This window comes from Thermococcus sp. LS1 (assembly GCF_012027395.1).
Lineage (GTDB): Archaea > Methanobacteriota_B > Thermococci > Thermococcales > Thermococcaceae > Thermococcus.
Map to the genome: position 1 here is coordinate 1 of NZ_SNUJ01000005.1, position 55795 is coordinate 55795.

The following is a 55795-nucleotide window of genomic DNA, read 5'->3' on the forward strand; positions in this document are numbered from 1 at the left end:
ATGAGCGGAGCATCGGCGACGCTGTAGCCCTTGAGCATCTCTGGAACGGCGGGCAAGTTGTTGTAAGTCGGCGCCCTGACCTTCCAGCGATAGACCTTGTTCTTCCTGTCGGTCATGACGTAGTGGACAAGCTCGCCGCGATGGGCCTCGGTGAAGCCAAGTGCTTCTTCGTACTCCGGCAACTTGCCAATGGGAGTGAATATTTCCCCACCCGGCATCTGGTCGATGAGCTGCTCCACAATCCAGATGCTCTCGAAGAGCTCGTCCATCCTGACGAGAACTCTTGCTAAGACATCGCCTTCCTTATAAACCGGTACCTTGAAGTCCACCTCGTTGTAAGCCATCGCTGTCTTGGTCGCTTGGTCAAGTCTGGTGTCTATTTTTCTCCCGCTGGCACGAGCCGTTGGACCGAGGACCGAATATACCTTGGCGACCTTATAGGACAATATTCCAACGCCTTCCACTCTTTTGATAAACGTGTTAGTGTTCAGGGATATATCTATGAACTTTTTCACCTCCTCACGTATCTGCCTGACGACCTTAGGCACTTCCTCCTTGCGATAGTCGAGCAGATCTCTCCTTACGCCGCCGACGATGTTCATTCCATATTGCTTTCTATTGCCAGTCAAACGCTCCATGAGCCACATAACAGGTTCTCTGATGCGCCATGAATGCATAAATCCAGTATCATAGCCAACGAGGTGAGCAGCAATTCCGGCCCACAGAAGATGATTATGAATTCTCTCAAGCTCGAGGAGTAGAGTTCTTATGTACCTAGCTCTGTCTGGTATTTCAACGTCAGCCAAGCGCTCAATCGCCATAGCATAAGATACTGAGTGCTGGTAGCCGCAGATGCCACAGACTCTCTCGGCAAGGAAGAGCACCTGATTGTAGGTCAGCCTTCCCTCTCCTATCTTCTCGATTCCCCTGTGGGAGTAGAAACCCCGATAATCAACGTCAACTATTTCCTCACCCTTCACGAAAAGCCTGAAGTGAGCAGGCTCTTCAATACCCATGTGGACGGGACCCATCGGGACAAGGCAAGTTCCCTCGGGACCATCCTTGAACTCTGTATTCGGCTCAGTTATGGGCGAGTAGCGATAATCCATGTCCTTCCTGAGCGGGTAAACACCCTCCGGCCAGTCCTCCGGCAGGACGAGTCTCCTTGGATCGGGATGGCCTATTGGTTTGAAACCGAGAAGATCCTTTACTTCCCTCTCTATCCACAGTGCTGCCGGAAGCTTCGCAGCGACGCCTGAGAAGCTCGGATCGTCCTCGGGTATATATGTCTTCAGGAAGACGTAGTAGTTCCTGTCCATGTTGAAAGGTTCAACCTGGACGTTCAGGAGGGGCATGTAAATGAACTTTCCATTAAGAGGTCTTTCATCGGTTCCGATAGCAGTAGAAAAGTGTGTCTCCTTGAACTTCGGATGGTTATGCCACCAGAGCACGGCCTCTGGAAGGACTTCCATATCTATCACGAACTGATACTGGCCGTAGCTCATCCTCTTACATTCGCGTATATGTTCCTTAAAGGTCTCATAAAACTCGCTGAGACCTTCCCTCTCGGAGAGTATCTCATCGACGTTAGCTTCCTTGCAGTGGCCCCTCTCACGGACCCTGTACTCAAACTCAAAGTGAGCTTCCAAATCTTTAGTCTTAACCATTTTACCACCCCATAAACGCTATTGCGAGTATTATCATACCTGCGAAGAACATTCTAACGTTCATCTTGACCACATGATCAATCCTGAGCCTTGCGTTAGTTGCCTCAAGCACCGCTATTATTGGGTAGAACGCTATTGTTAGCAGGAACTGCAGTGCTAGCACGAGAGCTCCTTTTTCGGGTGTGTCTATCTGCCCAAGCCATGGGAGGATTAGCAGGCTGACAAAGAACCACAACAGGGTGAAGCGTTTGATGTAGATTGCATAGTAGAACACTCCGAGGAGCCTTCCGCTATACTCCCCAAGTGGCCCACCTATGACTTCTTGCTCAGCCTCGGCTATATTGAAGGGTACGAACCCACTCTCAACATAGAGCGCGTAGGCGAGGAGTATATAGGTTAGTAACACCGACGGAGTAAGGTGAAGATTTGCTATTATGCCAGAGATGCTGAGCGAGCCCGCATTATAGGCGAGGACTCCGTAGAGTACAGCTATTAACGGCTCAACAGTTAGGGCTATCTGCATTTCCCTGGCTGAACCAAGATGACTGAAAGCGTTCTGGACGGTCAAGCCTGCAAGGATGAGGAATATACTGACCATCATCATAACATAGAAGAACACTACTAGATTGAAGCCGAAGTCCACCAGCACGACATTGCCGTAGGGGAGGAGAAGGGCAGCGGAGATTGCAGAGACAAGGGCAAGATATGGTGCCCACGTGAACAGGGCGCTGGATGTTGGTCTAACCGATGGAAGTGCGAAAAGCTTCTGGAGGTCATACCAGGTCTGACTGAGCGGAGGCCCTCTCCTGTACTGGAGCCTAGCCTTGACCCTTCTCGCAATACCGTCAAGATATGGTGGCAGAAAGAGCAGAATGAGAATACCAACAAGGCCGAACCCAAGTTTGATTATGTCTATTTTCATCTTCCCCACCTCATAGTACCATTAGGATACCGATTATCGCTCCCACAACTATCAGGGCGAGCACCACGAAAGTTCCGAGCCTAAGTCCTGGGAGAATGTCCCTGACTATTCTGAGGAGCCTTATAAGCGGCTTGAATGTCTCCTCATCAATGTAGAGCAACTGTTCCTTTCTAAGGTCTGATAAGCTCTCAACATCCGTGTACGGTGTGTCAACAATCTTAACGAAGTAGCTCGCCACCCATATGTAGGCTCTGACAATATAGTGAATTATCTCCTCTCCGAGGCTGTAAAACCAGTCACCGAAGCGGTAGAAAGAGCCTATCTTCTCCTCATACTTGAGATAGTAGCCCTCTGCGGTTATCCTATACTCATCGGTATCGAGTTCCGTTGAACCACAATCCCAAGGCTTTGCTGTCTTGCCATACTCTGGTTTGAAGCTCAGGTACAGCCCGAGAGCAAGGACGCCGAAGAGCACCACGAAGAGCACTGGCGAGAATAACACCGAGCCAAAGCCTATCTTGTAGATGTTGTCCGTAAGTGGAGCGCTAAAGGGTTCGTTGAGTATCGGAGTTACAAGCTTCGGAAAGATACCTATAACGAGTGTAAGTCCGGCCAAAATCCACTGGCCGGCGAGCATTCCCACTGGAACCTCCTTTACAGTCGCATACTTTTTCATCTCACCACCAAACTGGGCACCGTAGAACTTTACGAAAGAGGCAAGCGTTGCAGCGCTTATGAACGCGGCGAGCACTGCACCAACAGCAAGAATGAAGCTCTTTGACTGGTAGCCTGCCACATATATAAGCCATTTACTTATGAATCCATTGAAGGGTGGGATTCCGGCTATCGCAAGTGATGAGAAGAGCGCAGCAAGAGCGGTCCACTTCATGTACTTTCCAAGGCCACCAAGCTCATTTAGGTTAAAGGTTCCGGTTCTATATTCAACTGCTCCAGCCGAGAGGAAGAGCGAGGACTTAAAGATTGCGTGATTGAATGCGTGGAAGACACCAGCAAATGCTCCAAGAGCACCAACTTGGGCGAGGGTACCGCCCTTTGGTATCAGAGCCATTCCTATGCCGATTCCAAGCCAAATGTAACCCATCTGACCAATGCTGTGGTAGGCAAGAAGTCGCTTTGCGTTAGTCTCCCTGAGGGCGTAGAGCGTTCCAACGGTAAGGGTAATGGCTCCGAGAACTGCAATCAGTAAGCCAAGGGTTGAACTGTCTCCTATGAGCCTCCAGATAAGAGCTATCAGCCCATAAATGGCGACCTTCTCCATGGCTCCGGCTATAATAGCTGAAACACTGCTCGGTGCTGCCCTGTAGGTCTCAGCGACCCAGAAGTGGAACGGAACTATCCCCGCCTTGGTCATGAACGCCAGCAGAAAGAGACCATAGAGGACTATCTTCGTGCTTTCTGGGGCAGTTGCAAGAGCAACGTGAATATTTCCAAAGGTGAGCTTCTCAAAGCTCCCCACAAGGGAGTAGGTGGTACCGAGGGCGAGGAAGAGAGGTATTGTATCGAAGAAATGCATTGTGATGTAGTACTTGACACTCACTCCAACATCCCTTGCCTTTTCACTGGAGAATACCAGTATAAACGAACTAAGAGTCATAAGCTCCCAACCTATGACAAAATACTCCATGCCGTCTACGGTGACGATTAGAACCATCGAGGCGAGAAAAGTATTGTATGCTATCGCGTAGACCCATCCTTTGCCTTTGTTTTCAAAGATGTCCATGTAGCTTATCGCATAGAGGGAAGTTGCAATTCCAACGAGACCTATGATCAGCAGAAAGATATTCGAGAGGCCCGTTATGTTAAGGGAGACCCCAAATAGATCGACTCTCTGGGGGCCGTTGGTGTACACCTTGTAGGTCTCCCCAAGTACTGCGAGAGAGCCGATGAACGCCATGAAGCTTGAGGCCTTGACGGCAGTTTTATAGTCTGTCACGAACCCAAAAAGGCCGCCAATTATGAAGGCAATAATTGCATATTTGAGAAACATTTCACATCACCCTATGAATCCTATCTTCATAACAACATCTAGTGTAATCCATGGACTTACCATGCCTATGATTACCAGTGTTATCATTACTACCTTCATGAGCGTTGATTCGTGAATTTCGCTGACTGGTTGTGGCGCACCGAAGAAAATTTCCTTGAACCAAAGGAGCACAACCACAAGGAATATCGCCGCATCAAAGAGAACAACGCCAGGGAAGAGCCATGATGCAATACCCTGGGCATGTCTAGTACTCATGATTGTGAATGCCTTGCTAAAGAACAGACCAAGGGGCAGGATACCTGCAAGGCCAAGGAAGCTGAGAAACCAGGCAACACTTGCCCATGGGAGGCTATGCCTTGTTCCCCTGATCTTCTCGAGGTCTGTCGTTCCAAAAGCGTAGGCAAAGGTTCCGATGCTCATGAATGCAAGGGCCTTAACGAGAGTGTGATTGACAACCTGATAAAGCGCTATCTGCAGACCAACTTTGTGGCCGAGAAGTGCATATGCGAGGGTTATGTAAGCAACGCCTATCTGTGCTATCGTAGAATAGGCTAAGAGTCTCTTGCCATCCTTCTGGAGCGGATAGTAGATCATCATGAGCAGTATCAGGACAACGGTGAGTGAGCCTAAAAGCCAGAACTCGTTCCTGCCAGGGTTCATGTACTGGATGACCCTGAAAAGCATGAAGCTCCCAAGAGGAACTATTGATGCAGAGTGAATGTAAGCAGATGCCGGAACCGGACCGATCGTTGTATCTGGCAACCAAGAATAGAAGAACAACTGTGAACTCATCGCCAGCGCGGCAAATATTATGATTGTGAAGGTTGTGTCCTTGGTAAACTGATTAATGCCCTCCATCTTAGCAAACTCCTGATTTTCACTAAGGAGTGCAATGGCAACGAGAAGAAGTACAACCGCAAGGTTGAGTACAAGGAACGCCTTGATGGCATTACTCTTTGCATTTCCGTAAAAATTCACAAGGTGGAGAAGAGCTATTGCCATGAGCTCAAGGAAGACGAGGAACTGAACGAGGTTTGTGCTGTAGATAAATGTCATTGTTGAACCCATAAGTAGTCCGAGAAAAGCATAGAACTTCCCTTTTCCACTTTCAAGGGGGAACTGTCTGTTTGATGGACCCATGTAGTCTGCTGCATAGAGAACGAGTAAAAATCCTGTTAGAATCGAGATAAACCCCATCATAACAGAGGCAACGTCAACGTTGAGGCCAAAGATCTCTCCAAGGTTTTCCACGCGGACATAAAAGTAGTGGTAGACATTCTCTGCCCCAGTCTGGAAAAAAGCATAGAGGCCGTAGCTGTTTATGAGCAGAGCAAGAGCAATTATTATTGCCGCAGAAGTGTCTGCAGTTCTACCTTCCATCTTGTAGAGCAAAAGTAGCATGAAGGGCAACAACACCGATGCAAGGAATATTTCGCCGTTCACACTTCATCACCCAATTGTTTTAAACCTGTGGTTTTCATTGAAAAAGAAAAATACACTGATCTCCTCCTGCCCTAAAGAACGAGGGTTGTGGAAAATGAAGATCAGAGCACGAGGAGAGCATTTTCTCCCTTTCCCCTCTTCGCTGAGCTCTTCAGGTTCGCAACTATTTTTCCTTCTCTGGCCCAGAGGACATCGTTTATGTCGCCGTACTTGAGGGCCTCAGTTGGACACGCTGAGACACAGGCAGGGAGAAGACCTTTTGCCCTTCTCCCAGCACAGAGCGCACACTTGTCCATAATCTTGTTAGCTTCATCTAGCTTTGGAACACCAAATGGACATGCAACTGCACACATGAGACAGCCGATACACTTGAGGGGGTCGAGAACGACTGCGCCATCATCGTCCTTGGAGAGCGCGTTAACTGGACACACTTCCATACATGGAGCCTTTTCACAGTGGCGGCAATTGAAGGCGACGCTGGTCAAGTCAGGGAACTCAAAAACCCTAATTTTTGCTTCGCCATTGATTACTTCACATGCTACTTCACAGGCTTTGCAGGCAATGCAGCGCTTGAAATCGATAAATATCTTCTTGCTCATTTAAATCACCCCTCAACCTTGGAGATCCTACATGCGGCCGTCTTCAGCTCGGGCATCTCAACGTACTTATCAAGCACATCTGCAGTCAAGTAGTTAAAGTCCCAGTGCCAGGGCATTGCTATTACCCCCTCCCTGATATTTGGAGTAACCTCTGCTCTGGCAGTTAGTGAGCCCCTCCTCGTCTCCACATTTACTAAATCCCCTGTTTTGATGCCCAACTTCGCCGCATCACTCACATTTATCATAACGAAAGGCTCTGGCCACCTCTTTTCGAGGCTCTTACTCCTGAAACTCCTGACTCCAGTACGGAACTGCCCAACCAACGTGAAGTTAGTAAGCCAGAATGGATACTCCTCGTCAGGCACTTCTCCAGGAGGCTCATAATCCACTGGAATTAAATGAGCTTTCCCATCTGGAGTCATGAACCCATCAAGGAACAGCCTCGTAGTCTCTGTCTTTTCATCGGGGCACGGGAAGATGCAGCCTTCAATATTCTCTTTAAGCCTCTCCGGAGTGGCTCCTGCGAGTATGGGAACTGTCCGATTTATTTCCCGCAGTATATCATCTACACTCGAATAGTTAAAGTACTCTCCAAGCCCCAATGCCCTAGCAACTTCAACTATTATCTGCCAATCTGGCTTGGCGTCTCCAGGAGGGTCTGCAGCTTTAAAACTTCTCTGGACTCTTCTTTCAAAACTCATTATTGTGCCTTCTTGCTCATACCATGCTGCAGCGGGGAGAACAATGTCCGCATACTGAGCAGTCTCGTTTGGGAAAACATCCTGAACCACAATAAACTCCGCTTTTTTCAGAGCTTCCCTGACAAATGCCGAGTTTGGAGCACCTTTTGCAGGGTTAACCCCCACTATGTATAACGCTTTAACCTTTCCTTCGTTGATGGCCTCTATTATCCTGAAGTATGTGAGCCCCGGTTTTCTCGGTATTTTGAAGCCCCAGATTTCTTCGATCCTCTTTACTTCTTCTTCATCTTCCACTGAGACTCTTCCTGGCAGCATATCACAATCAACGCCCATCATTGAGACTCCCATAGCGTTGTATGCACCGGGTATTGCCCCAGACATCACTCCCTCCTTTCCAACGTACCCGCAGATAACAATGAGGGCTGCCAGTGCCATGTGAAGTAAAGTACCATTAGCATGCTGGGTTGAACCCATCTGCTGCAGTAATGCTCCCTTTCCCGCAGTTGCGAATGTTATTGCAGCTTTTTCAATTAATTCTGCCGGAACACCGCTGATCTTTTCTGCCCACTGTGGGGTGTACTGCTCAACTTTCTTTGCCAGCTCTTCAAAACCTTCAACTCTCTCAGCGATGAAGTCCTTGTCGTACAATTCATTTTTTATTATCACATTGAGCATTGCCAAAGCAACTGCCAAATCAGTTCCGGGATATGGCTGAAGGTGGATGTCGGCGAACTTAGCAGTTTCGGTCTTCCTTGGGTCAACAACAATTAACTTGGCTCCATTGTCCAGAACGGCCCTTTCAACATACTGCCCAAAGAACACTGGACTTGTTGCTGCGGGGTTATAACCCCAAATCAAGATTGCTTTTGTTTTCGTTATGTCCTCAAACGGGTTTGTCAGAAATGGATTTCCGAGTATCTTCTGCTTGGCAAAGAACACTGTAGACTGACAGAATCTTCCGGGGTGCTCCACATTGTTCGTTCCCAGTGCTCTGGCCAGCTTTTGCAGAACATAATTTGCCTCCACTGATATCCTTTCAGTCCCCAAAAAAGCCAGTGCCTCCGGACCATATTTTTCTTTTATTTCTTTTAGTTTTTGAGCAATTTCTTTAATCGCTTCTTCCCAGCTGATCTCAACGAACTTTCCCTCTCCCCTTTCACCAGCCCTCTTAAGAGGCTTCCTGAGCCTGTCTGGATGTCTAAGATACTGGAACGAAGCAACACCCTTTGGACAGAGCTTCCCCTTGTTGGGTATACCCGGGTGGTCGTAATCGAACTCGATTTTCTTGGGGTATCCATTGTCGTTTACTATATACAGCCTACATCCAACAGAACACCAAGCACAGACTACAGGCACAAGTTTTTCTGCCATTGTCTAAATCACCCCTTAATGACTAACTAGTCACTATAAGTTAGAACTTCTATTTAAACATTCTCGCAACTTTTAGTGTTAAACTTTAATGTATCTAATATATAAATTAGAAACGTTTAAAATGTCCATATTCTTTTACTGACGTATATGTAACTAGATGTCTGGGGTGACATCCATGGAGAGTGATAAACTGAAGGTCGTTTTCCATCTGGATCTTGATGATACACCAACACTGATGCTGGCGTTAAAATTCATAAACAATCTTTTCAAGGACGTTGGACAAGAAAATGCTGAAGTTGCAGTTCTTGCCAATGCATTTGCTGTAAAACTCTTTGTCAAGGATTCCAACACGAAGTTCAAGGAGCAACTTGAAAATCTGCATAACTGGGGGGTTAAATTTTATGTCTGCAACAATGCACTAAATACACACTGCATTGACAAGTCCGCTATATTTGAATTCTGTGAAATAGTTCCGGCAGGAATAACAAAACTAATAGAACTTCAAAAGGAAGGCTACGCATATGTTAAGACATGATGTTTTGTTGTTAATTTTTATCTCTATCCCGTGAGGCTCGTTGTCTACGGACTTCATCATTGAACAATAAGAGCTTTTCCCTTTGTTTGTTTACCTAGTTGTAGTACTCGCAATCTCTTTAAAGAAATATAAAACTCCCTGTGGTCAATACACTTTGATATAAGTATATTCGCACTGACAGAATAGTATATAACTCTCTTTGAACTCATTATATAGAAAATAAAAAATAAATGAATTCATATTTTCAGAATTCCCTTGTTTAGAGCACGGGGTGAGTATGAGGAGTTTCCATACCAGAACCGAATTAATTTTAGAGGAAGCTAATAGTGGCTTAAATATTAATCATTAGATTAGATTTAAAGAGAATAACATGGACACCAAGGGGATAATCAAGTGTAAGTCATCGAGAACTCCAAATTAGAGAGCTTTCACTATACCCTTCCCGTAGTCCTCGGGACGGTGTGGGCGTTCATAGCAATCAACACCATCTTCGCAAGCTTTGTGATACCGCTCTTCAAAAAGAACTTGCCTTTCAGGAGAGTCTAACAAAGCTTGGCTCACTCGGTTCGGCGTCCTCTTCGGAATGCTCTCTGGGGTGTGGCTTTTCAGCTACTCCTCCGGCAGGATTGGAAGGGAGATTATCACGTACCGGCCCTTGAAGGTTAGAACTAGGGAGAGCAGGAACACCCCCATAAGCCATTTATTCCTTATCCACTCCAAGCAGCGATTTGAACAGCAGGTAAGCCCACGGGGCGAATAGTAGGCTGAAGAAAACGTCGCTGAACCAGTGGTAGTGTAGGAAAAGCCCCGTGAGGGCGATTCCAACGGCGTACGTCCAGGCTAATGGAGCATACTTTTCCAGCGATCTGAGGTGTAGGCAGATATTATCAAGGCCCTAAAAGTGTGGCCGGAAGGGAAAGCATACTTTCCAATCCCCAAGGAATCTCGGCCGGGGCTCAGCAAAGATGATCTTGAGGCCCCCTATAGCAATCAGGCCTATCCCGGAGGCGAGTATGAAAGCGGCGCTTCTCTTTGAAATCGAGCCTCTACCCATCGGTCGAGGTAAATGACAAGAATTGCGAAGGGTATCAAGAAGAAGTTTCCACCGAGAGCTGTTAGGAGGTTCATCAGTTGGTGTATCGATGAGAGAAAGAGTCAAGTTTACCCACTTGCCTGCCCCCATCAACAGGCTCCCACTACCTGCAAGAGGAAGACTGCGACGACTCCAGTCGTGAAGATCAGGAAGTTTCTCCTAAAGTTAGCCTACCCCATGGCACTTTAGGAAGGAGGGACCGGTAAAAAAGCTTTCCTCGAAAGTCTCCTCAGGTTAAATAACCCCGGAGGCATAGAGTGCATGATAGGCCTTGAGCAGCGCCTGCTGGACTTTTTTCGGTCCGAAGGTTCTAACGGCCCTTCCAAGGCCCTCGTTGTATATCCTGCGCAGTATGAAGTCAGTTTCGCGGCTTAGGTTGACCTTCTCCTGATTTTCAAGGTAGAGTCTCGCTATCTCCTCCGGTTCCCGGTAATTGAGGCCCTTGAGCCACTTGAGGGGTATTCCGTCCTCGAAGCGCTTGATGACTTCAAAGCCTATTATCGTAACCTCGTCATCACCGTAGAGCCCCCCGTAGATTTTGCTCAGCTCCCTGACGAGTTCCCTGACGTCGGAAAAGCCGTCGAGCCTAGCATCTTCGTTGGTGAGCTCCTTAACTTTCTTTTTCTCGACGCGGGTTATCCTGACCTTGGCTATGGCGGTGTCGCTTGGCGTGATGACTAGGTAAATCTCGCTTCCAGGCTTGGCCTCGTAGTCCCCATACCTTATCGTCGTGACCTTGTCTCCCCTGAGGATCCTTGATTTGTAGGCGCTGTCAATCAGCATGAACTTCCTTATCTGCACGCTCTTTCCCTTCAAGGTTCAGCCCCCTGACTATCTCCGGAACCTCCTCCAATGACTTAATCGTGAAGTCCGCGTACTCCAGATAGTCCAGCTCGCGGTTGGCGTACTTCCCATATTTAAACCATACTGTCTTCATGCCAACCTGCTTCGCCCCGTAAATGTCCGAGTACAGCCTGTCGCCAACCATCAGCGCCTCGTGAGGCTCGACGTTGAACTTCCGCAGGGCCTTCTCAAATATCTTCCTGTGGGGCTTCTTGACGCCGAGATAGTCGGATATAAAGACCTCATCAAAGTATTCATCGAGCTCGAGGCGGAGTATCTTCTCCCACTGCTTTATGGGGTCGCCGTCGGTGATCACCCCGAGGCCAAAGCCATCTTTCTTGAGCTCGAGGAGGACTTTTCTAGCGCCCTTGACGCTTTTGAGGTAGGCGAACTTGGTGTTGTGATACGCTATAACCCCCGCGGCTATCCACTTGGGATTGTTCGGCAGGTCAAGCCTCCTCAGAAGGTAGTCGAAATGTCTCCCAAAGTTGCTTCCGTACTCGGTTATGAGCTCGAGGAGCTCATGATAAGCGGTTTCGAAATCAACGGGAAGCCCGTGGCGTACCATATTCTCTATAGCGTTTTTCCTAGCCATCTCAGCGAGTTTGCTCGTGTCAACGAGCGTGTCGTCGAGGTCAAAGAACACGACCCTTATCATCTCGCCACCCACCATCCCTACGCTTTTCCCCTATTTAATCCTTCCCGAGGTTAAGGAACGGGCCTTTCCTCTCACTCACCTGTCTCCTAGCCCACTTCATGGCCTGAAAGTACTCATCCTCCTCCATAAGCTCGTTGAGCAAATCTTCGAGCTTCCAGGTAAGGGACGTTTCCGTCGTGGTGGCAAATATTACCCTCCCGAGATTGAGGGAGCGAACTGCTTTTATTACCCCCTTCAGCGTCTCGTTGTCAACGTCATGCATTATCACAAACTTTCTGAGATGCCAGTAGCTCGAACCGCTCAGCTTTTCGGCTTTATCAACTATCTCTCCAACGACACAGTCCCGGCAGTACTCGGGAACCTCAAAGACGTCCAGGCCGCTGAGGGCCTCCATTACCTTTCCGGCCTCATCCTCATTAAAGCCAATGAGGAGAACCTTTCCACCCATCATACCAGCCCCTTAATCCTTTCCATCAACTTTTCCATTGCCTCACCCGCCGGACAGCGCAGGAAGACGTCAGCTATGGGCGTAATCCCACTCTCCTCGGGATTTACCTCAATGACTTTGCCCCCTGTTTCCTTGACTATCTGGGGGATGTACGCTGCGGGATAGACAACACCGCTGGTACCAATCACGAGAACCAGGTCTGCCTTCTCCGCGAGCTTAAAGGCCTCGTCCAGAGATTTCCTCGGCAGCGGCTCGCCAAACCACACCACGTCAGGCCTCAGAAGCGAACCGCAGTTTGGGCACTTTGGCAGGTCTTTCTGGGCCAGGAACTCTTCCAGGCGACCGCTCTCCTTGAGGTTTTCCTTATAGCTACAGGAGGTACACCTAACGCGGAAGATGTTGCCGTGGAGCTCGATGAGGTTTTTTGTGCCGGCCTCACGGTGGAGGTCGTCAACGTTCTGGGTTATCACAGCCTTCAAAATGCCCATCTCCTCGAGCTCAGCCAGAGCGTAGTGGGCCCTGTTGGGTCTGGCCTTCATTATGAGCCTCATTCTCCACTTGTAGAAGCTCCAGACGAGGTGAGGATCCTTCCTAAAGGCTTCTGGCGTCGCCAGCTCCTCCGGCCTGTGCTTCTTCCAGAGACCGTTGAAGCCCCTGAAGGTTGGAACACCGCTCTCCGCGCTTATTCCAGCCCCGGTAAAGGCTATGGCAAACCTAGAGCGGGCGAGCAGTTTTGCGGCTTCCTCTATCATGATTACACATACTCGGCTATCCTTAAAAATCATGCCCGACCCTGAGTTCTTTTCCCATCGATGCCGAATAATCTTTGAAGTAGGTTTCACATTTCCGTGCGAGCCTTTAAATTGTATCCATGAGTACATTTTACCGAGGTGAGAGAGATGCCTGTCACTGATGGAACCCCCAGGAGAAAGGTCACCACCTCACACGGGAGGTATTATGCGGAGAGACTAGCTGCAGAGAGACGTAAAAAGGTCACCCTCATCCAGAACCTGAGGAGAAGAAAGGCCACAGTAGCTTTGAGAACCTCCACGATAAAGGTCGAAAAGGCACGCATCACAAAGAACGAGGCCCTGGCAATACTCGTGGGAACACAGATAGGGGCAGGGGTGCTTGGACTTCCCTATGCAGCCTCAAAAGTCGGCCTGATCCCAGCACTGGGCGTTCTCTTCGGAGTGATGCTTCTGATGCTGGCGACGGCATTCATAGTGCTGAAGTTCTCCGCCGAGATGGGCGGGGCGCAGATGAGCACCATAGCCAACAGAACCCTCGGAAAGGCAGGAGGCTGGCTCATGTACATCAGCATATTCATAATGAGCTTCGGCGCGCTCCTCGCTTACATAGCGGGAATGGGCAGCGTCTTTTCCAGCCTTTTTGGTATAAGCGACACGCTCGGAGCGCTCATATTCTGGGTTCTGGCATCGCTCGTAGTTTACCATGGACTCGAAGCCAGCGGAAAGACCGAGCTCATAATGAGCTACATAATGCTCGCCCTCTTCATCGGCGTTACCCTGATGCTCACTCCCCACGCAGAGCTCGAAAACGGCCTCTACACCGACCTCTCGGGAATACTCAGCATAACAGGCGTTGCCATCTTCGCCCTCGGCTGCCACACCATAATCCCCGACGTCTACAAGGGACTCGGAAGCTACGAAGAGACCAAAAAGGTCATTGTCCTAGCGTTCCTCATTCCAACGGCCATTTACGCTGTCTTTATGGCAGCATTCCTTCTCGCCTTTGGAAAGAGCACCCCGGAAATCGCCACTCAGGGGCTCGAGCTGCTCTACGGCCACGTTGGCAAGCTCATAGGCAACTTAATTCCATTGCTGGCCATAACCACGAGCTACATAGGCATCGCCCTGGCTCAGCAGAGCAACAACGCCGAGTTCGTGAAACTCAAGAAGCCGATAGCCTGGGGGCTGACGGTCATACCGCCAGCGGCACTCTACTTTGCAGGGGTCAAGAACTTCGCCGATGTGCTGGCCTTCGCCGGCGACACCGGTGATTTCCTGGCGTTCATAGTGCTGCCGATTCTCATTTACCTTGCCAGCAAGCTCAGGAAGTAACCCTTTGCTTTTTTCTATCCTTTTTCGAAAGGACTCCTGAGTGTCAGCCGGGAGGGAAAAGAAAGCACATGAATCAGCCTTCAATTCTGCGGTAAGATTTATATTCTCCCCGCTCAAATCCTCATCGAGGTGTTTCCCATGGAGAACGGCTACAAAACCTACAGGGACAAGGTTATTGAGTATCTGGAGGCCCACGAGAAGTGGAGGAGCTCAACCATAAACCTGATTGCGAGTGAGAACGTAACCTCCCCGAGCGTCAACCGCGCCGTTTCTAGCGGCTTCATGCACAAGTACGCCGAGGGCTGGCCCAGGCAGAGGTATTATCAGGGCTGTAAGTACGTTGATGAGGTCGAGCTCATCGGTGTTGACCTCTTCTGCAAGCTCTTTGGAAGCGACTTTGCTGACCTCAGACCTATATCCGGAACCAACGCCAACCAGGCAGTTTTCTTCGGTCTCACCCAGCCGGGAGACAAGGCTATCGTTCTGCACACTTCCCACGGTGGCCACATAAGCCACATGCCCTTCGGAGCCGCTGGAATGAGGGGCCTTGAAGTCCACACCTGGCCCTTTGACAACGAGGAGTTCAACATCGACGTTGACAAGGCCGCTCAGCTCATTCGTGAGCTCGAGCCAAGAATAGTCGTCTTCGGTGGTTCGCTCTTCCCGTTCCCACACCCGGTCAAGGAGCTCGCTCCGGTGGCTAAGGAAGTCGGTGCTTACGTCATGTACGACGCAGCCCACGTGCTCGGTCTCATTGCCGGAAAGCAGTTCCAGGACCCACTCAGGGAGGGCGTTGACGTCATGACCGCCTCGACCCACAAGACCTTCCCGGGACCGCAGGGCGGTATAATCCTCTACAAGAACTTCGGTGATGACGTCGCCAAGCTCCAGTGGGCCATCTTCCCGGGTGTCCTCAGCAACCACCACCTCCACCACATGGCCGGTAAGGTCATCACCGCCGCCGAGATGCTCGAGTTCGGTGAGAAGTACGCGGCCCAGATTGTCAAGAACGCCGAGGCCCTCGCCGAGGAGGGCTTCAAGGTCATCGGCGAGGACAAGGGCTACACCGAGAGCCACCAGGTCATAGTTGACGTCAGCGACCTGCACGAGGCCGCTGGCGGTTGGGCTGCGCCGCTCCTCGAGGAGGCAGGCATAATCCTCAACAAGAACCTCCTGCCGTGGGACCCGCTCGAGAAGGTCAACACCCCGAGCGGCCTCAGGATAGGCGTCCAGGAGATGACCAGAGTTGGAATGCTCGAGGACAACATGAAGGACATAGCGGTCTTCATGAGGCGCGTCCTCATCGACAAGGAGGATCCGAAGAAGGTCGAGAAGGAAGTTGCCGAGTACAGGAAGGAGTACCAGAAGGTCTACTACTCCTTCGACCACGGCCTCCCAATGAAGGAGTGAGATTTCCTTCTTTTTTCAATTTCACAAGTTAGTAATCAAGATTTCTCCAGGGTAGTTTTGAGGGTTCTCCACTGAATCTGCCGTTCTGCTGAATTATATTCAAAGTCAGCGTTTTTTCGTCGGATTTCATCCCAGAAAAAGTTATAAACTCACTTTTCCAGTAAATTAAAGCGATGTCTGGCCTTCGTTCCCCATTCATTCGTAGAATAGGCCAGGCATCGCGAACCTTACGTAATCCGCTTTAAATAAGTGGCTCAAATAAGGGCTAAAATCAGACGAGTAAAGCCACAGAGTTCAAACTGGACCTTGACTTTGAATAAGTCCTGTTTCCTTCCCGCATCTGTTAAAATAAAGAAGTTCAAATAACTCAACCGATCACTTCAATCTCTTTTGAAGCTTTGACAACCGTTAAGAACCTGGAAGTTGACACTTCTCCGGTGGTTCACATGAAAAAGGCAGTCCCTGTACTACTGGTACTCCTGATAATCCCAGTGGTCCATTTCATGGTTTCCTCCCCCTCAGGAGGTGACAACGGCGGAACGGACGGAACTCCAGACGTTCCAGACGTCGTTCTGAAACTTGACAAGACGAGCTATGCCCCGGATGAGACTATGGTTCTAACAGTGGTCAACAACGCTAACTCGGAGGCAACAACTGGCTATGCATTCCAGCTTTACAGACTTGAGAATGGCAACTGGAAGGAGGTAAATCTTGACATGGCCTTCATAGAGATAGGCATCATCATTGAGCAGGGCAAGAACTGGGAGCAGAAGATAGACCTGTCTAAGCTCAACCTCGAGCCTGGACATTACAAAATAGTCAAGAGCGTCTTCGTGGGCAACGTGACGGTAAAGCCCGAGGCCGAGTTCGACATCACCGGCTGGGGGTGGCAGAGTTGAGAAAGGGTCCCCTTGTCTCTCTCCTTATCCTTCTTCTCTGGGGTGCTACCGGTCCACACTTCATGATCAGCCTCGATAAGAAGCTTACGCTCAGGAAGAACGGCCCGAGCTGACTGTAAGGAACATCGGACTTATGCCAATTGAACTTGGCCGGGGATACCTCCTCTACCGCTGGGAGAACGGTAGCTGGGTTCGAGTTAGGACTGGGCTGATTTTTACAGATGACCTCATAGTCCTCACACCTTTCCGCTCATGGAAGCAGCGGATAACCCTGAAATACCTGCCTGAAAACGAATCCATAGGGGACCCCCGTTTCTATCCTAACCTCCCTCCCGGGAGATACAAGGTCGTCAAGGAGATCTGCGGCTGGCCGCGGGGATGCGTGAACGCGAGCATGGAGTTTGAGATAGCGGACTGAATTCTTGGCAAAACTTTTTATCCCCCAATCACATACCTCACCCCCGGCTGTAGGGGTGAGAGAAGATGAAGTTCTGTCCAGAGTGCGGTAACCTTATGCTCCCGGATAGGAAGAGAAAGGTCTGGGTCTGCAGAAAGTGCGGTTATGAAGAGCCCTTCGACGAGGAGAAGGACAGGGAGAAGACAAGAATAACCCAGAAGGTCGAACACAAACCCGACGAGGGAATAATAGTCGTTGAGCAGGATCTGGCAACCCTTCCAAAGGTCAAGATAACCTGTCCGAAGTGCGGCAACGACGAGGCCTACTGGTGGGAGCTCCAGACGAGGGCCGGCGACGAGCCGAGCACGATATTCTACAAGTGCACCAAGTGTGGCCACGTATGGAGGTCCTACGAGTGAACGAGGAGGAGAAGTTCGAAGTTTTAAAGCGCCTTGCTGAAAAGGCTCTTAAGGAGCTTGAGGAGGCATATAAAAGACTGCCCGATACAGACAACGGAAAAGCTTATTTATTCCGGGGAAAAGAAAGGGTTAGGCTGATGCTCAATATACTGGAGGAGGGGTAAAGATGCCGTTCGAAATAGTTTTTGATGGTGCCAAAGATTTCGCCGATCTTATAGCCACCGCAAGCAACCTGATTGACGAGGCGGCTTTCAAGATAACTGAGGAAGGAATAAGCATGCGCGCCATGGACCCGAGCAGGGTCGTTCTCATCGACCTCAACCTCCCGGAGAGCATATTCTCCAAGTATGAGGTCGAGGAAGAGGAGACGATTGGAATCAACATGGACCACTTCAAGAAGATACTCAAGCGCGGCAAGAACAAGGACACCCTCATCCTCAGGAAGGGCGACGAGAACTTCCTCGAGGTCACCTTCGAGGGAACCGCCAAGAGAACCTTCAAGCTGCCACTCATCGAGGTCGAGGAACTCGAGCTCGACCTTCCAGAACTTCCGTTCACAGCAAAGGTCGTTGTTCTCGGAGAGGTTCTCAAGGAGGCCGTTAAGGACGCCTCCCTCGTCAGCGACGCCCTCAAGTTCATAGCAAGGGAGAACGAGTTCATCATGAAGGCAGAGGGCGAGACCAACGAGGTCGAGATAAAGCTCACCCTTGAGGACGAGGGTCTGCTCGACCTCGAGGTTGAGGAGGAAACCAAGAGCGCCTACGGAATCAGCTACCTCGCCGACATGATAAAAGGTATCGGAAAGGCCGACGAGGTCATCATAAGGTTCGGCAACGAGATGCCCCTCCAGATGGAGTACCCGATAAGGGACGAGGGTAAGCTGATATTCCTCCTCGCTCCGCGCGTCGAGGACTGATTTCTTTTCCTTCTCCATTTAGGCTGGTGAGAGCGTGGACATCGTTAAGCTCAGGGAACTGCTGGAGGGGGAGCTTTCATCCCCTGACCTCACAGAGCTCGACGAAGAGTTCTACAGGGAATTCGACAGTCTGATAAAAGCCCTTAAACTCAGCGCTGAGAGCTCCCGCGAGAGGGGTGAGGACATCGAGGAGCGCCTTTACCTCGCCCAACTCAATATCGCCGAGAAGTTAATGCGCGAAATAATCAAAATCAGGCTCCATAAAATCGTAGATCTGGCCGTTGAAGGAATACCTCAAGAGATGACAGCCGAGGAGAAGAGGATTTTCACTATTCTGAGGGCATTCATCGAGCGTGAGGAGATTCCGGTTGAGGTTCCGGCCGAAGCCGTTGAGGTTCCCGAGAGCATCCCCACTGCAGAGCCACCAAGGAAAACCATTCCCAGGGAGGCGTACATAATCAAGATCGACCTCCCCAAAATCCTCGACGCCGAGCTGAAAGGATACGGGCCGTTTAAAGCGGGCGATCTGGTGACGCTCCCCCGGGAGATAGCCAAGGTTCTCATCGAGAGGGAAGCTGCAGAAAAAATCAAGATATCCCCGTGATGGTTATGCCGTTCTCCGCCTGCATGCGGGACTGCTACGACACCTGCTCGATGATAAGTGAGGTTAAGAATGGGCGCCTAGTTGTCAAAGGAAACTCCAGGCATCCAATAACGGAGGGGTTCCTTTGTCCAAAGGGCGCGCTTCTGCCCAAGTGGTTCCACGCGGAGGACAGGCTTAAGGTTCCGCTCATTAGAGCGGGCGAGAGAGGAAGTAGAAAATTCCGAGAGGCGAGCTGGGCGGAGGCCATCAACCTCGTCGCCCAAAAACTGATGGAGACGATAGATGAGTACGGAAGCGAGAGCGTCCTCGTCTACCAGTACGCGGGGGATAGGGGCACTGTGAACTATGCCTTCCCGCTTAGGCTCTTCCACTACCTGAACACCGCAATGCTTGATTACGGAATTTGCGACCGGGCTGGCCAGGAGGCTTTGAGGGACATCTATGGAACGGCAGTTGGAATGGATCCCGAGGAGCTAAAAAGGCAGAAGCTCATCGTGTACTGGGGCATCAACGCCTTCTGGACCAACCTTCACGGCTTTATGCTGGCCAAAAAGCACAACCTTGAAATCTGGACCGTTGACGTCGTCAGAACCGAGACGGCAAAGAGAAGCGACAAGTTCTTCCAGATAATGCCCGATACCGATGTCCTCCTCGCTCTGGCCGTTGCGAAGCTCATCATAGAGAATGAGCTCTATGATAAGGACTTCGTCCGCGAGAACGTTTATGGTTTTAAAGAATTCAAGAATTATGTAATTAAACTGGGCCTTGACTTCGTGGAGCGCGAAACGGGTTTGAGCTATGAAGAAATTGAGGAGTTTGCCTTCGACTTCGCCGAGAAAAAAGGTGTTATACATATCGGATACGGCTTCCAGAGGTCTTTGAGTGGCGGAGAGGCAGTGAGGGCCATCTCAATTCTCCCGGCCCTGGTCGGTCATCACTTCGGCTTCATCTACGACATGAAAACGATAGACAAGAGCTATGCCGAAGGGGCTTTCCTGCGAACGAAGCCTGCAAAGAGAATCCCGCAGATGAAGCTTGCCGAATACATCGAGAAGGGCGAGATAAAGTTCCTCTACGTTTACAACTCCAACCCGCTGGCGAGTTTGCCGAATCAGAACAGGCTCAGGAGAGCTCTGGTAGAAAACGATGTCTTTATCGTTACCCACGACATCTTCCTGACTGACACGGCCCTATTCTCTGACGTCGTCCTGCCGGCGAACACCTTCTTTGAGAGGCTCGACATAGTTGACTCCTACTATCACCGCCACGTAGCTCTAAACGAGCCAGTTGCAGAACTTTACGGAAAATCCAACAGCGAGGTAACGAGGCTTTTGGCCAAAGCCCTTGGCATCGAGAACCCTCACCTCTACGAGAGCGACGAGGAGGTAATACGGAAGGTTCTGGAAATCAACGACCTAAGCTGGGAGGAGCTGAAAGCCAAGGGCTTCGTAAAGGTTCTAGAAAAGCCGAGGAAGTGGGAGACACCGAGTGGCAAAATCGAGTTCTACTCTCAGAGGGCCACTGAGCGCGGTCTATCACCGTTTCCGGAATACAAGCCCCCACAGGGCAACTACCCACTCCGCCTGCTCAGTCCAACGCACAGGATGACGATAACGAGCCAGTACCACAACACCTACGGGATAATAGACCCGAGCCTCTACATGAACCCAGATGATGCTGAGGAGAGGGGAATCTGCGACGGAGACACCGTAGAGGTTTTCAACGACAATGGGAGGATCAAAACGACCGTGAAACTTAGTGATGATGTTCCTAAAGGCGTCGTCCTACTCTACAAGGCCTTCTGGCCCTCTTTGCTTGGCTGGAACGTGAACTTTTTGACAAGCGATAAAACCGTCGAAAAATATGGCAACGGGTCTGCCTATCATTCAACTTGGATTGATGTGAGAAAAGTCTGAGGTAAGATTATGCCTAGAATTTCCCCTTTCTGACAAGTTTCCTCAACACTTTAATCACAAAATGGCAGTAAAATGAGTGTATTTTTTGCACGAACAACCCAGAGCTTATTAAGTTGATTGGATATTAGTCAAATTTGGTGCCGTTAGCAGAACCAAAAGGTTTATATATTCGAACCTAAGAGGTTTATAGTGAAGACGACACACAAAAATGGAGAGGTGATGAAAGATGGTCGTCATAGGAGAAAAGTTCCCAGAGGTTGAGGTTAAGACCACCCACGGAGTGATAAAGCTCCCGGAGTACTTTGCTGAGAAGGGCAAGTGGTTCATACTCTTCAGTCACCCGGCTGACTTCACCCCGGTCTGTACCACAGAGTTCTACGCCATGCAGAAGAGGGTCGAGGAGTTCAGGAAGCTTGGCGTCGAGCCCATCGGACTGAGCGTTGACCAGGTCTTCAGCCACATCAAGTGGATGGAGTGGATTAAGGATAACCTCGGCGTCGAGATCGACTTCCCCGTCATAGCCGATGACCGCGGTGAGCTCGCCGACAAGCTCGGCATGATCCCGAGCGGCTCCACTATTACTGCTAGGGCAGTCTTCGTCGTCGACGACAAGGGCGTCATTAGGGCGATAGTTTACTACCCGGCCGAGGTCGGCAGGGACTGGGATGAGATACTCAGGCTCGTAAAGGCCCTCAAGACCAGCGACGAGCACGGTGTTGCTCTGCCGCACAAGTGGCCGAACAACGAGCTCATCGGTGACAAGGTCATCATCCCGCCGGCTGCCACCATCGAAGAGAAGAAGAAGCGCGAAGAAGCCAAGGCCAAGGGCGAGATCGAGTGCTACGACTGGTGGTTCTGCTACAAGAAGCTCGAGTGAGGCTTTTAGCTTCACCTCTTTTCTATCCTTCCCTGAAAGATCTGGTAACTTTCTGGTTCCCCTGCTCATGCCAATACTTCCTATGCTGCAAAGGACTAAGGTAATGATGAAATGTCAAAGTGTTTCATTTGCTTAACTCTTTTGGAAGTTTCCTATAAAATTCAAAAATAAAAGCGGCAAAAAAGTTTAAAAACATGAAGAAAACTACAGAAAGGGGAGCGATTATGGAAAGTTCATTGGAGGTTTTTATGAAAAAAGCAGAAATCGAAGAAAAGGTGAGGGAGGTTCTAAAGCAGATTACCAAAATGCCCCTAAGGGACGTTCTGAGTTATGTTGTTAAAGGCGAAGAAGACTCAACAAGCCTTTACACTTTTCTCTATGAAAATATTCCCAGCGATTATTACAAAAAGAGATTTAAGGAGTTTATTGAGACAGAAAAATCCCATGAGCAAAAAGTAATAGAGATTTTTAAAACATTATATTCCGGCGAAGAGCCAAAAGATGTTCCCTTTGAGAGTTGGACTGCAATATTCAAAGAAAGGGAGTTCAAGCTAAAAACAGCGAGAGAGTATCTTGATATTCTCGAAATCGCCATAGAATATGAGAAATTGGCGGAAGAAGTATATCTATATTTGGAAAAGAACATAGGAATTCCAGAATATAAACAGATATTCCTAGAGCTCGCAAATGATGAACGCGATCACTATAATTTTGTGTTAAAGGAGTACGAGTTCTATAGGAAGATAAAGGCTGAACAAGAATTTCAAGAGCTCATCAAAGAGCTTATGAGAGATAAAAAAGAAAAGGGGTAATCATTTTGCTGAGGGATGACAACCGTGCCTTGGTGGGATTATTTCCCTCCCTTCTTTAGCTGTCTATGTAAGCTTCTCCCAGTATGTACCCGAAGGATAAGAACGTGAAGTATGTTCATTTTATATCATACCTGACTGAATGGAGCAGATTAATGAGAAGCAAAGTCAAAGAACCCTTCTCCTGAACAGCCAGACCAGAGTCCCCAGCCACATCAGATGGACCACCAGCCCCGGCCAGAAATCCCCGTAGTCGTTGAAAGGAATCCCCTCGAAGAGCCTGTAGACCCAGTAGGTCGGAAGAAAGGCCGTGAACTTGCTCCAATCAGTTGATATGTTCCTGGCGATCACGATGAACTTTATGGCCGGCGGGAGGATGAGCAGCCAGCCGGCGACTTTTGAAACTGTCAAAGCCTGCATCCTAGTCTCCGAGAAGTCAGTTATCAACAGCGCGTAGGTCCACACTTCAATTATGAAAAGTGCCATGAGCGCCAGGAGGCCTTTCCACGGAATCGGTATGTCAAGAATTTTCGGCGCTAGGCCCGTAAGGATAACCGTTACAGCAGATGCCCAGAGGAGTCTGTAAGTTAAGAAGGCCTCACTCGATATCGGAATCACCTGAAGGGCCGCTATAGTTTTCTCTTCCTTTTCGTTGGCCATCATGAAGCCGGGAATCATGCCGAAGATGAGGGGAATGAAGATGATGCAAAAGATTGCTGCAGGCAGATAGAGAGCCCCCAGCCGGTCCTTGAAGTAGCGGACGACGAAAAGGAGGATTAGGGTAATGACGATGCTATAAACGAGCATCGGGTCCCTTTTCAGCATCTTCCAGTCAATCCTGTAAATGGCGAGGAACTTCTTCACAAAACTCATCTCAATCCCTCCACGGCGTATTTGTAAAAGCGGATTTTAGCGAGGTTGTATGCTACGATGCCCCAGATTACAAGGGCAATGCCCGACCACATCAGTGTTTCCCTCGCTATCTCCTCGAAGCCCGCGTGGAAGAAGTAGAGTCCCGGATAGCTCGGTATAACGTAGAGCACCTTCCCCCATGGGCTGCTTATGAGCCCGTGGTATGCCGCAAAGGGTAGGAAAGAAAGCACCATGACGGCCAGCAGGGGCACGAAGTAGTCGTCCAGATCCCTGTATTTTGCAGCTATCGCTATGCCGAGGAGGGTGTAGACCACCGAGACCAGCAGAGTTCCGATGAGCACGTAGGCGATTTGGACGTTGAAGCCAGCGCCGACGACCACTATCACTAGCGCCCCGATAAGAGCTAGTAAAGCCATGATGATCGTTTTGGAGAGGTAATAGTCGCGCCACTCCATCGGCGTCACGGAGAGCGCTCCAATAGTGCCGTCCTTCTTGTCGGAGAATATCGAGGTTCCAATGAACATAAAGCCGAGCAGACCTGGCTCGATAAATATGAAAAGCGGTGCCATCGTCGGGACGTACTGCTCCGGGAAGGCCCTCAGCATAACGCCGTAAGCTAGGGCCGCGAGGAAGTATATGGGGCAGGTGTAGTTTCTCATGCCCACCTTGAACTCGACCTTCATCAGCTGGGCAAAGCTCATACGAGCCTCCTCCCCGTCACCTTTAGGAATATCTCCTCGAGCGTAGGCTCCTCCGTGTTTATCCTTCTTACCTCGTGGTTCCGGAGGATTTCGAGGAACTCCTCGTTCTGACCCAAACCTTCTAGTGGGAATTCCTTAACCTCAACGTTGCCACTGGTGGCATATTCAACTTTCACAACCCTCTTACCCATCTTGACCTTGAGCTCCTTCGGGCTGTCCACGAGCCTCACAGCACCGTCCACTATGAATGCCACCCTGTCGCAGAGCTCGTCCGCCACGTACATGTTGTGTGTCGTTAGAAAAATCGTCTTTCCGTTCTCCTTCATCTCAAGGAGCATGTCCTTAATCTTCCTTGCGCTTCCAGGGTCGAGACCCTCTAAAGGCTCATCGAGGAAGAGTATCTCCGGATCAGGGAGGAAGGCCCTCGCTAGGTCAAGCTTCTTCTTCATACCCTTGGAAAGGTTTCCAACCAACTGATCTGCTTCCTTGCCAAGACCCACCATCTTGAGCACATCCATGGGGTCAAGGTGCTTCTTGTAGAAGGAGGCAAAGAACTCAAGGTTTTCAAGGGCCGTGAGCTTCGAGTAAATTGCAGGAAACTCAAAGGAGACGCCTATTTTCTGATAGTAGTCCTTGCTCCACTCTCTCAAGTCTTTTCCAAAGACTCTAACCTCGCCTTCGTAGTCCTTGATTATCTTGACCAAGATTTTAACTGTTGTCGTTTTTCCTGCCCCGTTGGGACCCAAAAAGCCGTAGATTTCCCCTTCCTCAACGGAGAAGCTCAAGTTTTCAACGCCCCTTACTTCACCGTAGTATTTCCTAACGTTTTCGACCTCGATAACAGGCATGCTCCCACCGGAGTGATTACGGTGGAAAACTACTTAACCTTGACCCCGCCCCATATGCGGGCGTGATGCGCTCTTTCATTAAAAAGAAAATGTGAGCTCCGAATTTTACCCCTCCCTTCTGGGCTTTTCACCTATAACCATTATCTCAATGTCGTCGAAATCCACCTTCCTCTTTCCCCACCTTCCAGCAGTGCCTCCCCAGATGCCTTTTACTTCAAACCCAACCATTTTGAACATTAAGTAAAGCTCTGTGGGGACGTAGACACGCTCTCTAATCGGGAATTTTGTGCCATCGGGTGCCTCGATTTCTTCAAAGAACGTCATGGTGTTTGGGTCGAAAGTTCCTTTGGCTATGTCCTCGTTTGATGCTCCTTTAATTCCTGAAAGGGCACTTAGGACAGTCAAAATAAATTTTCCGCCAGGCTTTAGGGATTCATAAATGTTCTTGAGTATTGCTAAGTCATGCTCTATTGGGTCGTCACTTGAACCGATTAGTGAAAAGGCACCTTCGCAGAGGCATATGGCAGCGTCAAATTCCTCCTCACGCTTAAACTTCGTGGCGTCTGCTTTTATGAACTCCACTTCAACACCTTCCTTTTGAGCTCGTTTTCTTGCCTCTTCAAGCATTCTCTGGGATATGTCAATTCCTGTAACCTTGTAGCCTCTTTTTGCGAGCTCTATTGAGTGCCTCCCGACACCGCAGCCAACGTCCAGTATCTTGGCTCCTTCTGGCAGCTGAAACTCATTTAATAAAAACTCCACTTCCTTTTTTGTGTGTTTAGTAAACGGCTCTTCCAAGTAGTGACTCGCCTCTTTATCAAAAAACTCTTCCCATTCGTTCTTTTTCATTGTCATCACATCCGAATTGTTCTCCGATAGTTAAAAAGGCTTGAAGGAACTTAAACCTGATGTCCGCTAACTTGTTCTGGTGGCTCTGACATCTTCAATCCAACAGATCTGCTAACTCCAGAATGAAACCTCCGAAACGTTCGTTCATCGGGTTTCTAAAATAGAGCTTATCCAAATCTAGGTCGGTGGTGGTCGTGAAGAATCTCGACCTTTATTCGTTTCATACGCAATCAAAGGGAACAAGATAAAAAGCAAAGCCCAGAAACTTCAGGAGTCAGAATCCAGAAGCATCATTAGCTTCTCTTCGACCTCCTTCTTCCTCACCAGGTTCTGCCTCGTGATTTCATTTCCTTCTTTGAGATAAATCAGCGTAGGTACGTTCATGACGTCGAACTTCTCCGCAAGTGGAAGATGCTTCTCCACGTCAACCTCCCAGAACTCCACTTCCTTATACTCCTCGCTCAGCTCGTGCATAAACGGTTCAATCATCCTGCATGGTGGACAGCCAGGAGAAGAAAACCAAAGGAGGGCATATTTGGCCCTTTTAACTTTTTCAAAGTCTCCATCAAACTCCCTGATCATCTTAACCACCTCAAATCTTAGCTTTTTTCAAAAGCAATGAGTTTGTAACGACACTTACGCTGCTCAATGACATAGCTCCAGCAGCCCATTCTGGTCTGAAGGTGATTCCAAAGAGAACATAGGCCAGTCCAGCGGCGAATGGTATTAGGATGGTGTTGTAGAACATCGCCCAGAAGATGTTCTGCTTAATCTTTGAGAGCGTCTTTTGGCTGAGCTTTATTGCCCTAACCACGTCTCTTAAGTCGTTTTTAATCAAGACGATGTCTCCGCTCTCCATTGCTATGTCGGTTCCAGAGCTTACTGCTATGCCTATGTCAGCTTGAGCCAAAGCGGGAGCGTCGTTTATTCCATCTCCGACAAAAATGACTACTTCTCCCTTCTCCTGAAGCTTCTTCACTTCATTTGCTTTATCCTGGGGCAAAACTTCTGCTAAAACGTAATCTATGTTAAGCTGTCTGGCTATCGCTTCTGCGGTTCTTCTATTGTCGCCGGTAATCATTCCAACTTTCTTGCCCATTTTGTGAAGCTCTTCTATCGCTTCTCTCGCACCTTCTTTGATTGTGTCCGCTATTCCAATGACTCCCACTATTTTTCCGTCAATTGCCACTATTATGGCCGTTTTAGCTTCATCTTCGAGCTTGAGGAGGGCTTTTTCAACATCTCCTTCTATTGAGTAACCATTCTCTTTGAACAGCTTTCTATTTCCTGCCAAGATTTCCTTTCCATCCACTACTGCTTTTACTCCCTTGCCGGTTATTGCCTCAAAGCTTTGGGGCTCTTTAACCTCCAATCCGAGCTCTTGAGCTTTCCTAACTATGGCTTCTCCTAGTGGATGCTCTGAGCGCTTTTCAGCTGAAGCTACTAAGCTCAAAAGCTCTTTCTCATCAATGCCAAAAGTCACTACATCCGTAACTTCAGGCGTCCCCCTTGTTAGCGTCCCCGTCTTATCGAAGAGAACTATTGTGGCTTTCCTCGCTATTTCCAGCACTTCACCGTTCTTAATTAAAATTCCCATTTCAGCACCTTTACCCATTCCAACTGTTAAAGCCGTTGGAGTTGCCAAGCCAAAGGCACATGGGCAGGCAATCACCAAAACGCTGAGCAGTGTTGTGAAGGCGAAGAGTAGGGGCTGGTCAGCTATGAAGTACCAGTATCCAAAGGAGATTAGTGCTATTGTTAAAACGGTTGGAATGAAGTATGTAACGACTTTGTCCGCTAATCTCTGAATCGGTGGTCTTGTATTTTGTGCTTCCTCAACGAGCCTAATTATTTGTGCCAGAACGGTGTCTCTTCCGACCCTCCTTGCCTCGATTTTAAGCACGGAGTTCTTGTTAATCGTTCCGCCGATAACCTCGTCGCCCTTCTTCTTTAAATTTGGAATTGGTTCTCCGGTGATCATCGATTCGTCAACGTAGCTTTCTCCCTCAATTACAATTCCATCGACCGGAATCCTCTCTCCAGGTTTGACTATGACAATATCGCCGACTTTAACTTCGCTTATTGGAACTTCAATCTCTTTTCCATCCCTAATTACGGTCGCCTTTTTAGCTTGAAGCCCCATGAGCTTTTTAATTGCCTCACTCGTTCTTCCTTTGGCCAAGGTTTCTAAGTAGCGTCCAAGCAGGAGGAAAGCCATTAGCAAAACGCTTGCCTCATAAAAGTTGAACTCCCTCGGAATAATTCCTATTGTAGCTAAAACGCTTGCAAAATAAGCAGAACCAATTCCCATGGAGTACATGACTTCCATGTTTAAGCTTTTGTGCTTCAATGAATTGAGAGCCTTTCCAAAGATATCCCTTCCAGCATAGATTATTGCCAGAGTTGCCAGCAGGAATTGAATGTAAATTAAGTTAGGAATTTCAATTCCAAACCTGTGAAGCTGCGCTGAGGCGAAGAGAGGTATTCCTATTCCCCAAGCAACTGCAAGTTTCTTCTTCATTTCCATTATGTGCTTCTCTCGAGCCTCTTTTTCTACGTCATAGCTTTCCTCACCTTCAACTCCCAAGAATTGGTAGCCAACCTCTTCAATTGCTCTCTTAATGTCTTCCATGCTTACTAAACTTGGATCATAGCTTACTTTGGCCTTCTCAGTTGCCAAATTGACCTGGGCATCTAAAACCCCAGGGAGCTCTTTAAGAGCTACTTCAATGGTTTTGACGCACATTGCACAGGTCATTCCACCGATTTTTATTATTGCGTCTCTCTTTTCCCTGACCACCTGATAGCCGAGCTCTTCAATCGTCTTTATAATTTGATTCAGGCTGACCCTTGACTCATCGAAGTCAACGTAAACATTTTCAGAGTTTAAATTGGCCCTGGCGTCTTTAACGCCATCAAGCTCTTTTAGAGCCGTTTCTATAGTTTTTACACACATTGCACACGTCATTCCATTAACCTTAAGCGTGAGCTTCATAACCACCACCGATATTTACTCAACAGCACACCTTAAGGGCATTATTTCTACCAAAGTGTAAACGCTAACCGAAGAATTTTTATATTTTGAAAACAAACAACTCGTGGGTGTTTATCATGACAAAGCTGGATGAACTGGATTTGAAGCTGATATACCTTCTCATGGACAACTCAAGATTAAGCATCTCCGAACTCGCGGAAAGACTCAGCGTCAGCAGGCCAACTGTTAAAACGAGGCTGGAAAAACTTGAGAAAGAAGGAATTATTCAGCGTTACACGATTAAACTCCACCCCGAACTCCAGAGGGCCCACAACGTCGTTGCTCTGATAATCAAAACTAACGAGCCAGAGAAGCTCCAAGAGTTTGAGGAAATCATCGAGATCAACCGCTTCACGAGTAAGAAGTACCTCATAAAAGTGGCTGTCGAAGACATGGAGGGGCTGAGAAACGTAATAGAAGGTGCCGGTTTTGAAGTGCTTGAGATAATGCCCATCCTAGAGAGTATCGAGAAAGAGCACCCTCCCAAGGTCAAGGTTCCATTCAAATGCGACTACTGCGGCAAGGAGATAGTCGGCGAGCCTATAGTTTACAAGTACCGCAACAGGGTTTATTTCTTCTGCTGCCCCACCTGCTTGAGAGAATTCAAGAGAACAAGGGAGAACATAGAGAAACTCAAGCTAAAAGAGCAGGAGGTAAAGCACGCTCACGAGCACTAAAACCACGCCCATTGCCAGATCCCCCCGGCCGCTCATCTTTGAAAGCTTATTGACTGCTCCACCAAGCTTGGCATATTTAGTCCCATAGTGAAAGCCCAAGGTCACCAGGACCAGAGGGAGAACGGATATCCCAATGAATATGCCCAAAAGTGCAACTCGAATACTAAAGGAGAACCCATCAGATAGCAGAGAAGTCACCAAGAGATACGAAGGTAGGACACACGAGAGGGAGAGGAAGGACATTGCACCTCCCACCAGGAAGGCACTCAGTGGAGATGTGGCTTTTTCAAGAATTTTGTTGCTCTTCTCTTTCATCGGGTTGCTCATAGATATATTTACGTAGCCGAGCGAAGAGAGTATTTTATACAGCCCCACAACAATTCCAAACGCCACTACAAAATACCTCAGGAACAAAAACCTCCCATGAAGATTCATCAAGGCAGAGGCTATGAGGCTGTATCCAAGAAGAACTCCCGCTGTAAAGGAAAACCCTACTTTGAGAACCCTCTTTTCATCAATCAGGGCAATCATTGAAAGGAGGAACACTATCATCAAGAAGATGGAGGGCCTCAGTGCATTCAGAATTCCAAGTGCTATCACCGAAAGTGTCGTTAGACCGGTAAACTCTGTGAACTCAGTAATGGGCTCAGCGAGAGCACTTTTAGCCAGCAGACTGAATAAGAGCAGAACAAAAACTTTCTTCATCACTATCACCTAGTTAGTGCTTCATTGAAGGGCTGCCTAAACGAACGATCATTACAGTTGAGCCGTCTTTCACTGTTATACTGACTTCCTCCCCTCTGGAAAGGCATGGTACCTCCATAGAATGTGTGTAGCGCACCTTCAAAACCTCCCCATCGGCATCAATTATCGCAGTACACGTGAGCTTTGTATAATCATTATTTGGTATGCACTCTGTATCCGCCAAAACCAGTGCTTTTTGGACATCAAAGGCTTTACCTTCCACTAGATAACCAGTAAAAACATCTCCCTCCTTAGGAGTTAACGAAAAATAATATGATAAGAACAGCAGAAACAGAAGCAAAACTCCAAAAAATAGGGACCTCCTCATAATATCAGCCCCCTAAAAAGCATAATGAATGAAAAAGAGTAAGGAATTCATTCATTCTCTCCCTCTTCTTCAATACCCATAGTTCTCTCGCAGTACTCGTGCATCTCCTTCCAGTCTTCTCCCATGTACTTCTCCATTATTGGCTCCATCTCTTCCTCCATTTCCTCATGCATTTCAGTAAAGTTCCCGCTCTCCATGTACTGCTCCATTTCCGCATACATGTCTTCGTCCATCATGCCCGGCCCATGGGCGACGCCCATCATTGGACCAAAGCCTCCCCAGAAGTTCCGGTCTTCACCCCAGCTGAACGGCCCTGAATGCGCTAGACCGTACGGGACCGCGATGAGAGCTCCAATTATGAATCCGATCAACACGGACTTCCACTCCATTTTGCATCACCTTTCTGTTGTTTTCATAGTACACTATGAGGGAAAGGCTAATAGGCTTATTATTTGCAATGTGAGAAATGATTTTGAGAGAATTTGCTGAAGTGTAAGAATAAACCAAATCAAAAGTTTTCATGACTACAATATGATGAAAATGGAGAAGACTGCCAAAAAATATGATAGATTTTCAAAAATTTACGACCTCTTCGAGAGCCCAATGGAAGCGAGGGCTTTCTCAAAGTACAGAAAGAAAGCCCTAAGTATGGCTGAAGGGAAAGTCCTCGAGATAGGAGTTGGGACTGGGAAGAATCTTCCATATTATCCTAAGGATGTTGAAGTAATTGGTATAGACTTCAGCAGAGGGATGCTCGAAAAAGCGGAGAGAAGGAGAAAAGAGCTCGGTTTAGAAAATGTCAAGCTCCTCCTGATGGACGCCCAAAATTTAGAGTTTGAAGACAACACTTTTGACACGGTTGTGAGTACTTTCGTGTTCTGTACAGTTCCAGACCCCATCAAAGGGTTAAAAGAAGCGTATAGAGTCCTAAAACCCGGAGGGAAGGCGATATTTCTAGAACACATGAAAAGTGAGTCAAAGCTTTTGAACATTCCACTCTACTTGATGGATCCGATAATGAAAGCCCTAGTGGGCACTTCGATGGTGAGAGAGACGCAAAAGAATATTGAAAAGGCTGGCTTCAAGATAGAAAAGGTTGAAAATCTCTTCTTCGACATCGTGAGGTTAATTGTTGCCACAAAATAGTTTAAAAGAGAGCCCTCAGCCCTCTAAGAGTTTTCTCTTCCTTCTTTCATATTCCTCGTCGTCTATTTCTCCCCTTGCATACTTCTCGTCAAGTATCTCAAGTGCACTCTTTTTTGATGTGCCTCCTGAGCTCTGCTCGATTATCCACTTAATGAACCACACTACCCCAACTATTATCAGTATCCAGAACAGGAGCATGAATATTGCCCCAAACCAGCCGAAGTAGCCAAATCCCATCATGTCGTGCCACCCCCATTCTCCTTCTCCAATATGAACTAAAAATCTTCCAGCGTTAATATTTTCAAACATCATTTCACTCGCCTCATATATCACTCATTGCAAAGAGTTATATTCCTTATTTTTGTTAAAATGTAAAAACGGTGCCCCATAATTTCAAAAAATTAAAGCAGTAAGGGGGGTTCAAACTTTCAAAAACTTCGCGTTTATCGCGACTATCACCGTGCTCAAGCTCATCAGCAAAGCCCCTACTGCTGGACTTAACAGTATTCCATAGTTGTAAAGCGCCCCTGCTGCCAAGGGAATTGCGAATGTGTTGTAGCCAGTTGCCCATGCCAAATTCTGCACCATCTTCCTATATGTTGCTCTTGCAAGGTGTATCGCTGTTATAACGTCTCTTGGATCATTTTTAACCAAGATTATATCGGCACTTTCTATTGCCACATCGGTTCCTGCTCCGATTGCTATACCCACATCCGCCTGGATTAGTGCTGGGGCATCGTTTATTCCGTCCCCAACCATTGAGACGATAAAGCCTTTTTCTTGAAGCTCCTTAACTTTCTCCGACTTCTGGTGGGGCAGAACTTCAGCAAAGTAGCCATCCAGGCCAAGCTCCTCAGCAACCCACTTTGCAACTTTAGCGTTGTCTCCTGTGAGCATGTAAGCTTTAATCCCCATCTCGTGGAGTTTCTTTATCGCCTCTCTCGACTCGGGCCTTATCTTATCGGCTAAAGCCAAGGCACCAATCAGCTTTCCACTGATGATTAAGAACACCACGGTCTTACCCTGATCTAGCACCTTGTTGACGCGCTCGTCCTCCCTCCACAGGTTGTTCTCTTTGAGGAATCCTGGACTGACCACGAAAACTTCTTTTCCGTTGATGACGCCTTGGACACCTTTGCCCGGTAGAACCTTTGATTCTCTAACCTCGTAAACCTCAAGGCCGAGCTCCTCCGCCTTCTCAACTATGCCTCGAGCTATCGGGTGGCTTGAGTGCGCCTCAAGTGCGGCCGCGTACCTAAGTATCTCCTCCTCGCTCAGCTCGTCAAGTGGGATTATATCAGTTACCTCGAACTTCCCTTCCGTCAGTGTTCCTGTCTTATCGAAGACGACGACCTGTACATCCTTTGCCCTCTCAAAGGCTTCCCTGTTCCTGATGAGGATACCCTTTTTCGCCGAGATTGATGTTGACACCGACACCACCAGCGGAACTGCCAGGCCGAGCGCGTGCGGGCAGGTTATGACCATCACTGTAACCATCCTCTCAAGGGCAAATACAAAGGGCTTCCCGAGGTAGAGCCAACTCCCGAGCGTTATAGTTCCCGCGGTTATTGCTATTAGCGTGAGGTAGAAAGCGGCCCTGTTCGCTAAATCTTGAGTCCTCGACCTCGTCTCTTGGGCCTGCTTTACAAGCTCAACCACCTGCATCAAGTAGGTCTCTTTTCCAGTCTTCTCAATCCTTACTTTAATTGAGCCTTCCAAGTTTATTGAACCACCAATAACAATGTCACCAGGCTTTTTATAGACAGGCTTTGACTCACCGGTGAGCATTGCCTCGTTTACGCTCGTCTCACCCTCAATTATGATGCCATCAGAGGGTATCTTCTCGCCGGGCTTGACTAAAACCACGTCTCCCTTCTTGAGCTCGCTCACTGGAACGTCTTTTATTCCTTCTGGGGTTATTAGGTGAGCATCAGTTGGCATTAGCTTTATAAGCTCCTCTAAAGCTCTCGAAGCACCGAGAACAGAGCGCATCTCTATGTAGTGCCCCAAAAGCATGATGTCGATAAGCGTCGCAAGCTCCCAGTAGAAGGTCTTTCCGGGCAGCCCAAAGGTTACTGCAGCGCTGTAGAAAAAGGCAACCGTGATTGCCAAAGCTATTAGCGTCATCATTCCGGGGGTTTTCTTCTTAAATTCATCTCTCATTCCCGTTAGGAATGGTTTTCCGCCATAGAAGTAAACCACTGACGATAGCGCAAAGAGAACGTATCTATCGCCCGTGAACGTGAATGTAAAACCAAGGAACTTTTGAATCAGCGGAGATAGGAGCAGTATCGGAATCGTAAGTATGGCAGAAACTATAAATCTCTTCTTAAAGTCCTCCATCATCATTCTATGGTGATCCGCATGCGAATGCTTGTGTTCTCCATGCTCAGGTTCATGAGCCGCGTGTTCGTGTTCTTCTGCATGTTCATGCATTTTGTGCTCTTCGTGTTTGTGCATTTCCATTTCTTCATGTTCCATATGTTCATGCTTTTCGCTTTCCTCATGTTGGTGCATCCTCATTTCTTTGTGTTCTTCATGGGTGTGCTCATTGTGCATCTTTTTTTCATCTTCCATATCAACCACCATCATTAATTTCTAACTAACAAAAGATATTTAACCATTTTTCATACAAAATGGAAAATCCAAGCCGGACAGGTGCACTAGAAATAAAGAGAAAAGTTTCCAAAGTTAGCACCCACTAATAAAAGCATTTTTGGAATTTGACATAACATTCCGATTGTTACATATACCTACTGTATATCACGCTTTATTCCAATAACGATCTCTCCCGGCAGCCCAAATAACCACACTCTCTCTTTGTGCTTTATCTCAAATCCGGCCTCTCTTATTGATTGCTCAACATAGATAGGTCTACAGTCAATATATTGGGGAAACTTTTCGTGGAGCCACTCATAAAGCCTCAGCAAAACATTCCCACCTTCTTTTGACATGCTGACAACTCCAAGCCTCCCACCAGGTTTTAGAACCCTTTTAATCTCATTAAGAACTTTCGGAATCTCCGGTGTGTCAAAGAGCTCCAGGGTGAAGCTCATGAAAACAGCATCAAACTTGTTATCCTCATAGGGCAATTTTGAGGCGTCTCCACAGTACAGCTCGACTCTATCTAAAAGCCCAGCTTTTTCAAATCTCCTTTTACTAACTTCCAGCATCCCAGAAGAAATGTCAATACCGTAAACTTTTCCCTCTTCACCTACTAACTCAGCCATTTTCTTCAAGCAGTGCCCTGTTCCAAAGCCAATCTCCAGAACTATTTCCCTTTTTTAATGTCCAACAGCTCCAATGCCCTGTCCCCATATTTTTCTCAAAAAATGCAAAACAATCGTAAAATCGGCTGATCTTATCGTAAGCCTTTTTTGCCTGAGCCTTGGTTCTATATACCCGTAATACCTTGCGATTTTTTGAATTCATTTTGTTCGCCTTTTGTAGTTTGTATTTTAAATTATTTATAACTTGTCTCACGCATTTGTGTTCATTTATTCCTTCTTTTGGGCATTCCAAAATACCTCGGAGTGCTCTCTTTATACCTCCTGTATTCCTCTCCGAATATACGCTCTAAATAGGGTTCTTCAAGCTTGACGTTATACAAGTGAATCCCAATAATGAGTGCTATCGTGAGCAAAAGCGCAAGCCCTGAGCGTCCCATAATGGATATTCCAATGAGAGCCAAGAACCATCCGATATACTGAGGGTTCCTGCTGTAGCGGTATATGCCTGTGGTTATGAGTTTTGAGGAATCCAAACCAGACATCCTCTTGAATGAGCGGAACTCCAGCATGCCGAGGAGCATTATGACAAGTCCTACAACAGCGAGCACAGAACCACCGATTAAGGCAGCGGTTGCGTTAATGGGCATCAGCCAGAACCCTCTTAACGAGGCCCAGAGCACCAGAATAGAGTGGAGTGTATCACCTATCCATATTGCAGCCGAAACGTGGAGAGGTAATATTTCTCCCTTTTCATAAGTCCTCTTTATTCCAAACCATGAGTAGAGAGATAGAAGGAGAAATAAAAGAACGCCAAGCGCATAGAGCATCTACATCACCTCAAAATTCTCATCGCATTAAACACCGCTATCAGGGCAACGCCAACGTCTGCAAAGACTGCCTCCCACATCGTAGCCTCCCCAAGGATTCCGAGGCTTATGAAGGCCAGCTTAACCCCAAGGGCGAAGATTATGTTCTCCCAAACTATCCTCTGGGTCTTTCTGGCTATCTTGATACCCTTCGGCAGCTTTGATGGCTTGTCGTCCATTATGACAATATCAGCGGTATCTATGGCCGCATCGCTTCCCAGAGCCCCCATTGCAACCCCTACATCAGCTCTCGCCAGCACTGGAGCGTCGTTTATGCCGTCTCCAACGAAGACTATCTTCTCATTCGGAGCTTTCTTTTTCTCAAGCTCCTCAATGACCTTAACCTTGTCCTCAGGCAGAAGTTCAGCATAGAACCCATCCACGCCGATCTGCCTTGCTATTTCCTCTGCAACGTCTCTGTTATCCCCCGTCACCATTATAACTTTCTTAACGCCCAGGCGCTTTAATTCTCTAATAGCTTTCGGAGCATCTTCCTTTATCTCGTCAGATATAGCCAGGTATCCTGCGTACTTTCCGTTAACGACCACATGAGCGACGGTCCCTTTTATATGGCATGTATCGTGCTCAACATCAAAGCGGTGCAGCAGCCTGTCGTTGCCCACCATCACCTCAACGCCGTTTATTTTTGCCCTAACACCGTGTCCCGCTATTTCCTCGTGTTCTTTTATTTGAGCTTCGTTGATTTCTTTCCCATAGGCCTCTTTTATCGCCTTTGCAATCGGGTGGTTCGAGTGTGCCTCTGCTAAAGCTGCGAACCTCAAAATATCCTCTTCACTGAAGCCATTTCTCGTCTCTATCCTCGTGACCTTGAAGACGCCCTTTGTCAGTGTACCCGTCTTGTCAAAAGCTACGATTGTGGCTTTGCTGAGGGCATCGAGGAAGTTCGAGCCCTTGACGAGTATGCCCTCCCTCGCTGCTCTTCCAATCCCTCCGAAGTAGCCGAGCGGTATTGAAAGCACTAAAGCGCAGGGGCATGAGATTACCAAGAGCACCAAAGCCCTGTAGAGCCACTTAGAAAAGGGCTCTCCAAAAGCTAATGGGGGAATTAAAGCAACGAGTGCAGCTAATCCCACAACTGCCGGTGTGTAGTAGTGAGCGAACTTTGTGATAAACTTCTCTGTTTTAGCTTTCCTTGCACTTGCATTTTCCACGAGCTCCAAAATCCTTGAAATAGTTGACTCTCTAAGCTCTTTCGTAACTTTGACCGTCAAAAGACCGCTTAAGTTCACCATTCCCGAGAGAATCTCATCTCCTTCCTTAATGGTCCTTGGCACGCTTTCACCGGTCAAAGCTGAAGTATCGACGCTCGAGCTTCCCCCAATAACAGCACCATCAACTGGAACCCTCTCACCGGGCTTGACAATTATAATGTCCCCTACCTTAAGCTCCTCTGGTTTGACTCTAACTATCTTATCACCGACTTTCAGGTTTGCATATTCGGCTTTTAATGATAACAAGGCCTTAATTGAGCGCCTCGACTTGTTGACAGCTATGTCTTGAAAGAACTCGCCAACGATGTAGAACAGCATAACCCCCACAGCTTCTGGATATTCCCGAATTGCAAATGCCCCCAGTGTGGCTATAGCTATGAGGGAGTTCTCATCAAAGACGTTTCCATGCACCGAGTTGATGAAAGCGTTCCTCAGCACTTTCCAGCCCACAAGAAGGTAGCTCACGACGAATATTCCAAGCACAAAGGCATTGTCGTAGTTGTAATAGTATCTAAGGAGCATTCCCACTGCGAAGAGCACGAGCGAAGGTATGATGAAGTAGAGCGTCTTCTGTGGGTCTTCGTCGTGGTCGTGGTGGTGTCCGTGGTCATTGTCGTGGTGATGCTCTTCCTTCTCAATTATCTTAACACCCGGCTCGACCTTTTTCACTATCTCTTTGGCCCTCTCCACGTCGCCCTCAATAACTAGCCCGATCGTCGTGAAGTTGACTAAGGCGAACTCGAAGCCTTCTTTTTTCAGCGCTTCCTCAATTTCATAGGTACAGCTGGCACAGTCAAGGCCTTCTAATTTGAGCTTCTTTGGCATGCTCACTCCTCCATGTGCTTAAGCGCAACCTTCAAAATCTCCCTTATGTGCTCGTCATCCAGGCGATAGAAGACGTTCTTTCCGTCCTTCCTGTATGTAACGATTTTTCTATCCTTCAAGATTCTAAGCTGGTGAGATATAGCTGAAACTGACAGGCCGGTAATGTTCGATAAATCGCACGTGCAGAGCTCATCCTCCAGCAGTGCGAAAAGTATCTTAAGCCTTGTGGAGTTGCCTAAAGCGTCAAAGAAATCGGAAATCTCAAGTATTGTTTCATCATCAGGCAGCTTTTTCTTGGCTTTAATGATTTTGTCCAAGTGCTCTTCATACACCTTACATACTTCTGCCATTTTTCATCACCTCTACATTTGAGCAATTGTGCAAATGTTATTATAAAGGTTTCTGAACAGACGTGAGTAGAGTCACTCCAAAGAGAGCAAATACACCCCAAAGAACATCAAAATGCCAAAAAATGCTTTAATTGCTGTAAAGCTCTCTCCAAGGATTAAAAAAGCAAAAAAGGCGCCAATTAATGAGGAAGTTGAAAAAATTGCTCCTGTTTTCATGGCTCCAATTTCTCTTAGAGCAAATAGAAACAGCACGATGGAGAAGCCTATGCTGAAAGCACCGACCGTTAGTATATACGGAAGGCTTTGAAGCGGAATGTAGAGGGGAATTCCAATTAGAGAAGCCAAAATTAATAGCGCACTCCCTCCAAACAGCCCCTTTAGTGAAGTTACCAAGAGCAAATCCCTCTTAACGCTTAGCAGCTTGCTCAAATTATTGTCTATCGCCCATGAAAGACCTGCCAAGATTATTAAAATGTTCCCAAGGATGCCTTTGCTCAGCTCTACCTCTCTAAAGTTTTCTGTCGAGATTACAACGGCTCCAATCAGGATTAAGAGGATTCCAAAAATACTTTCTCGTGAGACTTTCTCTTTAAAGATTAAGAGAGCGATTAAGACTGTGAACAATGTTTCAGTATTGAGTAGAAGGGATGCATTGACCGCTGTTGTTTTATTAAGCCCAAACATAAAGGATAGCGGTGCCAAAAAAGAGCCAAAGAGCACTATAAAAGCTAATAGCAGGAGGTCTCGCCTTGAGAAGTGTTCTTGGGTTTTAACTTTAAATTCAAGCCTTTTGAGAACTTTATCCTTGAGTGGTGTGAAACGGAGAAGCATTAGAACTATTCCAGCCGTTAGATAAATGCTTCCCGCTACAATCATCGGGTGAACATCCCTAAGAGCGATTTTATTTAGCGTTGAGCTTATTCCAAAGAGCAGTGCTGCTAAGAGAGCGCCCACATAGCCATAATGGTGAGTCATGTAGTAAATCTAAAATAAAGCCCTTATAAGTTTAGTTCACACGAAAAAGAGAAAGGTAATACAAAATTGCACCCTTTCAGCCAAAGTGTCACGCTAATGCGTGAAGAACTGCATACAAACCAGAGTCGGCAGAAAGAAAGAGCATTAATATTAAAAGCATGCCCCTTCATCAGCAGTATCCCTAAAAGGAAAAGTAAAGAAGATTAATGGCAGCAACAGCCGTGTCCTCTGCCATGTTTATGACCATGAGAATGCATGCCGTGCTCGTGCTTCATTTCCTCTTCCTTGACGTATTTTTCGGGATTTGCTTCAAATTGAGCTTTGCAGTGTGGAGAGCAGAAGTAGTAAGTCTTTCCACCGTACTCCACTTTGAACTCGGTTTCTTCACTAACTTCCATTCCGCAGACTGAGTCTATGGGCATTTCAAGCCACCTCCACATCATAGCCGAACTTCGCTACGGCGTTGATTAGGTCCTCGATCTTGAGCTTTGACTCATCGTACTCGACGACCGCGGTCTTGTTCTCGAGGCTAACCTCTGCTTTGGCGCCAATCTTCTCCAGGGCCCTCCTGATGGTCATCACACAGTGCCCACAGCTCATATTGCTGATCTTCAAAACAACTTTCGCCATTTCAATCACCGGTACTAACTAAGCGCGAAAGCTTATTGTCCTTATTCTTTACAAGGTGAAAAGAAAATAGAGAAAAAACTTCAAAAACTGAAAATCACAGGGAGTCAATTATTTTCTTGAGCTTCTCCTCCATTGGCTCCATAATCTCCACGACTTTCTTCCCGGCTACCTTCCAGGCGATGCTGGGCAGGGCGACTCCAAGATAGTTTCCGTCCTCCTTCCGGTAGCCAAAGCCAGTACAGGGTAGGAGGGCACCGATGTTTGGGTCAATCTTCACGAGCTCCTCCACCAGCTCGCTGTGGCAGATGAATAGCAGGTGGTAGTCCGCTATTATGCCGTCTTCACCTTCGGTTATCGCAACCGGAATCCTCTCGCCTATCAGAAGGAACCCCTCCTCCTCGAGCTTCTTCTTAAAGCGCTCCCACACGAAATCTAGATCCTCATCAAACCTCCTGACGTAGTAGAACTCCATCACCATCACCCCGTCTCCACCATTATGCACTTTATAAAACTGTACTCCACGCCTTGGCTCTCCAAAAACTCCCTAATCTCTTCGCTCTCAGCTCCGGGCTGGAACCACAGCCTTCTGAAACCGGCTTCAACGGCTTCCTTTGCCACCTGAATGCCAACATTAGGAGGGACAACAAAGACTACCACATCCACATCTTTCGGGAGCTCCCTAACGCTTCTGTAGCACTTTAATCCTTCAATCTCGTCGTAGTTGGGATTAACGGGCAGAACCTCAAAGCCCTTTCTCATTAAATCTCTCAGGATTATGTTGCCGTATTTGGCTGGATTCGGGCTTGCCCCCACCAGGGCGATCCGCTTAAAACTCCGCACGTCCATTTTCTTCACCTGACTTGAACTCAGATTCATGCTTTTTATGCATTGCTGGACAAAAATGAGTAAAAAGCTAAACGCTACTTTTGAGTCCTGCATCTTTAGGATTCAGCAAAGGCTCCTTCCCGTAGGCCCTGAGCACGAGGTACAGGGCGAGGATGAGGTAACCGAACTGCACTATTATCCTTCCCCACTCCATGCTCGTCGAGTACCCAAAGAGCACTGCAAAGAGGGAACCTATCGCTCCCTTGTGGTGCCACACACTGTCGCTTGGAATGCCGAGGTCGTACGCGGTTTCACTTGTGAATCCCAAATCCATTCCTTCCTCCTCAGCCCACTCTATGAGCTCATGGGTCCCGTAACCTGCCATGCCAGCAGCGACGAAGACAAGGAGTATCGAGCTGTAGTAGAAAAATGTCCTCAGGTTTATCTTCATGCCAACTCCGTAGATGAGGTAGGCGAGTATAAATGCACTGACTAAGCCCGTTATAAGGCCGAGGAGCGTGCCGCCGAAGTCCTGAGTCATGAAGGGCGTGAGGAACAGGACAGTCTCAAGTCCCTCCCTGAAGACAACTATGAACGTAAAGCCGATTAATGCAAGGGGACCTATTGTGTTGCTGATCCTGCTCTCTATCTCCGCCCTGATGTTTTTACCTTTAGTAGCCATCCAGTATACCATGCTCGTGAGGACTATCACAGCCAGGTAGGAAGCCAGGCCCTCAAAGAGCTCCTTCTCTTCTAGGCCCCCATAGAGCCCCAGTATCGCGGCTCCGAGGAGAATACTAGCCAGCAGGGAAAGTCCCACGCCGATCCAGACGTTTTTTATCTGTTCAGTCCGGTTGGTTCTCCTTAAATAGGCAACTATTATTGCGACTATTATGGCGGCCTCAAGGGCCTCTCTGAAGGTTATGAGGAAAGCGCCAGCGTTCATTACTCCACCTCCGAAATTTTTAGGCCAGTCTAAAATCTCTCGGATAACTTATGAAGTTTACCTTTGCCAAATTGAAGTTTTGGACGTAGGGGTGAAAACGCCCGCGTTCAGGAGGGAGATACTTCAACAGCAAAACCCAATGGTTTGGATATCGAACCTGAGTTTCAGACAATTCGCAATAATTGCCCGGGTATGGGCATACCCATGTCTGTCACCTGCTTAATGTGAGAAAGAAACGGCTCAAAATTTACAAAATGAAAAAGTAGAGTTAAATCTTTCCAACTAAATCGAGGCTGACCTCAAGGGTCTCCTTGCCGGGCTCCCAGCTGGCCGGACACACCTGTCCGGGGTGCTCCCTCACATACTTAGAGGCCCTGAGCCTTCTCAGTATCTCCTTCGCGCTCCTGCCTATGCTCAAATCGTGCATCTCCATGTGGACGACTTTTCCGTCAGGGTCTATGATAAAGGTCGCCCTCCAGGAGACGCCCTCGTCCTCGATATAGGTGCCAAACAAGCGGCATATCTTTCCGGCTGGATCGGCGAGCATTGGGTACTTTATCTTCTTGATCGCGGGGGAAGTATCGTGCCAGGCCTTGTGGACGTAGGCAGTGTCCGTTGAAACGCTCAGGATCTCGGCGCCTTCCTTCTTGAACTCCTCGTAGTATTCGGCAAGCTCCTCAAGCTCCGTCGGGCAGACGAAGGTGAAGTCAGCCGGATAAAACGCCAAAACAACCCACTTGCCCCTGTAGTCCGAAAGCTTAACCTTCTCTATTGCGTCCTTTTCCGGAAGGTAGGCATCTGCCTCAAAGTCCGGGACGATTTCTCCAACTTTCACCATCTTTCAAACACCTCGGAACTATGTTGGGAAACCTAACTTATATAGGTTTGCCTAACAAAGTGAAAAGTTCCAAAATCGAAAGTGTTACATTTTGAAGGACAAATTTAAATATCCCAAAAGCGAACTTCGTTCGGTGATAAGATGAAGGTTAAGATAGTTCTCGGAACGGCAAGGGAAGGTAGGAAAAGCGAGAAAGTTGCGAGGTACCTCGTGAAGAAGGCCCAAGAATTCGGCTGGGACGCTGAGCTGATAGACGTCCGCGATTACCTCCTCGCCTACACCCACCGCTGGAGGATCACACCGAAGATGAAAAAATACCGGGAGAAGATTCTCGAAGCGGATGCGCTCATCATAGTCGCACCCGAGTACAACGAGAGCTATCCCGGAGAGCTTAAGATACTCCTGGACACAATTTACGACGAGTACGAGGCTTTACCAGTTGGAATATGTACCGTCTCAAGCGTTACCGGCGGCGTTAGGCTGCTGATGGAGCTGAGAATCGCGTCGCTTAACTACCGCATGCTCCCAGTTGCGCAGGTTCTGTTCTACAACGTGGACGATATATTCGAGGGCGAAGAGCTAAAGGACGAGAAGTATGAGGAGAGGGTTGGAAGGCTCTTCGGGACTCTTGAAAAGTACGCGAAGGTCCTGAAGCCGATAAGGGACGAAGTAAGAGAAAAACCCAGAGAAAAGGAGCGGGGGAACTATGAGGTCGTAGTTGTATATCCACGGAGAGACCGCCTTAGATGGGTCGCCCAAGTCGCTGAGTGCGCTATGGAAGAAGGAAAACCACTGATTCCTGCTTATGCTCCACGCCGCGAAGAGCCAGTAGGTTAGGGCGCCGGCGATTCCTGAGTACTTAAGCAACTTCAACCTAAGTCCCCAGATAAGGAGTTTTGCCGCCCCCCATATAAGCGTATTTCATCTGAGCGTCAAAAAAGAGAATGTCAGAGCAGGCCCTCGATGAGCTCCGCTATGTTCCCCCGGGCCTTGCCCCTGAGGCGCTCCAGGTGGCTGCTCAAGGCCTCGCCGATGCCGTGGATGAAGAGGCTCAACGCCTCCTCCCTCTCAAGTCCGCGCGAGCGGAGGTAGAAGAGGGCATCCTCGTCGAACTGATGGACTGCTGCTGAGTGGGAAGCCTCTTCGATTTCTGATGTATCGACCTCGAGCATTGGCACACTCACGCCAAGAGATCCTTCATCCATTATCGTCATATGCGAGATTACCCTACTTGAAGAGTCCCTTGCACTCTCGAAGACCTTCGCAACACCCCTATGTACTGCCCAGCCTTTTTGATAAGAGAAGCCGTGCACTCTTGTCTCGCTTCTGCTCTTTTCGCCGTACTGGAGGACGTTAGTGAGGTAGTCAACGGCCGAGCTTATGCCCAGGGGCATTCCCCTCAGGATGAGCTCGCTCTCTCTACCTTCAAGCGAGTAATCTTCACGGTGGTGGCTCATGAGGCCACCTTTAATGAGGGTGAACACGTTGACTCTAGCTTTTTCGCCGAGTGATGCCCTCAGGAGGTAGTGGGACAGCGAAGAGTGCCTTCCGACGGTGAGGATTTCGAGGTCGGCGTTTCTCGCTTTAAGCTCGACCACTAAGGATTTTGTTCCTTCTTCGCTCAAATCGTAGATGATTATCGGTACCTTCACGCCCTCGGCCTCTATGCTGATGTGGTGGCTGATGAAGGCCTTCTTCGATAGGTGTGATACTATCACAAGCGGCTCGGGAAGGTCTTCGGTTATCCTCAGCCTGTAGGACTTCTTCAGCGCGTAGAAGTGGAAGCCAAGGATTCTTGACTCCTCCGGACTTGAGAGGCCAAGCGTCCCCTCAGTTAGCTCAACGCCGGCTGGAAGGTTAAAGCTCGCTTCACTCCCAGAGAGGAGGACGTGCGCCTTAATCTTCACTTCCCCGGCCTTTGCCTCCGTCGGAAGCCTAAGTGGTGAGTTCTCCTCAAAGAGCTTCCACTTCGTGTAGCCCTTTATCGTTGGACTGTCCCCGTACTTCTGGTACTCAAGCTTTTGCAGCTTTTCCAGGGTAATCCCGTTAGAGAGTCCTTTAGGACGCATCAGCCAACACCCCCCATCTCGCTGAACTCCAGCTCTATGACCTTCTTGAGCACCTCGACGTACTCGAAAGGCAGCCCCTCGAGGATTTCGCTAATGAAGCCAAGCACTATGAGGCTCTTCGCTTCTTCCTCACCTATTCCGCGCGAGTTCATGTAGAAGAGCTTGTCCTCGCCGAGCTTCCCGGTGGTGGCTTCGTGGATTATGCTCGCAGTCGGCTCGTCGTTCTGGTTGTGCGGATAGGTGTAGGCCTTACTCTTCTTGTCGAGGATGAGTGAATCACAGGAAACCGTAGCGGTCGAGTTCCTGGCGCCCTTAATGATCCTCACCAGACCGCGGTAGATGTTTATTCCGCCGTTGGCGCTTATGCTCTTCGAGACTATCTTGGAGCTGGTGTTGGGTGCGAGGTGCCACGTCTTTGCGCCGGTATCCTTCATGAAGGGCCCATTGCTGAGGGAGACGACGTATTGGGCAGTCCTCGCGCCCTCGCCCTTCAGGACGCTCGAGGGGTAGGTGTAGGTTATCCTGCTCCCTATGCTGCCCTCTATCCACTCGACGTAGGCGTTCTCCTCTATGATGGCGCGCTTGTTGTTGAAGTTAATGACGTTCCTGCTCCAGTTCTGTATCGTGGTGAACTTGACGGTCGCTCCTTTGTGGGCGTAAATCTCGACCATGCCGTCGTGGAAGGAGAAGCCCTTGTACATCGGAGCTGAGCAGCCTTCGATGAAGTGTATGTAACTTCCCTCGTCGGCAACCAGGAGAGTGTGCTCGAACTGTCCCTCCAAAGCCGAACCTATGACGAAGAAGGCCTCGACTGGGAAGGGGATTCTCACGCCCTTGGGCACGTAGACGAAGACTCCCCCGCTCCAGAGGGCATGGTGCAGAGCGGAGAACTTGTGCTCTCCAGCGGGGAAGACCCTGCCGAAGTACCGCTTCACGAGATCCGGATACTTCTGCACCGCCTCCTCCATCGGTATCATGATTATGCCCATCTTCTCGAACTCTCCCTTGAGCTTCGAATAGACGCTCTCACTGTCAAACACGGCGGTTAAGCCGGAGAGGAACCTTTTCTCTATTTCGGGAATGTTGAGCCTCTCAAAGGTCCTCCTGATGTTCTCGGGCAGGTCCTCCCAGTCCTTAATCTCATTGCCTATCTCGGGCTTCGAGTAAAGGGTGAGGCTTTCCAAGTCAAGCTCCTCAATGCCGACGACCCATTTGGGCATGGGCAGCTTGTGGAAGAGCTCTAAAGCCTTGAGCCTGTGCCTGAGCATCCACTCCGGCTCGTTCTTTATCCTCGAGAGCTCCTCTATCATGTCCTTCGTCAGCTCGCCCTTGAGCTCTATCTCTTTGGGATATGGCACTGCCGTGCCGAGTATCTCCTCAAGGGAGCCAGCTTTGAGGATTTCGGCGAGTTTAGACTGCTCCATAGTCCTCCACCGCCGCGAAGCCCTTCTCCTCTATTATCTTCACGAGCTCGACTCCGCCAGAGGCAACCAGCCTGCCCTCCTTGAGGACGTGAACCTTCTGGGCGTTGAGGTACTCCAATATTCTGCCGTAGTGTGTGATTAGGAGTATTGAGGTGCCCTCGCTGTGCAGCCTATCAATTATCCCGGCCATAACTTTGAGTGAGTCAACATCAACCCCACTGTCCGGCTCATCCAGAATCAGGAGCTTCGGCCTGATAAGGTAGGCTTGAAGCATCTCAAGCTTCTTCCTCTCTCCACCGGAAAAGCCGACGTTGAGCCCTCTTGAGAGCATCGAGCTGTCGAAGCCGAGCTCTTCAACGGCTTTGAAGATCATGTCGTAGGCCTCAACTTCGTCTATTCCCCTTAGGTTCTTCAGCATCCTCTGGAGGAACTGGATGACCTTAACACCCTCGACTTCCACTGGATGCTGGAAGCTGAGGAATATCCCCTTCTTGGCCCTCTCCTCTGGCTTCATCTCCGTTATATCCTCACCGTTAAAGGTTATCCTGCCCTTCACTACCCTGTACCTTGGATGACCGGCTATGGTCAAGGCCAGAGTTGATTTTCCGCTTCCGTTGGGACCCATGACGACGTGGAGTTTGCCTTTTCCAATATCAAGCGTGATTCCCTTGAGTATTTCCTTATCCATAACTTTGACGTGTAAATCTTCCACCTTCAGCATGCCCATCACCGTCCTTTATATACCCAGTATTGGGTAAAAAAGTTCGCCTTTAAAACCTTTCTTCACAAATTTGTGTAATCAACTTGGGTCTCACATCCTGGTAACATTTATTTGGATCGAGTTTTCAATCCGTCAAAATTTGATGCTGTGATTTAGTTCACGAACAACCCATGCAATCTAGAATATTAACAAAAAAGAGGAACTCAGCCCCCCTGAAGAAGGAGGTTTGGAAGCTGCGGAGCCCTTTGACCAAGCTCCTGGTCGAGCATGAAAAGAACCTGCGGGCTGTCCTTTGCAAACTTGAGCTTATCAACAATCTTTTTGACACTTGCCTCTTCTTCAACCTGCTCGTTTATGAACCACTCCAAAAATGCCCTCGTTGAGTAGTCCTTCTCCTCCTCGGCCAGAGCGGCGAGCTCGTTTATGCACTTGCTTATGAACTGCTCGTGCTTGTATGCCGCCTCAAATGCTGCCAGTGGGGATTCCCACTCCTTTGGCGGCTGCTCTATTGCTTTCAGCTCGACCCTTCCGTTCCTGTCGTAGATGTAGTTGTAAAACCTTAGTGCATGTCCAAGTTCTTCCTCAGCTTGCGCTTTCATCCAGTTGGCAAACCCCTCCAGGTTAAGGTCCTCAAAATAGGCCGCCATTGCAAAGTACAGGTATGCAGAATAAAGCTCTCTGTTAAGCTGCTCATTTAGAGCTTTCAACATTCTTTCACTCAGCATGGCCACCACCCCACTATAGTTACGCGCGGTTACTCTAAAAGTTTTCGCCTTAGATTTTTGAAAAACTTTAAATTATTCCCTCTTTTTCCAAAATATCCAAGATTTTCAAGAATTCCTCATACTTCCCCTGAGTCACAACTCTCTCGGGTCTGAACGGACAATCACAGTATGGGTACTCTAAAAAGGCTTGATATGTGCCAATTTCCCTCGCTATCTTAACTATCTCTTCCTTGTCCATGCCCAGCAAGGGTCTGTGCACGGGGAAACGGACGCTCATGGTCTCAAAGTAAAGGTTCGCCAGTGTCTGCGAAGCCACCTGGCCAAGGGAATCCCCCGTAACAATGCCCAGTGCACCTTCCTCCCTCGCTATCTCCGCGGCTCTTCTCAGCATAGCGACCTTGCACAGGACGCATGTCCATTCCTGCATGTTTATCCTGCTGAGGACGGCCACGTAGGGTCTCAGAACTTCAAAGTGGTTCTCCACAATGAGTTCAATGTCTTTTGGGGAGTAATCATTGAGTATCTCAACGGTTTTCTCTACAACCTCCCTCGCGTTCTGCCCCTGGTCGAAGTGAACCGCTATTATTTCTGCGCCCCTCTTCATCATGAGGAATGCGGCAACAGGTGAATCTATGCCACCGCTGAGCAGAACCACGACCTTCCCCTGCGTGCCAACTGGAAGCCCGCCGACGCCTTTAATCTTCTCAAAGAAAACGTAGGCCTTCCCCTTTATAATTTCAATTCCTATCGTGAGCTCGGGATTTTCCAGATCTACTTTCCAGCCGAATTCTTTCACAATGAACGCCCCTATTTCCCTGTTAACCTCAACAGAAGTCTTGAGGAACGCCTTATCCAGCCGCTGAGTTTCCACCTTAAAGCTTTTCGGATTCAAACCTTTCAGGGCTTCTCTCAGATAGTCTGGCACTTCCTCGTAGTTCATCTCCCTCGCAGGCGAAACCGAAACAACGCCCGGGACTTTTGCAATAATCTCAGCCGCTTCATCGGGGGCCTCAATGAGGATTCGTCCTCTAATCAACCTCGCCTTTGCTTTAATCCCTTTCCTCTCTAAGGCAGCTAGGATGTTCTCTACGAGCCTTCTTTCAAACTCTCTTCTTTTGCCCCTCTTTACTGCTATCTCGCCATAGCGTACCAGTATCATCTCAACCACCCAAATAGCGTGCAAAGAAGTTTTTGGCTTCCTTTTCGTCCTCAGCACCGCGGATTATCATCCTGCCGCTCGTAAATATCAGGATCTCAGCGTAGTCGTCCTCGAACTGGATGAACTGCGACGTCTTGATATACTCAATGCCGAGGGCATCGAGCCTTTTGGCGAGCTCATCAAGGTCCACGCTCATCCTCTCGGGGGGAGTTATTTGAATCGAACCGTCACACATGTGCTCTATCTTCATCTGCTTCTCCAGGAACGTGAAGTTGTGCCTAACGCAGACCTCACAGTCCTCCCTCCTCGGGATCTCCACCTTCTCAAAGTCAAGTGTCTTGGTGTCGAAGAAAATCAGCTCACTCTTCACTTCCTCACCTAAGAGAATCTTAGCCGCTAGAGTGACGGCCAGCGAAGCAGCGAGGGGCGGAACGTAGCTCATAATCCCTGCGACGGCGCACGTTGGCATGGGCCTTGAGGGCAGCTTCGGCATCAAACAGCGGAAGCAGGCAGTCTTTCCTGGAATTATGGGCATCAAGTTGCCGTAAGTCGCCAAGATGCCAACGTAAATCCATGGTTTGTTGCTCTTCACCGCGTAGTCGTTTATTACCTGCCTCGTGTAAATGTTGTCCGTTCCGTCTATAATGAGGTCAGCTTCGTCCAGAAGATGCACCGTTGAAGGGTTTAAGTCCTCAAAGTGACCAATAACGTTCTCAAAGCGCTCCTTCAGGACCTCCACCTTGGGCTTTCCTATATCCTCACTTGTATATATCGTCCTTGGAAGGTCGCTCTCGTCCACAAAGTCCCGGTCTATCACTATTATTCTTCCAACGCCCAGTTTGTGAAGGAAGTAGACCTCCCAGCTCCCCAGTGCTCCTGCCCCCACAACTGCAACCGTGCTCTCGCTGAGCTTTCTTTGGCCATCCATACCGATTATCGGGAAGTGCCTCGAAAAGTCCATCTTTACATCCACCATGCTACCACCATTGGAAGCTTCTAAGAGGCTCAAAAAAGGCTTTTGAAAACCAAAAGTTCTGGACAATTCTGGGACATAAAATTCCCGCCGAGCCGGAAAGGATATTAAACCCGTTTCCGGAACTTTCGCCGGTGATGGTATGGAGTTCTTTGAGGTGTTGAGAAAAAGGAGAAGTATAAGGCGCTTTCAGGATAAGAAAGTCCCGAAGGAGCTGGTAGAAAAGCTTCTTGAGGCTGCTTTCCTTTCGCCGAGTTCATACAACAAAAGGCCCTGGCACTTCATAGTCGTTGATGATAAGGAAAAGCTCCAGAAGCTCTCGAAGGCGAAGTTAGGCGCCTCTGGGCTGGCAACGGCTCCTTTAGCCATCGTCGTGACGGCGGATGGTGAGAGGAGTGACGTATGGATCGAGGATGCTTCCATAGCGGCTGAGCATATGCAGCTTGCGGCCGTTGCCCTGGGTCTGGGATCCTTCTGGGTGCAGATTAGGAACAGGATGCACAACGAGGAGAAGAGCGCCGAGGAATACGTGAGGGAGCTCTTAGACATTCCAGAAAACTACCGCGTTCTCTGCATCATTGGTGTTGGCTATCCAGCGGAGAACAAGCCGCCCCACGGCGAAGAGGTCTTTGAGTGGGGGAAAGTGAGCTACAACGGGTTTGAGAGGCGTTTTAAGGGTGGCCCTGAATAGTTCACACGTTGGAAGCGTTCAATTTGACTGCCAACCTCCCGTTTATTTTGCATTCTGCAAAAAATAAATGCCATAAGAACCCCCGGAGAGTAAAGAATGGTGGTATCAGTGAGAGCAAGGGTATGCATGTTCTGCGCAGGGGAAAGAATTGGAGACGTCGTTAAAGTCCTTGAGGCAAAGGGCTACTCCGTCAGCGTGGAAGGGTGCATAGGGCTCTGCGCCAAATATCCCTGCGGCAACGTAAACGTGATAGCCGGCGAAAAAGAGATATCCGCCAAAGACTTCGGGGGGTTCTTGGAGGCACTGAGGATATAAAAACCGTGAAGGCCCCACGGTAATCCCGGAGGTTGGTATGCCTGGATTCATGTGGGCAGCGAATGTGATAAGCGTGCAGGAGGTTCGCGGGATGGGAGGAAGTGAAATCCTCCAGAAACATGTCAAAGTCGTGTACCCCGGCAAGATAACAGCGGAATGCCTGGAGATGGGTTATGTCCCGACGACATTTGATGAAAAACGCTTCAAAAAAAGTCTTTTTAACGGTGGCATGGAACCCTTTTGGGTGAACCGGGTGAAGAGAGCTGTCCTGTTGTTCGGTATCATCCTGCTTTTTGCAGGACTCGCGGCGGGTGCAGAGGTCTCCTACGGGGGACTCAGCTTCCACGATGTCTCGACCGGGGAAGAGCTGGATAACCTCATCAAGGCCCATGAGGGCGAGTACTTTTTCATCTTCTACCACTCAGAGAGCTGCCCGGCATGCAACTACATGAAGACGAGCGTTTTCCCGACTGAGAAAGCCAAGGAGACCCTTTCGGGATTGAACCTTGTTTCCATCGACGTTTACAAAGCGCGCTCCCTTACAACGCTCAGATATAGGGTTTACGATGACGTTGTTGTCCTCCAGCCAGACAACGCTGGCTACTACAGGCCAAAAACTCCGGGGGAAGAGATAAGCGTCGGCGTTCCGGGGACGCCAACGATGGTAATATTCAAGGTCGAGAACGGCACCAGAATCCTGAAGGGAGTAGCGATCGGTGCGCTCAATCCTGATGGTTTGGAGTTCTTCGTAAAGACTGCAGTGGGGAGCGATGAAAAACCCCAAGGAGGGGAACAAACTCAAACCACGGAAACTGCAACGTCCCAGGCCCAGGAAAACAACACAAACCTCACCCTCGCGGTTCTCCTGCCGATATTCTCGGCCGGAATACTGAGCGTCTTCTCACCCTGCGTCCTGCCCCTCATAGTCGGCACTTTCTCCCTCACTTTCGCGAGGAGGAGCGTGGAGCTGATAATAGCTGGCATGGTGTTATCTTTCGCCATCTTGGGCGCCCTGGCAGGTAGTTTTGGTTCCTATGCGGCCCAGATAAGGGGAGCCCTGTACCTCATAGGCGGCCTCGGCTTCATAGTGATTGGCCTGGGCTTCCTGAGCGAGAGCGTAAGCGCCAAGCTTGAGAGGTTCCTGAGCTTTTCGGCATCGGATAAGGTAGCGTCGAAGAGAGGAAAGCTGTATGACTTCGCCCTCGGCTCGGCCTTGGGGGCCACGTGGCTCGGCTGCATAGCCCCTTACGTCGGCTTCGCCGTCATTACTGCCGCACTAAGCGGCGACACCCTAAGCGGGATAATCGTGATGGGAACCTATGGCCTTGGCATGGGGCTGACGGTTTACCTGATTACCTCCTCGAAGGACCTGGGGGACTGGATAAACAGGAAGTTCCTCTCGGGGAGGATAGGCCTCAGCAAGTCTGGCAAAGCAAAGTGGGAACGGGCCTTGGGTGTAATCCTTGTGCTCCTCGGACTGCTTATGCTCACAGAACTCACACCATTAAAGTTCTGGAGCGCCCTCTTTGAGGGCCTTTCAAAACTCTGAGGAGGTGGAAAAATGTTCAGATACAGGAGAAAGGTTGGGCTGAGCCTTGAGGAAGCCGAAAAGAAGTTTAGGGAGGAGCTCGCAAAGAGAGGCTACAAAGTGATCCTTGATTTCACGCCAAGCGATGTTATCAGGAACAACCTCGGGGTCGAGATGGAGCCCTACAGGATACTTTATGTCTGCAACCCAAAGGTCTTCTACGAGATGACCAAGAAGGAATACGAGATAGGCTCCTTCGCGCCGTGTCCGGTGCTCTTCTACGAGAAGGACGGCGAAACCTACGTGGCCATCAACACCGCCGACGACGTGCTCGACATAATCAAAGAGCCCCTTGAGGTCGTTAAAAGCGTTATTGAGGACCTTTAACGAAGTCGTCTCGCCTTTTCTTTTTCCTTTTCAGAAAATCAACGTCCAGCGAGCCGGATTTTTAGACTTGCAAAAGAAAATTATATAAATCTAATCCACAAACCTTATGATGTCGAAAGTCGAACTTAATCCGAAGTGATGTGTTATGGTGGAGTTTCGAGAAGACCTTTCTGTGGTTTTAGGTGGGGCGGCCGGGCAGGGCATCCAGACCGTCGAGGAGATTCTGACCAGAACGCTGAAGTTCTCAGGCTACAACGTCTATGCAAACAAGGAGTATATGTCGCGCGTTCGTGGAGGCATAAATACCACGGAGATAAGGGTTTCATCCAAGAGAGTAAGGGCTTTCGTGAAGAAGATAGACATTCTAATTCCCTTCAAGCGCGGTGTTCTCCCGTGGGTCAAGGACAGGATATCGGAGAGTACAGTCGTCATCGGCGAGAAGGAAAACGTCGAGGAGGAGTTTCTCGAGAAGATCCACTTCATCGAGGTTCCCCTCACCAAGATGGCGCTCGATGTTGGCAGTCAGCTCTACCTCAACACCATAGCGGCGGGCATTGTCGTTGGCATCTTTCGCGGTGAATTCTCGGCGGTTGAGGAATACCTGAAGGAGCGCTTCGGGAGCAAGGGCGAGAACGTTGTTCAGAAGAACATCGAGGCGGCAAAGAAGGGCTACGAACTCGGCCTCAAGCTCCTCAAGGAGGGCACCGTAAAGGTGGAAGTCCAGAGGAAAGAAAAGGTCAGGGACGAGATACTCCTCAGCGGAGCCGAGGCTGTGGCTCTGGGTGCCCTCGCCGGGGGTATGAACTTCCTCAGCTTCTATCCGATGAGCCCCTCAACAGGGGTGGCAGTTTTCGCGGCACAGCATGCGGAGGATTTCGAGATAGTGGTGGAGCAGGTCGAGGACGAGATTTCCGCAATCAACATGGCCTTAGGAGCCTGGTACGCCGGAGCGAGGGCTATGGTAACCACCTCCGGCGGCGGCTTTGCCCTGATGACCGAGGCGCTCAGCCTGGCTGGGATGGCCGAGAACCCGATAGTCATACACCTCGCCCAGAGGCCTGGACCTGCAACCGGCTTGCCCACGAGAACCATGCAGGGCGACCTAAATCTCGTTCTCCACGCCGGCCACGGCGACTTCCCGAGGATTATCCTCGCCCCGGGCAACATAGAGGAGGCCTTCTACATGAGCGCCGAGGCATTCAACCTGGCGGACAGGTACCAGGTACCTGTAATAATACTCACCGACCAGTACCTTGTGGATACCTACTACAACCTCCCTGAGCTCGAGCTGGATAAGGTCAAGGTCGAAAAACACATAGTCGAAGCGAAACCCGGCTATAGGAGGTATGAACTCACCGAGGACGGAATATCGCCGAGGGCGATCCCAGGTTACGGTGAGGATGTGGTTGTAGCCAATGGAAACGAGCACGACGAGTGGGGCGACATAACAGAGGATGCAGAACTCACAGTCAGAATGCAGGAGAAGAGGGCAATCAGAAAACTCGAAACCATCAGGAAGAACGCACCGCTGCCAAGACTTATTGGAGGGGAGGATGCCAAGTACATCATCGTTGCCTGGGGTTCGACGCTCCACATTGTTGAGGAGGCCATAGAGAAGCTCGGTAGGGACGATGTAGCGCTGCTCCACTTCAGCTGGCTTTATCCGCTCAACCCGGAGGCAAAGAAGTTCTTCGAAGGCAAGACCATCATAGCCGTCGAGCTCAACGTTACGGGCCAGTTCGCGGAGCTTCTAAGGAAGGAGCTTGGCGTTGAGGTTCATCATAGGGTTCTCAAGTACGATGGGAGGGCCTTCTCGGTTGAAGAAGTCCTCGATGCCATCAATGGGGTGGTAGAATGAACCTTGAGAAGGTCGACAAGAGCCGCTTCGAACCAAAGAGGCCAGGGAGCCAGGACATAGCCTGGTGCCCAGGATGCGGCAACTTCGGAATCAGGAACATCCTCATAACGGCCTTGGCGGAGCTCGGCCTTAACCCCAACGAGGTGGCAATAATCAGCGGTATCGGTCAGGCCGCAAAGATGCCTCACTATATAAAGGCCAACGGATACCACACGCTCCACGGCAGGGCCATTCCGATAGCAACTGGGGTGAAGACGGCAAATCCAGAGCTGACCGTCATAGCAGAGGGTGGAGACGGCGACATGTACGCCGAAGGCGGCAACCATCTCCTTCACGCGATAAGGAGGAATCCAGACATAACCGTTCTCATTCACGACAACCAGATATACGGCCTCACGAAGGGTCAGGCTTCCCCCACCACGATGAAGGGAATAAAGACGCCCACTCAGCCGTGGGGTGTCTTTGAAGAGCCCTTCAACGTCATTGCCCTTGCCATAGCCCTCGATGCTTCCTTCGTTGCGAGAACCTTCATGGGGTATTTCAGGGAGAGCGTCGAGATAATAAAGAAGGCGATAGAGCACAAAGGTTTGGCCATAGTCGATATCTTCCACCCCTGCGTCAGCTTCAACAAGGTGAACACCTACGCCTGGTACAGGGAGCACACCTACTGGATGGACGACCATGACTCCTACGACAGGGAAGCGGCCTTTAAGCGCGCGATTGAAACCGATCCGCTCCCGCTCGGCGTGTTCTACATCAACGAAAAGCCCACATTTGAAGAGCTTGTTCCTGCCTACAAGAGGGACAAAACGCCGCTGTGGAAGAGGGAGCCAAAGGTCGAGGAGATAAGAAAGATTCTAGATATTAAAAGGAGGCTCTGAAATGGTAAAAGTTGGAGACATTGCACCTGATTTTATTTTGAAAGACCAGAACGGGGAAGAGTTCAGGCTGAGCGACTTCAGGAGGAGACGGGTTCTGCTCTCTTTCCATCCCTTAGCATGGACGAACATCTGTGAAAGGCAGATGAAAGCCCTAGAGGAGCATTATGATGAGCTTGAGGAGCTCAACGTTGTTCCTGTGGGAATAAGCGTTGATTCAGTCCCAACAAAAAAGGCATGGGCGGATCACATGGGCCTTAAAAAGCTCAGAATCCTGGCGGACTTCTGGCCCCATGGGGAAGTTGCACGGAAGTACGGCCTCTTCAGAGAGAAGGATGGAATCTCGGAAAGGGCGAACGTGATAATAGACGAAAACGGCAGGGTGGCTTTTGTGAAGGTCTATCCTCTCGGAGAGCTTCCGGACTTAAACGAGATACTGGCAGTCCTGAAGGGATGAATTAATAACCATGGAAAGAGAACTCAAAGGTGGTGATGGCAATGCCAAAGGTCTGGACTGAAAAAATACTGGAT

63 protein-coding genes (1 of these 63 cut by a window edge) are annotated in these 55795 nt (G+C 49.0%); 24 read left to right on the forward strand and 39 right to left on the reverse strand.

The genetic code is table 11. The features are described from left to right. The 6 genes from E3E26_RS10135 to fdhF all read right to left on the reverse strand — a co-directional run. A partial coding sequence (locus tag E3E26_RS10135) for a hydrogenase large subunit (protein ID WP_167901205.1) occupies positions 1–1667 on the reverse strand: 1667 nt, incomplete at its 3' end. 1 nt (position 1668) lies between these two features. After that, positions 1669–2589, reverse strand: a complete 921-nt coding sequence (locus tag E3E26_RS10140; protein WP_167901206.1) for a respiratory chain complex I subunit 1 family protein — start codon at positions 2587–2589, stop codon at positions 1669–1671. A 10-nt stretch (positions 2590–2599) separates the two neighbouring features. Further along, entirely contained in the window at positions 2600–4597 is a 1998-nt protein-coding gene (locus E3E26_RS10145) for a proton-conducting transporter membrane subunit (protein ID WP_167901207.1), read from the reverse strand. A 6-nt stretch (positions 4598–4603) separates the two neighbouring features. Beyond that, positions 4604–6040, reverse strand: a complete 1437-nt coding sequence (locus E3E26_RS10150; RefSeq protein WP_167901208.1) for a hydrogenase 4 subunit D — start codon at positions 6038–6040, stop codon at positions 4604–4606. Positions 6041–6141: 101 nt separating this feature from the next. Further along, positions 6142–6639: a 4Fe-4S dicluster domain-containing protein gene (locus E3E26_RS10155; protein ID WP_167901209.1), complete on the reverse strand. Its 498-nt coding sequence runs from the start codon at positions 6637–6639 to the stop codon at positions 6142–6144. Positions 6640–6644: 5 nt separating this feature from the next. After that, entirely contained in the window at positions 6645–8711 is a 2067-nt protein-coding gene (fdhF, locus tag E3E26_RS10160) for a formate dehydrogenase subunit alpha (protein WP_167901210.1), read from the reverse strand. A 175-nt stretch (positions 8712–8886) separates the two neighbouring features. Here fdhF and E3E26_RS10165 point away from each other — a divergent pair, with 175 nt between their 5' ends. Then, positions 8887–9246: a DsrE family protein gene (locus tag E3E26_RS10165; protein ID WP_167901211.1), complete on the forward strand. Its 360-nt coding sequence runs from the start codon at positions 8887–8889 to the stop codon at positions 9244–9246. A gap of 1066 nt (positions 9247–10312) precedes the next feature. Then, positions 10313–10528, forward strand: coding sequence for a hypothetical protein (locus E3E26_RS10170; RefSeq protein ID WP_167901212.1), 216 nt, complete (start codon positions 10313–10315; stop codon positions 10526–10528). 45 nt (positions 10529–10573) lie between these two features. Here the strand turns inward: E3E26_RS10170 and E3E26_RS10175 are convergent, their stop codons facing one another. From E3E26_RS10175 to cobB, 4 genes are read right to left on the reverse strand one after another with little or no spacing between them, the layout of a single operon-like run. Next, positions 10574–11155 carry an ASCH domain-containing protein gene (locus tag E3E26_RS10175; protein WP_240911721.1) on the reverse strand — a complete coding sequence of 194 codons (582 nt, stop codon included), beginning with the start codon at positions 11153–11155 and terminating at the stop codon, positions 10574–10576. Beyond that, positions 11112–11840, reverse strand: a complete 729-nt coding sequence (locus tag E3E26_RS10180) for a TIGR02253 family HAD-type hydrolase (protein ID WP_167901213.1) — start codon at positions 11838–11840, stop codon at positions 11112–11114. Before E3E26_RS10180 ends, E3E26_RS10175 begins: the two co-directional genes overlap by 44 nt. Before the next feature lie 34 nt (positions 11841–11874). After that, positions 11875–12288: a DUF3783 domain-containing protein gene (locus tag E3E26_RS10185; protein ID WP_167901214.1), complete on the reverse strand. Its 414-nt coding sequence runs from the start codon at positions 12286–12288 to the stop codon at positions 11875–11877. Continuing rightward, entirely contained in the window at positions 12288–13040 is a 753-nt protein-coding gene (gene cobB / locus E3E26_RS10190) for an NAD-dependent protein deacetylase (RefSeq protein WP_167901215.1), read from the reverse strand. Before cobB ends, E3E26_RS10185 begins: the two co-directional genes overlap by 1 nt. A gap of 147 nt (positions 13041–13187) precedes the next feature. Between cobB and E3E26_RS10195 the strand changes: the two genes are divergently transcribed. From E3E26_RS10195 to E3E26_RS10245, 11 genes are all read left to right on the forward strand, one after another. Further along, positions 13188–14372 carry an aromatic amino acid transport family protein gene (locus E3E26_RS10195; protein ID WP_167901216.1) on the forward strand — a complete coding sequence of 395 codons (1185 nt, stop codon included), beginning with the start codon at positions 13188–13190 and terminating at the stop codon, positions 14370–14372. A 138-nt stretch (positions 14373–14510) separates the two neighbouring features. After that, on the forward strand, positions 14511–15782 hold the full coding sequence (gene glyA / locus E3E26_RS10200) for a serine hydroxymethyltransferase (RefSeq protein WP_167901282.1): 1272 nt from the start codon (positions 14511–14513) through the stop codon (positions 15780–15782). Positions 15783–16228: 446 nt separating this feature from the next. Beyond that, positions 16229–16681 (forward strand): immunoglobulin-like domain-containing protein, encoded by a 453-nt coding sequence (locus E3E26_RS10205; RefSeq protein ID WP_167901283.1) that lies wholly within the window; start codon positions 16229–16231, stop codon positions 16679–16681. A gap of 133 nt (positions 16682–16814) precedes the next feature. Then, positions 16815–17099, forward strand: a complete 285-nt coding sequence (locus tag E3E26_RS10210; RefSeq protein ID WP_240911722.1) for an immunoglobulin-like domain-containing protein — start codon at positions 16815–16817, stop codon at positions 17097–17099. 65 nt (positions 17100–17164) lie between these two features. Further along, on the forward strand, positions 17165–17497 hold the full coding sequence (locus E3E26_RS10215) for a transcription factor S (protein WP_012571784.1): 333 nt from the start codon (positions 17165–17167) through the stop codon (positions 17495–17497). Continuing rightward, on the forward strand, positions 17479–17661 hold the full coding sequence (locus E3E26_RS10220) for a hypothetical protein (RefSeq protein WP_167901217.1): 183 nt from the start codon (positions 17479–17481) through the stop codon (positions 17659–17661). The genes E3E26_RS10215 and E3E26_RS10220 overlap by 19 nt, the downstream gene beginning before the upstream one ends. A gap of 2 nt (positions 17662–17663) precedes the next feature. Next, a complete protein-coding gene (locus E3E26_RS10225) occupies positions 17664–18413 on the forward strand; it encodes a DNA polymerase sliding clamp (RefSeq protein ID WP_167901218.1) in 750 nt (249 codons plus the stop codon). 34 nt (positions 18414–18447) lie between these two features. Continuing rightward, complete coding sequence (locus tag E3E26_RS10230; RefSeq protein WP_167901219.1) at positions 18448–19017, forward strand: hypothetical protein; 570 nt, start codon at positions 18448–18450, stop codon at positions 19015–19017. A 5-nt stretch (positions 19018–19022) separates the two neighbouring features. After that, complete coding sequence (locus tag E3E26_RS10235; RefSeq protein ID WP_167901284.1) at positions 19023–20933, forward strand: molybdopterin-dependent oxidoreductase; 1911 nt, start codon at positions 19023–19025, stop codon at positions 20931–20933. Between the two features lie 226 nt (positions 20934–21159). Continuing rightward, entirely contained in the window at positions 21160–21810 is a 651-nt protein-coding gene (locus E3E26_RS10240) for a peroxiredoxin (RefSeq protein ID WP_167901220.1), read from the forward strand. A 194-nt stretch (positions 21811–22004) separates the two neighbouring features. After that, on the forward strand, positions 22005–22622 hold the full coding sequence (locus E3E26_RS10245) for a ferritin family protein (RefSeq protein WP_240911723.1): 618 nt from the start codon (positions 22005–22007) through the stop codon (positions 22620–22622). A 165-nt stretch (positions 22623–22787) separates the two neighbouring features. Here the strand turns inward: E3E26_RS10245 and E3E26_RS10250 are convergent, their stop codons facing one another. The 6 genes from E3E26_RS10250 to E3E26_RS10275 all read right to left on the reverse strand — a co-directional run bounded on the left by E3E26_RS10250 (position 22788) and on the right by E3E26_RS10275 (position 28885). Next, positions 22788–23492: an ABC transporter permease gene (locus tag E3E26_RS10250; protein WP_167901221.1), complete on the reverse strand. Its 705-nt coding sequence runs from the start codon at positions 23490–23492 to the stop codon at positions 22788–22790. Beyond that, the gene (locus tag E3E26_RS10255) at positions 23489–24193 is read right to left on the reverse strand and encodes an ABC transporter permease (RefSeq protein WP_167901222.1); all 705 of its coding nucleotides are present in this window, start codon (positions 24191–24193) and stop codon (positions 23489–23491) included. The genes E3E26_RS10250 and E3E26_RS10255 overlap by 4 nt, the downstream gene beginning before the upstream one ends. Further along, the gene (locus E3E26_RS10260; RefSeq protein WP_167901223.1) at positions 24190–25041 is read right to left on the reverse strand and encodes an ABC transporter ATP-binding protein; all 852 of its coding nucleotides are present in this window, start codon (positions 25039–25041) and stop codon (positions 24190–24192) included. The genes E3E26_RS10255 and E3E26_RS10260 overlap by 4 nt, the downstream gene beginning before the upstream one ends. A gap of 105 nt (positions 25042–25146) precedes the next feature. Continuing rightward, complete coding sequence (locus E3E26_RS10265; protein ID WP_240911724.1) at positions 25147–25896, reverse strand: bifunctional 2-polyprenyl-6-hydroxyphenol methylase/3-demethylubiquinol 3-O-methyltransferase UbiG; 750 nt, start codon at positions 25894–25896, stop codon at positions 25147–25149. Between the two features lie 261 nt (positions 25897–26157). Then, positions 26158–26472, reverse strand: coding sequence for a thioredoxin family protein (locus tag E3E26_RS10270; protein ID WP_167901224.1), 315 nt, complete (start codon positions 26470–26472; stop codon positions 26158–26160). A 10-nt stretch (positions 26473–26482) separates the two neighbouring features. Continuing rightward, entirely contained in the window at positions 26483–28885 is a 2403-nt protein-coding gene (locus E3E26_RS10275) for a heavy metal translocating P-type ATPase (RefSeq protein WP_167901287.1), read from the reverse strand. Between the two features lie 116 nt (positions 28886–29001). Between E3E26_RS10275 and E3E26_RS10280 the strand changes: the two genes are divergently transcribed. Continuing rightward, complete coding sequence (locus E3E26_RS10280) at positions 29002–29601, forward strand: TRASH domain-containing protein (RefSeq protein WP_167901225.1); 600 nt, start codon at positions 29002–29004, stop codon at positions 29599–29601. Here the strand turns inward: E3E26_RS10280 and E3E26_RS10285 are convergent. Genes E3E26_RS10285 through E3E26_RS10295 form a run of 3 tightly spaced genes read right to left on the reverse strand, consistent with a single transcriptional unit; the run spans position 29563 to position 31062 of the window. Then, positions 29563–30306, reverse strand: a complete 744-nt coding sequence (locus E3E26_RS10285) for a cytochrome C biogenesis protein (RefSeq protein ID WP_167901226.1) — start codon at positions 30304–30306, stop codon at positions 29563–29565. The genes E3E26_RS10280 and E3E26_RS10285 overlap by 39 nt on opposite strands. A 13-nt stretch (positions 30307–30319) precedes the next feature. Next, complete coding sequence (locus E3E26_RS10290; RefSeq protein ID WP_167901227.1) at positions 30320–30673, reverse strand: hypothetical protein; 354 nt, start codon at positions 30671–30673, stop codon at positions 30320–30322. 47 nt (positions 30674–30720) lie between these two features. Further along, positions 30721–31062 (reverse strand): hypothetical protein, encoded by a 342-nt coding sequence (locus E3E26_RS10295; protein ID WP_167901228.1) that lies wholly within the window; start codon positions 31060–31062, stop codon positions 30721–30723. 142 nt (positions 31063–31204) lie between these two features. On the opposite strand from E3E26_RS10295, the gene E3E26_RS10300 reads away from it, so the two are divergent. Beyond that, entirely contained in the window at positions 31205–31819 is a 615-nt protein-coding gene (locus E3E26_RS10300; RefSeq protein ID WP_370520119.1) for a class I SAM-dependent methyltransferase, read from the forward strand. A gap of 15 nt (positions 31820–31834) precedes the next feature. On the opposite strand, the gene E3E26_RS10305 is transcribed toward E3E26_RS10300, so the two are convergent. The 14 genes from E3E26_RS10305 to E3E26_RS10365 form a co-directional block, all read right to left on the reverse strand. Further along, entirely contained in the window at positions 31835–32131 is a 297-nt protein-coding gene (locus tag E3E26_RS10305) for an SHOCT domain-containing protein (RefSeq protein ID WP_240911725.1), read from the reverse strand. Positions 32132–32239: 108 nt separating this feature from the next. Continuing rightward, on the reverse strand, positions 32240–34162 hold the full coding sequence (locus E3E26_RS10310; RefSeq protein WP_240911726.1) for a heavy metal translocating P-type ATPase: 1923 nt from the start codon (positions 34160–34162) through the stop codon (positions 32240–32242). Between the two features lie 2 nt (positions 34163–34164). Further along, positions 34165–34326 (reverse strand): hypothetical protein, encoded by a 162-nt coding sequence (locus E3E26_RS11220; protein WP_240911727.1) that lies wholly within the window; start codon positions 34324–34326, stop codon positions 34165–34167. Between the two features lie 246 nt (positions 34327–34572). Next, positions 34573–35049, reverse strand: a complete 477-nt coding sequence (locus E3E26_RS10315; RefSeq protein WP_167901291.1) for a methyltransferase domain-containing protein — start codon at positions 35047–35049, stop codon at positions 34573–34575. A gap of 263 nt (positions 35050–35312) precedes the next feature. Continuing rightward, entirely contained in the window at positions 35313–35876 is a 564-nt protein-coding gene (locus E3E26_RS10320; RefSeq protein ID WP_167901229.1) for an isoprenylcysteine carboxylmethyltransferase family protein, read from the reverse strand. A gap of 5 nt (positions 35877–35881) precedes the next feature. Next, a complete protein-coding gene (locus E3E26_RS10325; RefSeq protein WP_167901230.1) occupies positions 35882–37972 on the reverse strand; it encodes a heavy metal translocating P-type ATPase in 2091 nt (696 codons plus the stop codon). 2 nt (positions 37973–37974) lie between these two features. Then, a complete protein-coding gene (locus E3E26_RS10330; protein ID WP_167901231.1) occupies positions 37975–38322 on the reverse strand; it encodes a helix-turn-helix transcriptional regulator in 348 nt (115 codons plus the stop codon). Positions 38323–38394: 72 nt separating this feature from the next. Further along, complete coding sequence (locus E3E26_RS10335) at positions 38395–39297, reverse strand: DMT family transporter (protein ID WP_167901232.1); 903 nt, start codon at positions 39295–39297, stop codon at positions 38395–38397. 203 nt (positions 39298–39500) lie between these two features. Continuing rightward, entirely contained in the window at positions 39501–39719 is a 219-nt protein-coding gene (locus E3E26_RS10340; protein WP_167901233.1) for a YHS domain-containing protein, read from the reverse strand. Position 39720: 1 nt separating this feature from the next. Beyond that, entirely contained in the window at positions 39721–39927 is a 207-nt protein-coding gene (locus E3E26_RS10345; protein WP_167901234.1) for a heavy-metal-associated domain-containing protein, read from the reverse strand. Positions 39928–40021: 94 nt separating this feature from the next. Beyond that, positions 40022–40399 (reverse strand): DUF302 domain-containing protein, encoded by a 378-nt coding sequence (locus E3E26_RS10350; RefSeq protein ID WP_167901292.1) that lies wholly within the window; start codon positions 40397–40399, stop codon positions 40022–40024. Between the two features lie 5 nt (positions 40400–40404). Further along, a complete protein-coding gene (locus tag E3E26_RS10355; protein ID WP_167901235.1) occupies positions 40405–40773 on the reverse strand; it encodes a CoA-binding protein in 369 nt (122 codons plus the stop codon). Positions 40774–40840: 67 nt separating this feature from the next. After that, a complete protein-coding gene (locus E3E26_RS10360) occupies positions 40841–41698 on the reverse strand; it encodes an FTR1 family protein (RefSeq protein WP_167901236.1) in 858 nt (285 codons plus the stop codon). A 268-nt stretch (positions 41699–41966) separates the two neighbouring features. Next, complete coding sequence (locus E3E26_RS10365; RefSeq protein WP_167711894.1) at positions 41967–42536, reverse strand: peroxiredoxin; 570 nt, start codon at positions 42534–42536, stop codon at positions 41967–41969. 141 nt (positions 42537–42677) lie between these two features. On the opposite strand from E3E26_RS10365, the gene E3E26_RS10370 reads away from it, so the two are divergent. After that, positions 42678–43373, forward strand: a complete 696-nt coding sequence (locus E3E26_RS10370; RefSeq protein ID WP_240911729.1) for an NADPH-dependent FMN reductase — start codon at positions 42678–42680, stop codon at positions 43371–43373. A gap of 110 nt (positions 43374–43483) precedes the next feature. On the opposite strand, the gene E3E26_RS10375 is transcribed toward E3E26_RS10370, so the two are convergent. The 6 genes from E3E26_RS10375 to E3E26_RS10400 form a co-directional block, all read right to left on the reverse strand. Beyond that, a complete protein-coding gene (locus E3E26_RS10375) occupies positions 43484–44605 on the reverse strand; it encodes a SufD family Fe-S cluster assembly protein (RefSeq protein WP_167901237.1) in 1122 nt (373 codons plus the stop codon). Continuing rightward, positions 44605–46029 carry a Fe-S cluster assembly protein SufB gene (gene sufB / locus E3E26_RS10380; protein WP_167901238.1) on the reverse strand — a complete coding sequence of 475 codons (1425 nt, stop codon included), beginning with the start codon at positions 46027–46029 and terminating at the stop codon, positions 44605–44607. Before sufB ends, E3E26_RS10375 begins: the two co-directional genes overlap by 1 nt. Then, entirely contained in the window at positions 46016–46750 is a 735-nt protein-coding gene (gene sufC / locus E3E26_RS10385) for a Fe-S cluster assembly ATPase SufC (RefSeq protein WP_167901293.1), read from the reverse strand. The genes sufB and sufC overlap by 14 nt, the downstream gene beginning before the upstream one ends. Positions 46751–46953: 203 nt before the next feature. Continuing rightward, positions 46954–47475, reverse strand: coding sequence for a ferritin (locus E3E26_RS10390; protein ID WP_167901239.1), 522 nt, complete (start codon positions 47473–47475; stop codon positions 46954–46956). Between the two features lie 67 nt (positions 47476–47542). Beyond that, a complete protein-coding gene (gene thiI, locus E3E26_RS10395; protein ID WP_167901240.1) occupies positions 47543–48634 on the reverse strand; it encodes a tRNA uracil 4-sulfurtransferase ThiI in 1092 nt (363 codons plus the stop codon). Between the two features lies 1 nt (position 48635). Beyond that, a complete protein-coding gene (locus E3E26_RS10400) occupies positions 48636–49610 on the reverse strand; it encodes a ThiF family adenylyltransferase (protein ID WP_167901241.1) in 975 nt (324 codons plus the stop codon). 139 nt (positions 49611–49749) lie between these two features. Here E3E26_RS10400 and E3E26_RS10405 point away from each other — a divergent pair, with 139 nt between their 5' ends. The 8 genes from E3E26_RS10405 to E3E26_RS10440 form a co-directional block, all read left to right on the forward strand. Continuing rightward, entirely contained in the window at positions 49750–50298 is a 549-nt protein-coding gene (locus E3E26_RS10405; RefSeq protein WP_167901242.1) for a nitroreductase family protein, read from the forward strand. A gap of 96 nt (positions 50299–50394) precedes the next feature. Continuing rightward, a complete protein-coding gene (locus tag E3E26_RS10410) occupies positions 50395–50613 on the forward strand; it encodes a hypothetical protein (RefSeq protein ID WP_167901243.1) in 219 nt (72 codons plus the stop codon). Between the two features lie 253 nt (positions 50614–50866). Next, entirely contained in the window at positions 50867–52162 is a 1296-nt protein-coding gene (locus tag E3E26_RS10415; RefSeq protein ID WP_167901244.1) for a cytochrome c biogenesis protein, read from the forward strand. 12 nt (positions 52163–52174) lie between these two features. After that, positions 52175–52528, forward strand: a complete 354-nt coding sequence (locus tag E3E26_RS10420) for a DUF302 domain-containing protein (protein WP_167901245.1) — start codon at positions 52175–52177, stop codon at positions 52526–52528. A gap of 145 nt (positions 52529–52673) precedes the next feature. After that, a complete protein-coding gene (locus E3E26_RS10425; RefSeq protein WP_167901246.1) occupies positions 52674–54386 on the forward strand; it encodes a 2-oxoacid:acceptor oxidoreductase subunit alpha in 1713 nt (570 codons plus the stop codon). After that, the gene (locus tag E3E26_RS10430) at positions 54383–55267 is read left to right on the forward strand and encodes a thiamine pyrophosphate-dependent enzyme (RefSeq protein ID WP_167901247.1); all 885 of its coding nucleotides are present in this window, start codon (positions 54383–54385) and stop codon (positions 55265–55267) included. Before E3E26_RS10425 ends, E3E26_RS10430 begins: the two co-directional genes overlap by 4 nt. A 1-nt stretch (position 55268) precedes the next feature. After that, complete coding sequence (locus E3E26_RS10435; protein WP_167901248.1) at positions 55269–55721, forward strand: peroxiredoxin; 453 nt, start codon at positions 55269–55271, stop codon at positions 55719–55721. 41 nt (positions 55722–55762) lie between these two features. Then, on the forward strand, positions 55763–55795 hold the 5' end (the start) of the coding sequence (locus tag E3E26_RS10440) for an FprA family A-type flavoprotein (RefSeq protein ID WP_167901294.1). Its footprint extends 1197 nt past the window's final position; the window shows 33 of its 1230 coding nt (coding positions 1–33); the start codon lies at positions 55763–55765; the stop codon falls past the right edge of the window.

Coding starts and splice junctions, on each gene's coding strand:
- E3E26_RS10375 (WP_167901237.1), bottom strand. CDS start 44,605: ATGCGTCCTAAAGGACTCTCTAACGGGATTACCCTGGAAAAGCTGCAA.
- E3E26_RS10340 (WP_167901233.1), bottom strand. CDS start 39,719: ATGCCCATAGACTCAGTCTGCGGAATGGAAGTTAGTGAAGAAACCGAG.
- thiI (WP_167901240.1), bottom strand. CDS start 48,634: ATGATACTGGTACGCTATGGCGAGATAGCAGTAAAGAGGGGCAAAAGA.
- E3E26_RS10430 (WP_167901247.1), top strand. CDS start 54,383: ATGAACCTTGAGAAGGTCGACAAGAGCCGCTTCGAACCAAAGAGGCCA.
- E3E26_RS10275 (WP_167901287.1), bottom strand. CDS start 28,885: ATGAAGCTCACGCTTAAGGTTAATGGAATGACGTGTGCAATGTGTGTA.
- sufC (WP_167901293.1), bottom strand. CDS start 46,750: ATGCTGAAGGTGGAAGATTTACACGTCAAAGTTATGGATAAGGAAATA.
- E3E26_RS10355 (WP_167901235.1), bottom strand. CDS start 40,773: ATGGACGTGCGGAGTTTTAAGCGGATCGCCCTGGTGGGGGCAAGCCCG.
- E3E26_RS10350 (WP_167901292.1), bottom strand. CDS start 40,399: ATGGAGTTCTACTACGTCAGGAGGTTTGATGAGGATCTAGATTTCGTG.
- E3E26_RS10215 (WP_012571784.1), top strand. CDS start 17,165: ATGAAGTTCTGTCCAGAGTGCGGTAACCTTATGCTCCCGGATAGGAAG.
- E3E26_RS10180 (WP_167901213.1), bottom strand. CDS start 11,840: ATGATAAGGGTCGTGTTCTTTGACCTCGACGACACGCTCGTTGACACG.
- E3E26_RS10285 (WP_167901226.1), bottom strand. CDS start 30,306: ATGAAGAAAGTTTTTGTTCTGCTCTTATTCAGTCTGCTGGCTAAAAGT.
- E3E26_RS10270 (WP_167901224.1), bottom strand. CDS start 26,472: ATGATCAGGGAGTTTGATGGAGACTTTGAAAAAGTTAAAAGGGCCAAA.
- fdhF (WP_167901210.1), bottom strand. CDS start 8,711: ATGGCAGAAAAACTTGTGCCTGTAGTCTGTGCTTGGTGTTCTGTTGGA.
- E3E26_RS10320 (WP_167901229.1), bottom strand. CDS start 35,876: ATGCTCTATGCGCTTGGCGTTCTTTTATTTCTCCTTCTATCTCTCTAC.
- E3E26_RS10205 (WP_167901283.1), top strand. CDS start 16,229: ATGAAAAAGGCAGTCCCTGTACTACTGGTACTCCTGATAATCCCAGTG.
- E3E26_RS10140 (WP_167901206.1), bottom strand. CDS start 2,589: ATGAAAATAGACATAATCAAACTTGGGTTCGGCCTTGTTGGTATTCTC.
- E3E26_RS10235 (WP_167901284.1), top strand. CDS start 19,023: ATGCCGTTCTCCGCCTGCATGCGGGACTGCTACGACACCTGCTCGATG.
- E3E26_RS10185 (WP_167901214.1), bottom strand. CDS start 12,288: ATGGGTGGAAAGGTTCTCCTCATTGGCTTTAATGAGGATGAGGCCGGA.
- E3E26_RS10330 (WP_167901231.1), bottom strand. CDS start 38,322: ATGGCAGAAGTATGTAAGGTGTATGAAGAGCACTTGGACAAAATCATT.
- glyA (WP_167901282.1), top strand. CDS start 14,511: ATGGAGAACGGCTACAAAACCTACAGGGACAAGGTTATTGAGTATCTG.
- E3E26_RS10325 (WP_167901230.1), bottom strand. CDS start 37,972: ATGCCAAAGAAGCTCAAATTAGAAGGCCTTGACTGTGCCAGCTGTACC.
- E3E26_RS10155 (WP_167901209.1), bottom strand. CDS start 6,639: ATGAGCAAGAAGATATTTATCGATTTCAAGCGCTGCATTGCCTGCAAA.
- E3E26_RS10165 (WP_167901211.1), top strand. CDS start 8,887: ATGGAGAGTGATAAACTGAAGGTCGTTTTCCATCTGGATCTTGATGAT.
- E3E26_RS10315 (WP_167901291.1), bottom strand. CDS start 35,049: ATGGCTGAGTTAGTAGGTGAAGAGGGAAAAGTTTACGGTATTGACATT.
- E3E26_RS10390 (WP_167901239.1), bottom strand. CDS start 47,475: ATGCTGAGTGAAAGAATGTTGAAAGCTCTAAATGAGCAGCTTAACAGA.
- sufB (WP_167901238.1), bottom strand. CDS start 46,029: ATGGAGCAGTCTAAACTCGCCGAAATCCTCAAAGCTGGCTCCCTTGAG.
- E3E26_RS11220 (WP_240911727.1), bottom strand. CDS start 34,326: ATGAGGAAAGCGAAAAGCATGAACATATGGAACATGAAGAAATGGAAA.
- E3E26_RS10210 (WP_240911722.1), top strand. CDS start 16,815: ATGCCAATTGAACTTGGCCGGGGATACCTCCTCTACCGCTGGGAGAAC.
- E3E26_RS10250 (WP_167901221.1), bottom strand. CDS start 23,492: ATGAGTTTTGTGAAGAAGTTCCTCGCCATTTACAGGATTGACTGGAAG.
- E3E26_RS10170 (WP_167901212.1), top strand. CDS start 10,313: ATGACAAGAATTGCGAAGGGTATCAAGAAGAAGTTTCCACCGAGAGCT.
- E3E26_RS10240 (WP_167901220.1), top strand. CDS start 21,160: ATGGTCGTCATAGGAGAAAAGTTCCCAGAGGTTGAGGTTAAGACCACC.
- E3E26_RS10280 (WP_167901225.1), top strand. CDS start 29,002: ATGACAAAGCTGGATGAACTGGATTTGAAGCTGATATACCTTCTCATG.
- E3E26_RS10255 (WP_167901222.1), bottom strand. CDS start 24,193: ATGAGCTTTGCCCAGCTGATGAAGGTCGAGTTCAAGGTGGGCATGAGA.
- E3E26_RS10365 (WP_167711894.1), bottom strand. CDS start 42,536: ATGGTGAAAGTTGGAGAAATCGTCCCGGACTTTGAGGCAGATGCCTAC.
- E3E26_RS10225 (WP_167901218.1), top strand. CDS start 17,664: ATGCCGTTCGAAATAGTTTTTGATGGTGCCAAAGATTTCGCCGATCTT.
- E3E26_RS10300 (WP_370520119.1), top strand. CDS start 31,205: ATGATGAAAATGGAGAAGACTGCCAAAAAATATGATAGATTTTCAAAA.
- E3E26_RS10145 (WP_167901207.1), bottom strand. CDS start 4,597: ATGTTTCTCAAATATGCAATTATTGCCTTCATAATTGGCGGCCTTTTT.
- E3E26_RS10400 (WP_167901241.1), bottom strand. CDS start 49,610: ATGGTGGATGTAAAGATGGACTTTTCGAGGCACTTCCCGATAATCGGT.
- E3E26_RS10420 (WP_167901245.1), top strand. CDS start 52,175: ATGTTCAGATACAGGAGAAAGGTTGGGCTGAGCCTTGAGGAAGCCGAA.
- E3E26_RS10310 (WP_240911726.1), bottom strand. CDS start 34,162: ATGGAGGACTTTAAGAAGAGATTTATAGTTTCTGCCATACTTACGATT.
- E3E26_RS10335 (WP_167901232.1), bottom strand. CDS start 39,297: ATGACTCACCATTATGGCTATGTGGGCGCTCTCTTAGCAGCACTGCTC.
- E3E26_RS10410 (WP_167901243.1), top strand. CDS start 50,395: ATGGTGGTATCAGTGAGAGCAAGGGTATGCATGTTCTGCGCAGGGGAA.
- E3E26_RS10245 (WP_240911723.1), top strand. CDS start 22,005: ATGAAGAAAACTACAGAAAGGGGAGCGATTATGGAAAGTTCATTGGAG.
- E3E26_RS10305 (WP_240911725.1), bottom strand. CDS start 32,131: ATGATGTTTGAAAATATTAACGCTGGAAGATTTTTAGTTCATATTGGA.
- E3E26_RS10260 (WP_167901223.1), bottom strand. CDS start 25,041: ATGCCTGTTATCGAGGTCGAAAACGTTAGGAAATACTACGGTGAAGTA.
- cobB (WP_167901215.1), bottom strand. CDS start 13,040: ATGATAGAGGAAGCCGCAAAACTGCTCGCCCGCTCTAGGTTTGCCATA.
- E3E26_RS10370 (WP_240911729.1), top strand. CDS start 42,678: ATGAAGGTTAAGATAGTTCTCGGAACGGCAAGGGAAGGTAGGAAAAGC.
- E3E26_RS10290 (WP_167901227.1), bottom strand. CDS start 30,673: ATGAGGAGGTCCCTATTTTTTGGAGTTTTGCTTCTGTTTCTGCTGTTC.
- E3E26_RS10345 (WP_167901234.1), bottom strand. CDS start 39,927: ATGGCGAAAGTTGTTTTGAAGATCAGCAATATGAGCTGTGGGCACTGT.
- E3E26_RS10405 (WP_167901242.1), top strand. CDS start 49,750: ATGGAGTTCTTTGAGGTGTTGAGAAAAAGGAGAAGTATAAGGCGCTTT.
- E3E26_RS10265 (WP_240911724.1), bottom strand. CDS start 25,896: ATGACAATGAAAAAGAACGAATGGGAAGAGTTTTTTGATAAAGAGGCG.
- E3E26_RS10360 (WP_167901236.1), bottom strand. CDS start 41,698: ATGAACGCTGGCGCTTTCCTCATAACCTTCAGAGAGGCCCTTGAGGCC.
- E3E26_RS10435 (WP_167901248.1), top strand. CDS start 55,269: ATGGTAAAAGTTGGAGACATTGCACCTGATTTTATTTTGAAAGACCAG.
- E3E26_RS10295 (WP_167901228.1), bottom strand. CDS start 31,062: ATGGAGTGGAAGTCCGTGTTGATCGGATTCATAATTGGAGCTCTCATC.
- E3E26_RS10195 (WP_167901216.1), top strand. CDS start 13,188: ATGCCTGTCACTGATGGAACCCCCAGGAGAAAGGTCACCACCTCACAC.
- E3E26_RS10220 (WP_167901217.1), top strand. CDS start 17,479: ATGGAGGTCCTACGAGTGAACGAGGAGGAGAAGTTCGAAGTTTTAAAG.
- E3E26_RS10425 (WP_167901246.1), top strand. CDS start 52,674: ATGGTGGAGTTTCGAGAAGACCTTTCTGTGGTTTTAGGTGGGGCGGCC.